This window comes from Leisingera sp. SA32 (assembly GCF_056033425.1).
On record NZ_JBVYHB010000008.1, the window covers coordinates 1 to 54373 of the forward strand.

Genomic DNA, 54373 nt, shown 5'->3' on the forward strand with positions numbered 1-54373 from the left:
TGGTGTGCCCCCATCGGGTGGTCCAGTTTGAATGTTAGTGCATAGTCGGCCTTTGGTCTATCGGGACAATGCTCTTGGGCGCTGGCGGCCGGTATCCTAAGGCGCTGTGGGGCCTGACCGTATTGTAGTGACGCCGCCAGCGTTCGATCAGGATCTGGGCCTCGCGTAACGTGGTGAAGACCTCGCCGTTGAGCAGCTCATCCCGGAAACGGGCATTGAAGCTCTCGCAGTAGCCGTTCTCCCATGGTGAGCCGGGGGTGATGAATGCGGCTTTCGCACCGACGGCATCGATCCAGGCACGCACCTTCTTGGCAATAAATTCTGCACCATTATCCGACCTTATGTATTCCGGCGGGCCGCGTAGGATGAACAAATCCGTCAATGCGTCGACCACATCCGTTGAATTGAGCCTGCGTTTGACCCGGATCACCAGCGCCTCCTTCGTGAACTCATCGATGATATTCAGCGTGCGGAAGATCCGCCCGTCGTGGGTTCGGTCCTGAACAAAGTCATAGGACCAGACATGGTTCGGGCGCTCCGGCCGCAGCCGGACGCAGGAACCATCATTCAGCCAAAGTCGGCCTTTCTTGGGTTGCTTTTGCGGGACTTTAAGCCCCTCCTGCCGCCAGATCCGTTCAACGCGCTTGTGATTTACATGCCAGCCGCTGTTGTTCAGCAGCCCAGTGATCATGCGATATCCATAGCGGCCAAACTCTTCGGCCAACGCGGTGATGTCCTCGGTCAGCCGGGCTTCGTCCGGTAGACCACAGGGCACCTTGCGCTGCGTAGAGCGATGCTGACCTAATGTGCGGCAAACCCTGCGCTCCGATACGCTGAGGGTTTGCTGCACATGGTTGATGCACTGCCTGCGGCGGGAAGGGCTTAGAAGTTTCCCCGTGCGGCCTCGGCCAGGATCATCTTGTCCAGTGTCAGATCCGACACGGCTCGTCTGAGCCGGGTATTCTCAGCTTCCAGCTCTTTCAGCCGCTTGAGCTGATCGCGGCTCATGCCGCCATACTCCTTGCGCCATCGATAGTAGGTCTGAACCGTCACTCCGATCTGCCGCACGGCCTCCTGAACTGATTTGCCTTGCCCTTGCAGCACTTCAACTTACTTCAACTTGTCGCAGCTTCAGCACGATATCTTCGGGCTTCTCTCGCTTGCCGGCCATCTCGTCGTCCTCCTGAAAACGGGATAATTCTATCCCAAAAGGTGGACCACTTCAGTGGGGGCGTTCCAGTTTTGACTTGAGCGGTTTTGACGCCGAAGAAGGCAAGGTCCCAGAGCCTGAAGCCCTCCTGAACCACGGCCCGGAAGCGCGGGAATTTCCCGTTGATGCACTGGGACCTCTGCACGACGTGGTGATGGCGGTAGCTGACCAGACGCAGGCCCCCATCGCCATTGCAGCCGGCTCCGCACTGGCAAACGCATCTCTGGCGGTGCAAGGACATGGGGATGTCGAGTTGTTGCACGGCACAGCGCCCACGAGTCTTTTCGTTCTGACCATCGCCAAGTCGGGCGAGCGGAAAAGCACGGTCGATGCGATTCTGAGCCGCCCTGTAGAGCTTCACGAGCGCGAGCGCGCCAAGGCGTACCGTGAAGACATGAAGGCTTTTCGACGGGCGGCAGAGGCGTACAAGCAGCGCGAGAACAGCGCCAAGGCCGGTATCCGCGGCGGTGAAGGCGGCGCGGAACTGCTTGAGGCGCTGGGCGATGCTCCCCGCCCGCCGCTGCTGCCTGACCGCGTGGTGACTGAGCCGACTTTTGAGGGTCTGACGAAGCTGTATGAGCAGGGCAATCCCAGCCTTGGGCTGCTGAGCGATGAAGGCGGGCAATTCCTGGGCGGCCATGCCATGAGCCGTGACCACGCGCAAAAGACGCTGACTGCCTTCTCCAAGCTTTGGGATGGCGCTGCTATCAAGCGGACCCGTGCTGGGGATGGCACCTCCACCCTTCGGAATCGGCGCCTTTCCATGCACCTGATGGTGCAGCCGGTCATTGCGCACAGTCTGGTTGCTGACCCGCTTTCGGTCGGGCAAGGCTTCCTGCCGCGGATGCTGGTGGCGTGGCCTAAATCCAACATCGGCAAGCGGCGGGTGGATATTGGGGAGACCGCTGCTGAAACCCCCATCTCCAGTCTGGACGCGATTTATCAATGGGAGCTGCGCATGAAAGCCGCGCTGGATGCCACAATGCCGACATGGGACGGCGGCCAAGAAGGCGAGCGGCAGGGGCAGGAGCTGAAGCCGCGCACCCTGCGTTTGTCTGGTGGTGCGCGCTGGGAACTGGGCGTGTTTGCTGACAGGGTGGAGCGCGCACAGGCCCCCGGCGGCCCTCTGGCAGACGTGAGCGGAGCGGCGTCCAAGATTGCAGAGCAAGCCTGCCGCATTGCCGGGGTACTTGCTCTTTTTAGCGACCTGTCGGCAGAGGAAGTCACCCGCGCCACCATGCGGGACGCTATTGCAATCGCCGGCTACTACATGACCGAGGCCATGCGTATCACCGGTCAGGCGGCAGTTGAGCAGGAAGTGCAGGAAGCCGACGACCTGCGCGAATGGATTCAGAATCGCTGGCCTGAAATTGCCCGGCGCAACGGGCAGGACCCCCAGTATCTGATTCCATCGGTAGTGACGACCTACGGCCCGAACGCATTCCGCACTGCGAAGAAGGCAAAGGCGTCCATGGCGGAACTCGCCCGCAGCGGCTGGCTTGTGAAGCTGGAGCCGGGCACGGTGGTAGATGGCACGACGCGCAGGCTCGCCTATCGCATTGTTCGCTCAAGCTGACCGGGCGCACACCGGCTGAATTTCTCTATGGGGCTGCCTTCGGGTGGCCCCTTTCTTTTGCTGGCTAGGCACCCTGCCTGCGGCGCTGGGCGCTGCGCGCCTGACCGTGAAACAATGAAGGATTGGGGCTTCTGCCGGGGCTTGGTCGACGGTCATGTGGAGGGGAGGAATGCGGGCAGCGGTGAGTTGCTTTTCGGCTGCTTTTCGAGTTGCTTTTTTGTAGGGCGCATCCTGATAAGCAACTCAATAAGCAACCGAAAAGCAACTGCCAATATCGCTGAAACCCCTTGTTTATATAGCCCGAACGGACTCGAAAAGCAAAAAAGCAGAAAAAGCAGCTCCTCCAGATTTTTCCCAGGAGAGATACCCTCTAAAAGACATCATATTCAATAATTAGAATGTGATATATTTGCTAGTATTATCTGTACCTTATAAGTACTTTTACCCTGTGGATAACTTTTAGGCAGGGATTTCTGTTCGGGAAAAATTCTGGAGCAGTTGCTTTTTCTGCTTTTCTGCTTTTCGACGCTGACACGGACCCCTTCAGACAGCCTGTTTTACAGCCCCGAACCGGCGCGTGAAACATTCCACGCCCAGCGCCCCGCCCTTCATTGTTTCACGGCTCATTTGAATGTTTCACGCTCAGCGCAACCTGGAATCTCGATTCAAAAACCGGGAAATCTCGCGAGCCGCGCGCCCCGTGTCTCTTGAGTGGGTTCCAAAGTACCTCTTGAACCGGTGCGCACCCAGGGGCGGGGAGTGGGCGCAGAGGGTGGCGTGGGGAGGGGTGGCCCGCAGTCCCGGCCCCACATCGAGGTGCGAGGCATCCGCCCGTCGCCTCTGTCACCGCAAGGTACTGGAAGGCGGCCGCGATAGCGCGGTCAGGCGCGGTATTGGGAGCGGACGCTTTCACGCCATGCTGCCCTCAGAGCCAAAGGAAGGGCTTCATCTATACCGTCAAAAAGAAAGTCCATGGACAGTCCATACGTTCGGCGTAGCAGCCGCGCGCCGGGCAGGCTCACACACTGCGTACCGAGCTCCCAGTTCGATAGCTGAGCGCGCTTAAGGCCTGCCTTCTCCGCGTATTCCTTCTGCGTTAGGCCCTCAACCGACCTGTGCCACTTCAAGCGTTCGCCTATGTCTGCAAAGGGTGTTTCTTTCATATCTGCGCGCCTGTGCAGTAAATAACTGTGTCTAGCTGGAGGATTGCTTGGCTAAGAGGGCGACAAGTTGGCGAACGACCGTCTTTTCCTCTTCCGTTAGCTTTTCATAGTCGCGCCTGAATTGAGCATCCGACCAGCCTTCATCTTGCGAAAATAGTTCTCCGACCGAAACTCCCAAGGCTTGGGCTATCGCAGTCATTCGTTCGCTGTTTACCGGGCTATCGCCGCGTTCAATATCCGCCAAGTAACTAGGGGAAAGTCCGGCCGCATCAGCCAGAACCCGTTGGGTTAGCCCTTTCTGCTTGCGAAATTCTCTTATCCTGAGCCTCATGGGGCCACGTTGCGGAATCTGCTGCACAGCTGCAAGCTCAAAAAAGCGCAAAGGCAAATCGGTTCGTGGCGTCTGCGCCCAGTGAACTTCAGCCTTCATTCCCGGCCCGGCGCAGCCGGAAAGCTCTGCCCGGTACTTGCTCACGGCTTATAGCAGGGCGACAAGTCAGGCGGTATGCAGCTGAAGGTTAGGTATATTCCGAGTCTTTCACTCAGGTAATTGCCGGGGGCGGCGGCATCCGCGACTCCTTTTAAACCCAGGAGGGACCCAAAGCTTTTCCGCAAGAGGCTGCCTAGCTAGGGCGAGCTCCGAGACTGAGCGTACTGCGCAAGTGCCAACTGGCGCACTTCGGGTGATAGCGCGTCCATGCGCCCGCGGTAAATCCAATCAAGGGTGAGACCGTAGAGGTCGCAGAGGCGCACCGCTGACTCGATTGGTATGCGGCGAGTGCCCCTTTCCCAGCTTCCATATTGCCCGACGTTAAATCCGTTTCTTTCCGCCCAATCTTTTTGTGTAAGGTCCGAATATTCAGTGCGAATGGCTTCAAGGCGGGCACCTATCGGTTTGTACTCACTCATGCTGACCTTCTGGAAAATTCTGCAATTGGAAAAGATAGTGCCGGCAGGGGGCGACTGTAGCAAGGGCTATCAAGCGGTCGGTGCGCTTCCTGTAGCGCTCTCGGCCCAAGTGGGCGGCATGTATGCTTAAAGCAGCACTAAATGGGAGTGTCGCCAATGCATCGCGCCAGCTTCGCGCCGGGCATGTGCGGAATTTGGCTACTGATTGGTATACTGGCTACCGAAACGCCCAGCGCGACGGCTATTTAAGCCATGAAAATAAGGGGCTATGAGTAGATGGTTTGGTGGAGCCTAGCGGGATCGAACCGCTGACCTCCTGCATGCCATGCAGGCGCTCTCCCAGCTGAGCTAAGGCCCCAAACCTGTCCGCCTTTCGGTGTCCGTTCCGTTTCCGGTGTGGTCCGTCTTGCGGTGTGAGCGTCGTTTACGGGACGGCGGCGCGGGCCGCAAGAGAAAAAATGCGCCGGAGTCCAACTTTTTTCCGGCCGCCGCCGGGGACTGCCCGGGAGAGCAAAAAACTCCCCCGGACGGGCGGGTTTTCAGGAATCATCCTCGGGCGTGGAGACGTCCGCGATCTCGTCGAGCGAGACGTTGTCTTCCTCGTCCTCGTCATCCAGGACATCATCGCCCAGATCCACGTCGACCGCGTCGTCGTCATCCAGAACGACGTCATCCGCGTCCGCGGATTCCTTGGCTTTCAGGGTTGCCGCGTCTTCAGCATCCGCTTCGATCATCCGGGCCTTGCCGGTGTCGACCGCGACGGCCTCGCCCGTGTAGGGGCTGACGATCGGGTCCTTGTTCAGGTCATAAAAGCGTTTGCCAGTTGTGGGGCAGACGCGCTTTACACCCCATTCTTCCTTGGGCATGTGGATCCCCTTGATTTACTGGTGAGTCGTATCGACGATTCAGGTGCCTTGCCATATGAGGGGGGCACTGTCAAAGCCTTTGCCGGAAAGGGGCATCTGCATGGCCGAATATCACCTGTCCGGGGTGCCGCCGGTGCCCCTGACCCTGCGTCGCTCGGGGCGGGCGCGGCGGATCAGTCTGCGGATTTCCTCGCTCGACGGGCGGGTGACGCTGACCCTGCCCGCACATCTGCCGGACCGCGCCGGGCTGCAATTCGCCGAGGAAAAGGCCGATTGGATTCGCAGCCATCTCGCCAAGCACCCGGCCGTGGTGGCGGTTGGCTTCGGCGTCGTGCTGCCGATCGACGGGCAGGACCGCGCGGTTGAGCAGGCCGAGGGTCGGCGCATTCTGCTGGATGCGGGCCGGGTTGCCGTGCCGGGGCACGCACCGGGGCCGCGGCTGCAACGCTACCTCAAGGAGCTGGCCCGCAACCGACTGGCCGAGGCGTCGGATTTCTACGCCGCCCGGCTGGGGCGCGGCTACAGCCGCCTGACCCTGCGTGACACCCGCTCGCGCTGGGGCTCCTGCACCTCCGAAGGGGCGCTGATGTATTCCTGGCGGCTGATCCTCGCACCGCCTGCGGTGCTGCGCTATGTCGCCGCGCATGAGGTCGCGCATCTTCAGGAGATGAATCACTCGCAGGCTTTCTGGTCCGTGGTGGAGAACCTGTATGGCCGCTACCAGGAGCCGCGCGCCTGGCTGCGCGAAAACGGCGCCAGCCTGCACCGCTACCGGTTCGATGCGGCCGCGCCCGAGACCACACCCGGATGACCGTGGTTGACGTGGCGCCGATTTGTGATCACATGCGCGCATGACCTTGCCCAATCGCCCGCCCCAGGATGTCGCCGCCGTTGCAACGGTTGCCACCACCGCCCCCGTTGCCGCCGCAGCGCCCGCGCATGACCGGGTCTACCGCGCCCTGCGCACCCGGATCATGCATGGCGAAATTGCCCCGGGTGCGGCGCTCACCCTGCGGGGCATCGGCCGCGACTACGAGGTCTCGATGACGCCCGCGCGCGAGGCGGTCCGTCGACTGGCCGCGGAGGGTGCGTTGTTCCTGTCCTCCTCCGGGCGGGTATCGACGCCGGAGCTGACCAACGAGCGGATCGAGGAGCTCGCCGCCCTGCGCGCCCTGATCGAGGTGGAGCTGGCCAGCCGCGCCCTGCCGCGCGCCCACATGGCGCTGATCGACCGCTTGCAGCATATCAACAGCAATGTCGCCGAAATGGTCAGCAAGCGCGATGCGGTGGGCTATATCCGCACCAATCTGGAATTCCACCGCACCCTGTATCTGCGGGCACAGGCGCCGGCCATGCTGGCGATGGCAGAGACCGTCTGGTTGCAACTTGGCCCGACCATGCGCGCGCTGTATGGTCGTTTGCGCCGCACCGATCCGCCGCCGCACCACCGCCATATCATCGCCGCGCTCAAGGCAGGGGATGAACCCGGGCTGCGGCTGGCGGTGCGCTCTGACGTGACCCAGGGGCTGCGGCTGCTGGCGGGCTGACAGGCGGCATTCTGACGGTCAGAAAGCTGGGCGCGCCGCCGTCAGGTGACCGTATCAAGCGCGTCCTGCAGCGTCTCCGTGGTCGGGTCCGTGGCCTTGGGCACGATCCGGTAGCGCGCGTTGACAAGGCAGAACAGCGCAAATCCCAACAGGCCCAGACACAGGGCCATCACCAGCACGCGTCCATAGGCCTTCGTGCTCAGCCAGTCGAAGGCACTGCCCATACCGCCCGCCTCCGCACCGGAGGAGGACAGCCCCGCCTGCAGGATCAGCAGTCCAATGATCGCGATCACCACGCCATGGGCCGCGATCCCGAGCCTCAGCGCGGTGTGCATGTGCACCAGGGTCGGCTCGGCGCGAAGATGCTTGCGGTAGGTCTCTTTCCAAGCCTTGTGCAGGTAATATCCGCCGGCGCCGATGGTCACCACCCCGGCGACGATCATCGCAATCCGCCCGCCCGGCTGGCTCAGAAGGGTGCTGATCTGGCTGCCGCCACCGCCGCCCGACGCCTGGCCAGATCCGATGACCACGGCCAGCGCCAGCCCGCCCAGGGCCAGATGCACAAGACCGGTGACCAGCATGCCCGCTCGCGCGATCAGCCCCTTCGCACCGGTGCCATAGGCCTCAAGGTCCCAGACACTGTCGACCGCCCGCCAGACCGCGTAGGCAAACAGCCCCAGTGCGATCAGAACGACGATCGCGGTGCCCCAGCCGCCTTGCAGCCATTTCAGCGCCTCGGCGGTCCCCTTGGCCTCGCCGCCCTGCCAGATCGAATAGAGCGACACACCGGAAACCGCCAGATAGACCAGCGCCCGCCCAGCATAACCTGCGCGCATCACCGGCACGGCCCAGGCGAAATCTTCGGTGTTCACGTTCTCAAGACGCTTGCGGCGGGCAGAGGTTTGCGGGGTATCGGTTGGCATGGCGGTTCGCTCCAAGGGGTTCGCGGGATGCGGCTCAGTGACCCAATGCGCGAAACGGAGGAAGGTTCCGGAGTGGACACGGCGGCGGCGGCCCCGCCCTCATTAAGATCCGACGCCGGGCACGCCCCACCAGCGCAGCGTCTGGTTGAAATGTTGCGCGATGGCAGCGGTCGCCGCTGCGGCGTCACGGGCCTCCAGCGCCGCGATGATCGTCAGATGCTCTGACATCGCAGAGGCGATCCGGTCCTGAACAAAGGGGCGCGCGTTCTGGATGATGGCAACGCGCATCCGGTTGGCCGCATAGGCCGCGGCCAGCTGTGCGTTGTCCAGCCCGGCCGCCAGATAGTCGTGCAGCGACAGATCCACCGTGATGGCATCGCCGCTGGCAGGCAGGTCCGCCGCGTCCCGCGCCGCGGCGTAAAACGCCTGATGACGGCAGCGCAGCGGCGCCAGCCCGGCCAGATCACCGCTGGAAATCCGCCGCCGTGCGCCTTCCTGATCCAGCACCATGCGAAAATCCAGGCAGGCGCGGATGGTCTCGGGCCGCGCCTCCATCACTTGGATGCCGCGCTTGGGCAGGGTGGTCACCAGCCCCAGGGAACTGGCGTGTTTAACCGCCTCGCGGACCGCAGAGAGCGGCAGGTCCAGCATCTCAACCAGCTGGGACATGGACAGAAACTGTCCATCGCGCAGAGCACCGCTGCGCAGCGCCTGCCACAGCGCCTCCTGCGCCTTGCTGGCCAATAGCTGAACGTCTTTTGCTTGGGTCATCTTGGTCCTTTGGCCGCATTAGCTGTGGATTCAAAAAGGTGCTTTCTGGAATTTCTAACAGACTCTTAGCTAGAATAGCTTCTAACATGTTAGTTGCAACAGCAGTTTCAAGGGTGTTGGCAGCAGGCAGAACTGCCAGCCTCAGACCTGCAGCAGGGAGACCAATATGACGACAACAGACAACATGCCGGTGGCGCAGGCGGGCACGCTCGATCCCGAGGGCAACGCGCTCAACCCCGCCGAAAGCCATGAAAAGACCTGGGGATGGTTCGCCATCTTCAATATCTGGGCCAATGACGTGCAGTCGCTGTTCGGCTACTCGCTGGTGGCGTCGCTGTTCATCTCCTACGGGGTGGGGGGGTGGACGGCCTTCGCGGCGCTGATCTTCTCGGGCCTCTTCGTGATGTGGATGGTGAACCTCTCCGGCGCGCCGGGGGAGAAATACGGCATCCCTTATCCGGTGCTGGCCCGCGCCAGCCTCGGCACCCAGGGCGCCAAGCTGCCTGCCATCCTGCGCGCCACGGTGGCGGTGTTCTGGTATGGGGTGCAGGTCTATTTCGCTTCCACCGCGCTGGCGCTGCTGATCCGCTCGATCACTGGTGCTACCGGCGGCGCAGAGATCCTTGGCCTCAGCGGTATCGACTGGTTGTCCTTCGTCATCGTCTGGGGCTTTCACATCGTGATCTTCTGGCGCGGCATGGCTTGGGTGGAAACCTTCCTCAATATCGCCGGCCCGTTTGTCTATGTCGTGATGATCGGCCTGGTGATCGTGCTGTGGCAGCGCTCCGACGGGCAGCTGCTCAGCGCTACCGCGACGATCTTTGCCAACCCCGAGGGCACCTTCTGGACCGAGTTCCGCGGATTTGTTGCCATCGTCGGCACCATGGTCGCCTATTTCGCCGCGGTGATGATCAACTTCAGCGACTTCTCGCGCTATTCCCGCAGCCGCGAGTCGATGGTGATGGGCAATCTCGCCGGGCTGCCGTTCAACATGATCCTGTTTTCGGCGCTGGCCCTGCTGACAACCGGCGGTGCGGCCGTTGTGTTTGGCGAGAAGATCATAAACCCGACCGAAATCGTCGAGCGCACCGACAGCGTGCTGCTGGGCGTCATTGCGGCGATCACCTTCTTTGCCGCCACCATGGGCATCAACCTGGTGGCCAACTTCATCCCCGCGGTGAACGGCATCGCCAACCTCGCACCGGACAAGATCAGCTTCCGCAAGGCCGGTCTCATCACCTCTCTGTTTGCGCTGGTGATCGGCGGCTTCTGGAACAGCTTCATCAGCCAGTTCGGCATCAGCGGTTTCGTCAACACATTGGGGGCGACGCTGGCACCGATCTTCGGCATCATGATCGTCGACTACTACCTACACCGCAACCAGCAGCTCGAGCTGGCCGACCTCTATGACATGAAAGGCGGTGCCTACCACTATGACAATGGCTGGAACAGCGCCGCGGTCAAGGCTTTTGCGCTGGCGGCAATCTTCTCGGTGGCGACCGTCTGGGTGCCGTGGTTTGCCTTCCTGTCCGGCTACAACTGGGTGATTGGCGCGGCTCTGGGCGGGGCGGTCTACCACCTCATGGCCAAGGGGCGCGTTGCGGCCTGATCCGGCGGACGCAGCAAGAAAACAAAAAACCCGGCTCCAAGGCCGGGTTTTTCACGTGTTTCTGCGGGCGGCGCCTTACGCGGCCAGGCCCTTGGAGCCGATATCGAGAAACTTCTTGCGGCGGTCCCGAACCAGTTCCTCGGCGTCTTTGCTGCCCAGCTCTTCCAGCATCTCGGTGATCGTTGCGGCGACGGCCTTCATCGCCGCCTTCGGATCGCGGTGCGCGCCGCCCAGCGGTTCCGGGATGATCCGGTCGTTGACGCCCAGCTTGTTCAGATCCTGCGCGGTCAGGCGCAGCGCCTCGGCGGCTTCGCGCATCTTCTCGGAATCCTTCCACAGGATCGAGGCGCAGCCTTCGGGGGAGATCACCGAATAGATCGAATGCTCCAGCATCGCCACCCGGTTGGCCGTCGCAAAGGCCACCGCCCCGCCCGAGCCGCCCTCGCCGATGATGACAGAGATCAGCGGCACGCCGATCTTCAGGCACATCTCGGTCGAGCGCGCGATCGCCTCGGACTGGCCGCGCTCTTCGGCGCCCTTTCCGGGGTAGGCGCCGGCGGTGTCGACCAGCGTGATCACCGGCAGACCAAAGCGGCCGGCCATCTCCATCAGGCGCACCGCCTTGCGATAACCCTCGGGGCGCGCCATGCCGAAGTTGCGCTCGATCCGGGACTTGGTGTCACTGCCCTTTTCATGGCCGATCACCATCACCGGCTGGTCGTTGAATCGGGCCAAGCCGCCCATCACCGCCAGATCATCGGCAAAGTTGCGGTCGCCCGCCAGCGGCGTGTACTCGCTGAACAGCGCCTCAATGTAGTCCTTGCAATGGGGGCGCTCGGGGTGCCGCGCCACCTGGCATTTGCGCCAGGGGGTCAGGTCCTTGTACAGGTCCTTCAGCATCTGGGCTGCCTTGGCATCCAGCGCCGCGGCCTCATCGGCCACATCCATTTCTTCATTCGCGCGCGCCAGCGCCCGCAGCTCCTCCGCCTTGCCTTCGATCTCGGCCAGCGGTTTTTCGAATTCCAGATACTGGGTCATGGTGCCTCTGCTCTGACGGTTTGCAGCTATATGGCCTTAGCGGCGGCAAGATGCAACTCGGCAAGCCGCGGCTTGTGCCGCAGGGCGTGCTATGCCTGCTGCACCAAGATCCACACCAGCGAGGCCACCAGCACAGCGGCCATGGTCCAGTTGAACGCCCGCAGTTGCGCAGGTCGCCGCAGCAGCCGCCGCATCTGCTGGCCCAGCATGGTCCAGGTCGAGGCCGAGACGCAGCCGATCAGCAGGTAAGTGCCCGACACCCAAAGGATCGCTTGGATGTCGCGGCTGGCGGCATAGAGCGTGATCGCCCCCAGCGCCATCGCCCAGGCCTTGGGGTTCACCCACTGGAAGGCGCAGGCCTGCACAAAGCTCAACGGCCGCCCCTCCGCCACGCCGTCCTGGGGGGGCGCCGCATTGGCGACCTTCCACGCCAGCCACAGCATGTAGATCACCGACAGCACCGTCATGATGCTGGTCAGCGGCGGAAAGGCCTCAAACAGCTGCATCACGCCCAGGCCCACCGGCAGGATCATCAGCGGAAAGCCGATCGCCACCCCCAACAGATGCGGGATGGAGCGGTGAAAGCCGAAATTCGCGCCCGAAGCCATCAGCATCAGGTTGTTGGGCCCGGGGGTGAAGACCGTGCCAAAGGCAAAGGCGGCCAGCGCCAGGAAAAGCTCGTAAGTCATGCGGCGCAATATTGCGCGCAGAGCGCCAAATGAAATTGCGTTCTGCGGCGCGCATCGGTTATTTTTGCAATCAATGGCTAAGAATGACCGAATAAACCAACAGATATTGCAGGAGCTGAGCCGTGACGGCCGCATCAGCAATTTGGACCTGGCCGAGCGGGTCGGGCTGTCGCCCTCCGCCTGCCTGCGCCGGGTGCAGGAGCTGGAGCGCAGCGGCGTCATCACCGGCTACCGTGCGGTGCTGGACCGCCAGCAGATGGGGCTTGGCTTTGTCACCTATATCGGTGTCGGCCTCGGCGAGCACACCAAGGAGGCGCAGCAGGCGTTCGAGCGCGCCATGCAGGCCGCCCCGGAGGTCACCGAATGCCACAATATCACCGGCACCATCGAATATCTCTTGCGCGTCGAATGCGCCGACCTGCCCAGCTACAAGCGGTTTCACACCGATATTCTGGGGACCTCGCCCTATGTGACGGCGATTACCACCTATGTGGTGATGGGCTCGCCCAAGGATCTGCGGGCGTGACGTGCGGGCAGGGGGGGCGTGCTCAAAGGAAAGATGAAGAACTGAGCGCGCGCGTTTCGTGTTTTTCCACATCCTCATTGCGCAACTTCTGCATCTGCCGCGACGCAGGTGTTGCGCGCCTTGCGTACGCCGCTGTCACCATATCCTAAGCCGCATCAGCCACTCTGCTGCCTGATCGCGATTGCCCGTCGGGCCTGACACCCCGGCACCCCCTGGAACCGGATCCGCATCTGCGGGCCGTGCAGAGACAACGTTTAGCACGCGGGCGGATACGCCCGTCCACCTCCGCCTGTTTGGCGGCGCCGCCATTCTTACCCAAAACCACGTTCCGCCAACCCGGCATCTCACGCAGCAAGACAGCACAAACGAACACCCGTCATAGGCTTGATAAAACGGGGCGCCCCTATCGGGACGCCGCCTGGTGTTGTCGCTTGCGCGGGCGTCAACTCTGCGCAATCAGCTCCGATTGCGCCACGATCACTTCGGCCTGCTTGATGGAGGCAATGTCCACCAGTCGCCCCTTGTAGACGGTTGCGCCAGCACCGCTGGCCTTGGCCTCTTCCATCGCGGCCAGGATCTCGCGGGCTTCGGCAACAGCCTCGTCCGAGGGGGTGAAGACCTGATTGGCCAGCCCGATCTGGCTGGGGTGAATGGCCCATTTGCCGACCATACCCAGCGTGGCCGAGCGTTTGGCCTGCGCGATATAGCCTTCGCCGTCCGAGAAGTCGCCAAATGGACCGTCGACCGGCAGAATGCCATGGGTGCGGCAGGCAGCGACGATTGCGGCCTGCGCCCAGTGCCAGGGGTCCGACCAGTGTTTCGCGCCGTCGCGCAGCATGTAGTAATCTTCCTGGGTGCCGCCGATGCCAGTGGTCTGCATCCCCATCGAGGCGGCAAAATCCGCCGCGCCCAGGCTCATCGCCTGCAGTCGTGGCGAGGCTGCGGCGATGGCTTCGACATGCGCAATGCCCGCCGCCGATTCGATGATGACCTCAAAGCTCACCGGTTTGCGACGCCCCTTGGCGCGTTCGATTGCGGTGACCAGCGCATCCACCGCGTAGACATCCTCGGCGCATCCCACTTTGGGGATCATGATCTGGTCCAGCCGATCGCCCGCCTGCTCCAGAATGTCCACCACGTCGCGGTACCAATAGGGGGTGTCCAGCCCGTTGATGCGCACCGACAGGTATTTCTTGCCCCAGTCTACCGTGTTGATCGCCTCGATCACATTGGCGCGGGCCTGGTCCTTGTCGGCAGGTGCCACCGAATCTTCGAGGTCGAGGTTGATCACATCCGCCGCCGAAGCTGCCATTTTCGGAAACAGCATCGACTTGGAGCCGGGACCGAACAGCTGGCAGCGGTTGGGGCGGGCCGGGGCGGCAGGCTGGATGCGAAAGCTCATGTGGGCAGGTCTCCAGGTAAGGATATTACGTACTGTCTTTCGTTCGGGTTATTAAATTGCGCGCTCGCGCGCAAGTGAATTATGCAGTTGCGGCACAAGACGCCGCGTTGCGGCATCGTTGGGGCGCCACTGGCGGCCAGCGGGCGGCGGCTGGCCTTGCGGATCATGGCGCGCCGGTGATTGCGCGGCAAGGTTGGGCCGGACAAGGCGCGGATGTTTTGCTGCGAGATCACGAAAGGATCTTCGAGTGTTTGCGCTAATCTCGGGAGAAAATCACCGTATCGGCGATATATGTCGCGATTATGAGAGGAATTTGCACGGCAAACCGGACAGACTGGCGCGGAAGAATGACATTCAAAGACCAAGAAGGATGCGCGCGATGATCGAGACCCCTTATCTGCTGTTCCTGGGCGACGCGCCTGACATGCTGGCCGCCAAGGTTGCCATCGGTATCCGCGACTGGCGCCCGGACCATGCGGTTGGCCAGATCAGCCTGCCCGGTTGCGGCGCCGATCTGGGCCTGACCGAGATGACCCTGGCCGAGGCCAAGGAGGCAGGCGCCAAGACGCTGGTGATCGGTGTCGCCAACCGCGGCGGCGTGATCTCCCCCGCCTGGAAGGAAGTGCTGATCGCGGCGCTGGAAATGGGCTTTGACATCGCCTCCGGCCTGCACAACCTGCTGCGCGACGAGGGCGATCTGGTCGCCGCGGCGCAGACCTACGGCGGCACCCTGCACGACGTGCGCGTGCCCACCGTCGGCTACCCGATCGCCAATGGCAAGAAGCGTCGCGGCAAGCGCTGCCTGGCCGTCGGGACCGATTGTTCCGCAGGCAAGATGTACACCGCCATGGCGATGGACGCCGAGATGCAGAAGCGCGGCATGAAGTCGACCTTCCGCGCCACCGGCCAGACCGGCATCCTGATCACCGGCCACGGCGTGCCTCTGGACGCGGTTGTGGCGGACTTCATGGCGGGTTCGGTCGAATATCTGACCCCGGACAACGACGACGATCACTGGGATCTGATCGAGGGCCAGGGCTCCTTGTTTCACATTTCCTATTCGGGCGTGACCATGGCGCTGATCCACGGCGGCCAGCCCGACGCGCTGATCCTGTGCCACGAGCCGACCCGCACCCATATGCGCGGCCTGCCGGAATATGACGTGCCCTCGCTGGAGGAGCTGCGCGACATCGCCCTGCCGCTGGCGCAGCGCGCCAACCCCGCCTGCAAGGTGGTCGGCATCTCGGTGAACACCCAGCATCTGTCCGAGGAAGACGCCAACGCCTATCTGGCCGAAACCGAAAAGAAGATGGGCCTGCCCGCGGTTGACCCCTATCGCCACGGCGCCGGCCGTCTGGTGGACGCGCTGGACGCGGTCTGATCTAACGGTCCCGCCGGAGGCTTTCAGGCGCGCCCTGGGGAGCCTCCGGCGGGAGTATTTTTTGAAAGATGAAAAGGCGGAATGCCTGCCCGGGTTGGCGGTTTGCCGGTCTGTTGCGGCGGCGACCCGCCACAGGGAAAAGGACAGGCCATGCAGGTTTCCGTCACCCGGGACGTATTCAAACTGGCGCAGGTGTTCACCATCTCGCGCGGCTCGCGCACCGAGGCCAAGGTGCTGACCGTGAAGGTCGAAAAAGACGGCGTCACCGGCTGGGGCGAATGCGTGCCCTATGCCCGTTATAACGAGACGCTGGAGAGCGTGACCGCCGAGATCGAGAGTCTGCCCGCCGATTTCACCCGACAGGAGCTGCAATCGCTGCTGCCCGCCGGCGCCGCCCGCAACGCGGTCGACTGCGCCCTGTGGGATCTGGAGGCGAAACAGGCCGGAAAGCGCGTCTGGGAGCTGGCGGGCCTGCCGGAACCGAAGGCTGAGATCACCGCCTATACGCTGTCGCTCGATACGCCGGAAAAGATGCGGGCGCAGGCGGCGGAAAATGCCCATCGGCCGCTGTTGAAAATCAAACTCGGCACCCCCGACGACATGCCGCGGCTGGAGGCTGTGCGGGCCGGCGCGCCGGACGCCAAGATCATCATCGACGCGAACGAAGGCTGGTCGGCCGCGGTATATGCCGATCTGGCGCCGCATCTGGTGCGGCTCGGGGTTGAGCTGGTCGAACAGCCCCTGCCCGCGGGCGAAGACGAAGCCCTCATTGGCATGGACCGCCCGGTGCCGGTCTGCGCGGACGAGAGCTGCCATGACCGCGAGAGCCTGCCGAAGCTCAAAGGCAAATACGACGTCGTCAACATCAAGCTGGACAAGACCGGCGGGCTGACCGAGGCGCTGAAATTACGCGATCAGGCATTGGCCGAGGGCTATCAGGTGATGGTCGGCTGCATGGTCGGCTCCTCGCTGGCGATGGCGCCCGCGACGCTGGTGGCGCAAGGTGCGGCAGTAACGGATCTTGACGGGCCGCTGCTGTTGGCCGAAGACCGCGCCGAACCGTTGCTGTTTGACGCCGCTGGCGTCCATCCGCCGAAACCGGCGCTTTGGGGTTGAGGAGACCAAGATGACCCGTACCGTTTATGTGAATGGCGAATACCTGCCCGAGGCCGAGGCCAAGATCTCTGTCTTTGACCGCGGCTTTTTGTTTGCCGATGCCGTTTACGAGGTGACCTCGGTGCTGGACGGCAAGCTGATCGACTTTGAGGGCCACGCGGTGCGGCTTCAGCGCTCGCTGGACGAGCTGGAGATGGCCAGCCCCTGCACCAAGGACGAGCTGCTGGAGATCCATCGCAAGCTGGTGGGGCTGAACGGCATCGAGGAAGGTCTGGTCTATCTGCAGGTCAGCCGCGGCTCTGACGGCGACCGCGATTTCGTGTTCCCCGCCGCGGACACCCCGCCCAGCCTGGTGCTGTTCACCCAGAACAAGCCCGGCCTGGCCGACAGCCCGGCGGCGAAAAAAGGCGCCAAGGTGATCTCGATCGAGGACATCCGCTGGGGCCGCCGCGACATCAAGACGGTGCAGCTGCTGTACCCGTCGATGGGCAAGATGATGGCCAAGAAGGCCGGCTGCGACGATGCCTGGCTGGTCGAGGACGGTCATGTGACCGAGGGCACCTCCAACAACGCCTATTTCGTCAAGGACGGCGTGATCGTGACCCGCCCCCTGTCCACCGAGATCCTGCATGGCATCACCCGCAAGGCGGTTCTGCGCCTGGCCGAGGAAGCCCAGATGCAGATCGAGGAACGCCTGTTCACCATCGAGGAAGCCAAGGCGGCCGACGAGGCCTTCACCACCTCGGCCTCGGCCTTTGTGATGCCGGTGGTGGAGATCGACGGCGTGGCCCTGGGCGACGGCACGCCCGGCCCGGTGGCCAAGCGCCTGCGCGAGATCTACCTGGAAGAAAGCCGCAACACCGCGATCTGAGGCCGGTTGGGGCTGAGATGGAAGAGCCGCTCCCGAAAGGGGGCGGCTTTTTCTGTCCAACGGTATGGACCTCTCCGGACAGGCGTTATTTCAGGCAGGCGGTGTTCTGTGCCCTTGGCTGACCGCCGACGAACACTGCGCAGAAAACCTGTTCCGCTCTTGCCAAGTGGGGGCAGAGTACTGCATCAACACTGCGAAATTGGTTGGAAGCCTTCTCAGGTATGACTGCAATCTTTCTAGTGTTCATTGGGCTCCTTGGTCTGATCGCCGGCGGTGAATTGCTGGTGCGCGGGGCCGTATCCGCGGCCAGATCTTTTGGTATTTCTCCAATGGTCATCGGGGTGACGCTCGTGGGATTTGGCACCTCCACGCCTGAGCTGGTGACAAGCCTGCAGGCCGCGCTATCCGGGTCGTCCGGCATTGCCATCGGCAACGTTGTCGGCAGCAATATTGGCAACGTGCTTCTGATCCTCGGCATTGCCGCATTGATCGCGCCGATCAAGGTCGATCCCAAGGCATTTCGACGGGACGGCGCGGTTGTTGCAGCCGCAACGTTGCTGTGTCTGGGGGGCGTTCTCATGGGGGACATTGACCGGCTCACCGGGGCGGGTTTCGTGGCCGCGCTGGCCGTATATCTGGGTTTTACCCTGTGGTCGGAAAAACAGCCGGACGGAGCGCAGGCGGCGACCGTTTACGAAAACGAAGCCGACGCCGTTGCAGGCCCGCAGACCTCGGCAGGAGTAAGTTTTCTCATTGCCCTTGCGGGATTGGTCATCACGATACTCGGTGCGCGGTTTCTGGTCTCCGGCGCCGTCTCTCTGGCCGAGGCGGCAGGTATTTCAGAGACTGTCATCGGCCTGACCATCGTGGCGGTTGGCACGTCAATGCCGGAACTTGTCACCTCGGTCATCGCGGTCCGCAAAGGTCAGGGTGATGTGGCGCTCGGCAACATTCTGGGCAGCAACATATTCAACATCCTCGGTATCCTTGGGGTCACGGTTCTCGTCCAACCCATGATCGTCCCTCCTCAGATCGCAGCGCTGGATATCTGGGTCCTGTGTGCCACCACGCTGGTTTTGGTTGTGTTTGCCCGCAGCGGCTGGACCATCAGCCGACGCGAGGGCGGGCTTTTTGTCATGGCTTACGCAGCCTACCTGGCAGTGCTCTTGGCCTGAAAGCGGCCCCTCGGCGGATCGAGCAAGGGACCGTGCATAGGGCAGGGCGAGGGTCCGGGGCGCGGCGAAACGGACCATGCCCCACAGTCCTCACTTCTTTTCGGCCACGTTCTCCTTGAACGCCACCTCAAAGGCCGCTTGCGTCTCGGCGCTGGCCTCGGTCTGGTGCTTGGCCTTCCACTCGGCCATCGGCATGCCATAGAAGATCTCGCGGGCCTCCTCCTTGCCCATCTCGATGCCGCGCGCATTGGCCGCTTCCTGGTACCAGCGGCTCAGGCAGTTGCGGCAAAAGCCGGCCAGGTTCATCAGGTCGATGTTCTGCACGTCCGGGCGGTCCTGCATCAGGTGCTGTTGCAGGCGGCGGAAGGCGGCGGCCTGGAGTTCGATTTCGGTTTGCTTGTCCATGGCGGGCTCTCCGGGGTTGACCAGTGTCTGTGCTGGCCTAGCAGGCGCGGCGGAGGTGGGCAATGGGACCGGCGCGCCGCATCCCGTGGCTGTCCGGCTGCGCTCACATCAGTTGCAGCGCCAGCCACGGCCCCAGCGCGGTGGTCAGGATCAAGATCTTGTAGCTGCCCAGCCAGCGATAGGTGATGGGCTGTATCTGCTCAGGTGTCAGCTTGAACATCCGTGCGTGCAGGCCGATGATCCAACCTTGCAGCGCGATCAGCAACCCTGCGGCCAGGGCGAAGAAACACAGGTGCAGAATGGTCAGCCAGCCAAAGAAGGCGGAGAGGGTTTCGGGGGTCATGGCCGTTTCCAATGATTGCGAACCTACCCGACAGATATGGGGCCGCGACCGTTCTGCGGCAATGGCGCCGGGGCAGACGCGAAAAATGCCAATGCGTCATCTGCCTGACATGTTTTGACGCAACCTGTCGACGGGAGTTGCGCGACACAGGGATTTGAGGGATAAGCACCTCAACGCTGTTTGCGTTAACATACGTCAGGCCCGAAGGAGATCCGCCCCATGAAACGTTCGCGCAGTGTCAAGATTGTTGCCACCCTCGGGCCGGCCTCGGATACCTACGAGACCATCCGCGCGCTGCATGAGGCGGGGGCGGATGTGTTCCGCCTGAACATGTCGCATGGCAGCCATGAGGAAATCGCCGAAAAGCACCGGATCATTCGCCAGATCGAACAGGAGCTGGACAGCCCGATCGCCATCCTCGCCGACCTTCAGGGTCCGAAGCTGCGTGTCGGTGTCTTTGCCAACGGCGAGGAAGAGCTGGTCGAAGGCGCCGCCTTCCGTTTGGATCTGGACGAGGCCGAGGGCGACGTCAGCCGCGTCTGCCTGCCGCATCCGGAGATCTTCCAGGCGCTGGAGCCGGGGGCGCATCTGCTGGTCAATGACGGCAAGATTCGCCTCAAGGTCGCCGACTGCGGCGCTGATTTTGCCAATTGCACCGTGGTGACCGGCGGCACCATCTCCAACCGCAAGGGCGTGAACGTGCCCGACGTGGTGCTGCCGCTGGCCGCCCTGTCGGAGAAAGATCGCGCCGATCTGGAATTTGTCTGCAACCTTGGCGTTGACTGGTTGGCGCTGTCGTTTGTGCAGCGCGCCAAGGACGTGTTCGAGGCCCGCCAGCTGGCCGATGGCCGCGCCGCGGTGCTGTCGAAGATTGAAAAACCCCAAGGGGTTGAGGATTTTGAAGCAATTCTGGATGCCTCCGACGGGATCATGGTCGCGCGGGGGGATCTGGGCGTCGAGCTGCCGGTCTCCGCGGTGCCGCCGATCCAGAAACGGCTGGTGCGCAAGTGCCGCGCCGCTGCCAAGCCGGTGATCGTGGCGACCCAGATGCTGGAAAGCATGATCGAAAGCCCGATGCCGACCCGCGCCGAGGTGTCGGACGTGGCCACCGCCATCTATGAAGGCGCCGATGCGGTGATGCTGAGCGCCGAAAGCGCCGCGGGCCAGTATCCGATCGAGGCGGTGCAGACCATGAACAAGGTCGCGATCGAGGTCGAGGCCGACCCGACCTACACGCAGATCATCGCGGCGTCGCGGACCGCCAAGGGCACCACCGTGGCCGACGGCATCGTGGCCGCCGCGCGCGAGATCGCGGAAAAGACCGAGATCAAGGCGATCTGCTGCTTCACGCAATCCGGCACCACAGCGCTGCTGACCGCCCGCGAACGCCCCGGCGTGCCGATCATCGCCATGACCCCGGTCAGCACCACCGCCCGGCGGCTGTGCCTCAGCTGGGGCTGCACCTGCGTGATGACGCCGGAACTGGACCGCTTCAAGGGCGCGGTGGTCAGCGCTGCCCGTGCGGCGCGCGCCAACGGCTTTGCCGGTGAGACGGACCAGATCGTGGTCACCGCCGGCGTGCCGTTCAACGTGCCCGGTACCACCAACATCCTGCGCATCGCCCCCTGTGACGAACGGTTGATTTACAGCACCGACCCGGAATAACCTTTTCCTCACGTTTGTGTGAGGGGTGTGGGGTATGGAGACGGATCTGCCGCTGGTCGCGGGTCTGGTCATCGGGGCGGCGTCAGTGCCCTCGGTGTTGTCGGCCGTCAGCGAGCGCCGCGCGCCGCGGGTTTCGCTGCTGTCCATCCTGGCGGCCATCGGGCTGGTCACCTATGCGGTGCTGCACCGGCCCGGCGGCTACGGCATCGAAGAGGTGCCGGAGGCCTTTTTCCGGGTGGTGGGGCAGCTTTTCTAGAGAATCCGCTTGCCCCGCCGCGCGGCTTTGCGTATTGGGCAGCCCTGTTCCGCGCGTCCGGCCATCGTGGCATGCCGAGTCGCGCGTCTAGCGAACCTGCATTGAAGGAGACGGAAATGCCCAAGATGAAGACAAAATCGAGCGCCAAGAAGCGCTTCAAGGTGACCGCCACTGGCAAGGTCATCGGTGGTCAGGCCGGCAAACGCCACGGCATGATCAAACGCACCAAGAAATTCATCCGCGACGCCCGCGGCACCACCACCCTGTCGGCCCCCGACGCCAAGATCGTCAAGGGCTTCATGCCCTACGACCGCTAAGAGGAGATTGAGATATGTCCCGCGTTAAAGGTGGTACCACGACTCACGCCCGTCACAAGAAGGTCATCAAGGCAGCCAAAGGTTACTACGGCCGCCGCAAGAACACCTTCAAGGTGGCCCGTCAGGCCGTCGACAAGGCGAACCAGTACGCAACCCGCGACCGCAAGAACCGCAAGCGCAACTTCCGCGCCCTGTGGATCCAGCGGATCAACGCGGCTGTGCGTTCGCATGACGAGGCACTGACCTACTCCCGCTTCATCAACGGCCTGACCCTGGCTGGCATCGAAGTGGACCGTAAGGTTCTGGCCGACCTGGCCGTGCACGAGCCCGAAGCCTTTGGTGCCATCGTGCGCCAGGCACAGGACGCGCTGGCCGCCTGAGGCTTCAGCCGCATCTGACATTCCTGAAGGCCGCTCCACCGGGGCGGCCTTTTTGCTGGGCAGGGCCTGTTCGTGCCCCCGGTTGGTTGCCAAGGCAGGCAAAGCCTCTCATAGTCCTGCGACTGCTGACTTGGCTGGAGGCCGAAGATGAAAGCGACCCCTCACCCGCTACAGGAAGAACGCCTGCGTGCGCTTCACTCCTACGGTGTTCTCGACACCGCGCGGGAAAGCGATTTCGATGAAATCGTCGATCTGGCCGCCGAACTATGTGGCACCGCGATTTCCGTGGTCAACCTGATTGACGCGGAACGGCAATGGTTCAAGGCAGAGACCGGGTTGGGGGCGCGCGAAACGCCGCTGGAAACCTCGATCTGCTCGCATGTGATCCTCGAGGAGGATTTTGTCGAGATCAACGACACGCTGACTGACCCGCGCATGTGCGACAACCCGCTGTGCCTGGCGGAGCCGGGTCTGCGCTTTTATGCCGGGGCGCTGCTGAAGACCGCAGAGGGGCTGCCGCTTGGCACCCTGTGTGTTCTGGATCATCAGCCCAAGGAACTGACCGCGGTGCAGCGCAAGTCGTTGCGCGTTCTGGCGCGGCAGGTGATGGCCCAGCTGGAGCTGCGCAAATCGCTGCACACAGAGGAGATCCTGCGCAAGGAGGCCGACCACCGGGTCAAGAATTCGTTGATGTCACTGTCTGCCTTTGCACGGGTACAGCAGCGGTCCTATGTCGCGCCGCCGGCGCAGTCCGCGCTGGCCAAGGTGATGGCCCGCATCGACGCCATGAGCCGGGTGCATGAAATGCTCTACAAGGAGGCCGAACACGGCCGTCTGTGCCTCAGGCCGTTCCTGGAGGAGGTCTGCGGCCATACCGCGGAGCTGGCGCCGCCGCAGGTGACGCTTCAGGTGCAGGCCTGCCCGGTGCGGGTCAGCGCGCCGCAGGCGGTGGCGGTCGGCACCTTTGTCAATGAATTCATTGCCAATTCCTACAAACACGCCTTTCCCGACAATCGCCCCGGCACGGTGCGTATCGCACTGGAGCAGGCCGGAGACGGCAACGTCCGGCTGATCTGCTCCGATGACGGTGTCGGCATGCCTGCCGACAGCGCCCAGGATGGTGCCGGTCTGGGGGTCAAGATTGCCGAGGTGGTGAAGATGGAGCTGCAAGGCGAACTGACCTATGGCGGTCCGGGCGCCGGCGCGACCGCGACGCTGCTCTTCCCGGCCTGAGCCACCCCGCGCCCCGGCGGAACCGCCGGGGGGACCTCCGCGTTGATTCCGTGACCGCGCCAATGGGTCGGACCGGGATAAACGCAGGAGGACGCCGTGACCGCCACCAACACCGCAGAGACCGGGGCAGAGACCGCCTCCACCTCCAGCACCGCGCAGCTCTACCGAATGAAAATGCCGGGGCATCTGTGCCCCTACGGCCTGAAATCCAAAGCTTTGCTGCGCTGGCGGGGCTACAAGGTCGAGGATCACCTGCTGACCAGCCGCGACGAAGTGGATCGTTTCATGCAGGAGGCGGCGGTCGAAACCACACCGCAAACCTACATCGGCGACGAACGGATCGGCGGCTATGAGGCCCTGCGCGCCCATTTCGGCCTGCCGCTGCGGGCCGACGGGGACACGACCTACACGCCGGTCATCGCGCTGTTTGTCATGGCGCTGGGGATTGCGCTGGCGGCGCAATGGGCTGCCTTTGGCGCGCTGGCCGCAGGGCGCAGCCTGATGTGGTTCGTCGCGATTTCGATGTGTTTGCTGGCGCTGCAAAAGCTGCGCGACGTGGAGAGTTTCTCCACTATGTTCCTGAACTATGACCTGCTGGCGCGCCGCTTTGTGCCCTATGCCTATGTCTACCCCTTTGCCGAGGGCCTTGCGGGGCTGTTGATGCTGGCGGGTGTGCTGATCTGGCTGGCCGCGCCGCTGGCGCTGGTCATCGGCACCATCGGCGCGGTGTCGGTCCTGAAGGCCGTCTACGTCGACAAGCGCGAGCTGACATGCGCCTGCATGGGCGGCAGCAGCCAGGTGCCGCTGGGCTTCGTCTCCCTCAGCGAAAACCTGATGATGGCCGCGATGGGCGCCTGGATGCTGCTGAGCTGACGTGTGGCCGCGTCCACCCGGCGCAGCATGGTGACACATGCGCCGGCTTCCCCCGCGCACCTCTTGCTTTCACCGGCCCTTGTGGTAGCAGGGCACAAGCAGAATTCGAGGGGCCGTGATGGACGATCTTAAAGCCAAATACCTGGGTCAGATTGCAGAGGCCGCCGACGAAGCGGCGCTGGAGGCGATCCGCCTTGCCGCCGTTGGCAAGAAGGGCGAAGTGGCGCTGAAGATGCGCGAACTGGGCAAGATGACGCCCGAGGAACGCCAGGTCGCGGGCCCGGCCCTGAACGCGCTGAAGGATGAGATCAACTCGGCACTCGCGGCCAAGAAGGCGGCGCTGGAAGATTCCGCACTGGACGCGCGCCTGCGCACCGAGTGGCTGGACGTCACCCTGCCGACGCGCCCCAGCCGCCAGGGCAGCCTGCACCCGATCAGCCAGGTCCAGGAAGAGATCACGGCGATCTTTGCCGAGCTGGGCTTCTCTGTCGCCGAAGGGCCGCGGATCGACACCGACTGGTACAACTTCGACGCGTTGAACATCCCCGGCCACCACCCCGCGCGGGCCGAGATGGACACTTTCTACATGCACCGCGCCGCAGGCGACAACCGCCCGCCGCATGTGCTGCGCACCCACACCAGCCCGGTGCAGATCCGCGCGATGGAGAAAATGGGCGCGCCCCTGCGCATCATTTGCCCCGGCGGCGTCTATCGGGCCGATTACGACCAGACCCACACGCCGATGTTCCACCAGGTCGAAGGCCTCGCGCTGGACAAGGACATTTCGATGGCGAACCTCAAGTGGGTGCTGGAGGAGTTCGTCAAATCCTTCTTCGAGGTGGACGACGTCGAACTGCGCTTCCGCGCCTCGCACTTCCCCTTCACCGAGCCGTCCGCCGAGGTCGACATCCGCTGTTCCTGGAAGGATGGCGCATTGAAGATCGGCGAGGGCGACGACTGGATGGAGATCCTCGGCTCCGGCATGGTGCACCCCAAGGTGATCGCCGCGGGCGGCATTGACCCGGATGTCTATCAGGGCTTTGCTTTTGGCATCGGCATCGACCGTCTGGCGATGCTGAAATACGGCATCCCCGACCTGCGGGCCTTCTTTGACAGCGACCTGCGCTGGCTGCGTCACTACGGCTTCCGCAGCCTGGACGTGCCGGCGCTGCATGGCGGTCTCAGCAGGTGATCTGCCGGGAGTGATCGATGCTATTTGACCAGGACCATCAAAGCGGCTCTGCCGCCAAGCGGCGCAGATACGCGGCCTACGAGATCGTCTATACGATCATCGATTTCGCCGCAGCTTTGTGCTTTGTCATCGGTTCGGTCTTCTTTTTCGACGAAAGCCTAAAAACGGCAGGCACCTGGCTGTTCCTGTTCGGCTCCATTCTGTTTGCTGCCAAGCCGACCCTCCGCCTGGTGCGGGATCTGCGGCTGGCGGCAATGGGGGACGACCAGGATCTGGCCCAGAGGTTCAAGGACTAGACACATGAAATTCACGCTTTCCTGGCTGAAAGACCACCTCGACACCGACGCGAGCGTCGAGGAAATCACCGAAGCCCTGACCGATCTCGGCCTTGAGGTCGAAGAGGTCGTGAACCCGGCCGAGCGGCTCAAGGATTTTACCCTTGGCTATGTGAAACATGCCGAAAAACACCCGGACGCCGACAAGCTGCGCGTCTGCAAGGTGGACACCGACGAGGGCGAGATGCAGATCATCTGCGGCGCCCCCAATGCGCGCGAGGGCATCACCGTGGTGGTCTGCAAGCCGGGCATGTATGTGCCGGGGCTCGACATCACCATCGGCGTCGGCAAGATCCGCGGTGTTGAAAGCTACGGCATGATGGCCTCTGAACGCGAGTTGGAGCTGTCGGAGGAACACGACGGCATCATCGAACTGCCCTCGGGCAGTGTCGGAGACAAATTTGTCGACTGGCTGGCCGAAAACGACCCCGCCAAGGTCGATCCGGTGATCGAGATCGCCATCACCCCCAACCGCCCCGACGCGCTGGGGGTCTACGGCATTGCCCGCGACCTGGCAGCGCGCGGTCTGGGGACGTTGAAAACCACCAGCTATGAGTCGATCCAGGGCGGGTTTGCCAGCCCGATCAAGGTCACCATCGACGAAGACACGCTGGACGGCTGCCCGCTGTTTGTCGGCCGCCTGATCCGCGGTGTGAAAAACGGCCCCAGCCCGCAATGGTTGCAGGACCGGCTGACGGCGATCGGCCTGCGCCCGATCTCGGCGCTGGTGGACATCACCAACTTCTTCACCTTCGACCAGAACCGCCCGCTGCATGTGTTTGATGCGGCCAAGGTGCAGGGTGACCTGCGCGTCCACCGCGCAGAGGGCGGCGAGGTGCTGAAGGCGCTGGACGAGAAGGAGTACACCTTCGGCGCGGGCCAGATGGTGATCTCGGACGCAAACGGCCCCGAGAGCATCGGCGGCATCATGGGCGGCGAAGCCACTGGCTGCACCGAGGAGACCGTGGATGTCTTCCTTGAAAGCGCCTTCTGGGATCACGTGCAGATCGCCACCACCGGTCGCGCGCTCAAGATCAACTCGGACGCGCGTTACCGTTTCGAACGCGGCGTCGATCCGGAATACACCATCGAAGGTCTGCACCGCGCCACCCAGATGATCCTGGATCTGTGTGGCGGTGAGCCGTCGGAGATGGTGATTGCGGGCGATGTGCCGGACCATTCGCGCGCCTACAAGCTGGACGCGGGCCGGGTGCAGTCGCTGGTGGGGATGGACATTCCTGAAAGCGACCAGCGCCAGACGCTGACCCGTCTCGGCTTCCGCCTCGAGGGCAACCTGGCCCATGTGCCGAGCTGGCGTCCCGACGTGCAGGGCGAGGCCGACCTGGTCGAGGAGGTCGCGCGGATCGCCTCGCTGACCAAGTTGAAGGGCAAGCCGCTGCCGCGGCTGACCGATGGCATTCCCAAGCCGGTGATGACCCCGCAGCAGCGCCGCCAGCAGATGGCGCGCCGCACCTGTGCCAGCCTCGGCTACAACGAGGTGGTGAGCTACACCTTCATCGACCAGGCCTCGGCCGCGCTGTTTGGCGGCGGTGAGGATGCGACGATGCTGGCCAACCCGATCTCGTCGGAGATGTCGCATATGCGTCCGGCGTTGCTGCCCGGGCTGTTGCAGGCAGCCGCCCGCAACCAGGCACGCGGCATCATGGATCTGGCGCTGTTCGAGGTGGGGCCGGCGTTCCACGGGGGCGAGCCGGGCGAGCAGCACAACCTGATCTCCGGCCTGCTGGTTGGGCGCACCGGTCCCAAGGACGTGCACGGGGCGTCGCGCGCGGTGGATGTCTATGACGCCAAGGCCGACATCGAAGCGGTGCTGGCCGCCATCGGCGCGCCTGCCAAGGTGCAGATCCTGCGCGGCGCTGACAGCTGGTGGCATCCGGGCCGTCACGGCAAGATCTGCCTTGGCCCCAAGAAGGTGCTGGGCATCTTCGGCGAGCTGCACCCCAAGGTGCTGAAGGAAATGGGTATCAAGGGCGCCGCGGTGGCCTTTACCATCTGGCCGGACGAGGTGCCGATGCCGCGCAAATCCGGTGCCAGCCGCCCGGCGCTGGACATCAGCGATCTGCAAGCGGTCGAGCGTGACTTTGCCTTTGTTGTTGATGCGGATGTCGAGGCGCTGACGCTGGTCAATGCCGCTGCCGGTGCCGACAAGGCGCTGATCGAAGACGTGCGCGTCTTTGACGAATTTATCGGTGGCTCCCTGGGCGAGGGCAAGAAGTCCCTGGCCATCACCGTGCGCCTGCAACCCAACGACAAGACGCTGAAGGAAAAGGACATCGAGGCGGTGAGCGAAAAGATCATCACCAAGGTGACAAAGGCCACCGGCGGCACCCTGCGCGGGTGAGGCCGGGCTGATCCGCAGACCCAGGACCTTTGCTGAAAATGTTTGGGCAGCGCTCCCCGCCGGGGCGCTGCCCTTTCTTTATCAGCGTTCAGCGAAGAATTCGGCCAGAAGGTCAAACACCAGACGGATCCGGCGGCTTGTGTGCAGTTCGCGGTGTGTGGTCAACCAGACCGGAAAGAGGATCGGCGCCATGTCCGGCAGCACCCGCTCCACCCCGCCGGTGGCAGTCGCCACAGCGTCCATCATCGGGCTGATGCCGAAGCCCTGCCGGACCAGTTCCCAAGAGACCAGACCGCTCGTCGATTTGATCGGGAAATTGTCGGCCGTCAGGTGAATGCCCAGCGGCGCCATGAAGGCGATCGAGCGGTCCACATCGGCAAAGCCGACAAAATCATGCGCGGAAAGATCCGCGACCGTCGCAGGCCGACCGCGCCGCGCGAGATAACTGGGCGCGGCGTAGAAACGGGCGCTGGCCTCCTGTACCAGTCGGGCGATCAGCTCTGGCTGGTCGGGGCGGACATGGCGGATGGCGATGTCTGCCTCGCGGCGCATCAGGTCGCGGACGTCGTTGGCAGCCACCACGTCGATGGTCAGCCGCGGTGCGCGTTGGCGCAGCTGGTGCAACACGGGCGGCAGCAGATGGGCCGAGACCACGTCGCTGGCCGTGATCCGCACCGTGCCCTCGATGGCCTGCGCCTGTCCGGTGGCGGTCAGGGTCAGCGCCTCCGCCGCGGCGCCCATCTTGCGGCTGTGGCAGAGCAGCTCCTGCCCGGCGTCGGTCAGCGCCAGGCTGCGGCCGAGCCGCTCAAACAGCAGCACGCCCAGCTCTGCCTCCAGCGCGGCGACCTGGCGCGACAGGGTGGGTTGGGTCAACCCCAGCTGCCGCGCCGCCGCCGAAAGCGAGCCGGTCTCTGCCGTGGCCAGAAAGGCGCGGATGTGGTTCCAGTCCGGGTTGTCCATGCAGATACGTATAACGACCTTGCGAATTTCGGCAATTTTTCTGCGGTTCCTGCATGGCTAAGCTGCCCCAACAAGGAGACACGCCATGACAGCTGATGCCCGCTTCTGGGACAGAATTGCCCCGAAATACGCCCAGTCCAAAATCCGGGACATGGAGGCCTACCGTTATACGCTGGAGCGGACGCGCAGCTACCTCAGGGACAGCGATCACGTGCTGGAGCTGGGCTGCGGCACCGGGTCCACCGCGATTGAGCTGGCGCGCACTGCGGGGCAAATCACCGCCACCGACCTGTCGCAGGAGATGCTGAAGGTGGGGCAGGAGCGCGCCTGGAACGCGGCGGCTGACAACGTGGAATTCCACCGCTGCGACGTGCTGGATGCGCCGCAGGGGCCGTTTGACGCGGTGATGGCCTTCAACCTGCTGCACCTGCTGCCCGATTGTCACGCGGTGCTGGCGGCGGTGGCGACGCGGCTGCCCGAGGGCGGGCTGTTCATCTCCAAGACGCCCTGTCTGGGAGAGCGGCGGGGCACCCCAACCTATTGGATGTACAGGGTCGCGATCCCGCTGATGCGGCTGGTCGGCAAGGCCCCCAGCCATGTGGATTTTCTGGATGTGCGGGCGCTGGAGGCAGCGGTGCAGCGGGCCGGGTTCGAGATCATCGAGACTGGAAACTATCCGGCGGACACCCCCGGCCGCTACCTTGTGGCGCGGCGGCTTTGACGCACAGGTGGTGGACGCGCTCCGCGCCTTGGGGGATACTGCGGCCTGGCCGCCCGCCTGCGCTTTGACGTGGGCCAGGGGGGCACGACAACAGGATGTGGGCAGGGCAGCGGCCTGCGCGGGTATGACGGGCGTCGCCCCGCTCCCGCTGGGCGCTGCGGAAAGGAACGAACCATGGCATTGAACGTCTATCTTTCGGGCGAGATTCACACCGATTGGCGCGAGCAGATCGTCGAAGGCGCCAAGGGGCTGGAGGTCAGCTTTGCCGCGCCGGTCACCGATCATGACGCCAGCGACGATTGCGGCGTTGCGGTTCTTGGCGCCGAGGACAGCAAGTACTGGCACGACCACAAGGGCGCCAAGATCAACGCGATCCGCACCCGCAAGGGCATTGAGGATGCCGATGTGGTGGTGGTGCGCTTCGGCGAAAAATACAAACAGTGGAACGCTGCCTTTGATGCGGGCTATGCGGCGGCGCTGGGCAAGTCGATCATCGTGCTCAGCCCGCCGGAGCATCAGCACGCCCTGAAAGAGGTGCACGCCGCGGCTTTGGCGGTGGCACAGGAGCCGCGTCAGGTGGTGGAAATCCTCACCTATGTGCTGACCGGAAAACTGCCTGCATGAGCCCAGCCGGAGCACCGGTTCTAACTACCGAACGGTTGGTCCTGCGCCCGCATGTGGCGCAGGATTTTGACGCCGTGGCAAAGCTTTGGGCCGACCCGGAGGTGGTGCGCCACATCTCCGGCACGCCCGCCACGCCCGAGGAAAGCTGGGCCCGGTTGCTGCGCTACATCGGCCATTGGCAGGCGCTGGGTTTTGGCTATTGGGCGGTGACGTTGCGCGGCAGCGGGCAGTTCGTGGGCGAGGTGGGCTTTGCCGATTTCCGGCGCGACATGCAGCCCGGTCTGAACGGCGTGCCGGAGGCCGGCTGGGTGCTGTCGCCCGCGGTGCACGGCCAGGGCATCGCCACCGAGGCCGTGGCGCGGATCCACCGCTGGGCAGACCAGGACACGGACTGGGCGGAAACCGTCTGCATCTTTGACCCCGCCCACGCGGTCTCGCAGAAGGTGGCGCGGCGGCTAGGGTACGTGGTGCGCGGCGAGGCGCGATACAAGGCAGGCGCGGCCTTGGTGATGGCGCGCAAGGTGCCGCGTTAGGACCCACGGCGGTGGTCGCGGCGTTGCGTGCGCCCAGCAATACCTCGCAGCAACCCTTCGTTAAGCCGGGCGCGGTAAATATTTGATCTTGATGAGGCTTTTAACCTGGTATGGTGCCTGCGGCAGCAGGGTGCCGGAAATGCGCGCATGACAAATCGCCGAAGACCTGCCTGGCAGATCACCCCGCTGATCGAAGATAGCGGTCTGTTTAAACGGGAAGTCCGCGATGTCGCGGTGGACTTGGTGCCGGTGTTTTCCCGCAACAACCGCAAGGATCTGGTGGTTGCCGGGATTGTCGCGCCCGGCACTGAGATTGAGGTGGTGTTTGCCGGTCGTCGCAGCCGCGATGCGGTGTCCCTGATTGACCGGATGAAACAGCTGCGGACCCATGGCCTGCGCCATGCCGACACCGGGCATCAGGCGATGGCTGCGCTGCGCAAGCTGCGGCTGGAGGTGCAGATCCGCGGCACCTGGCGGCTGCGGTTCGCGCGCGACGACAGTGGCTGGGAGGCGAAGAAATACCAGCTGATCGCCGCGCAGTGGGCCTTTCACGATCTGGACGGCTATCGGGTTTTGGCGGGCAGCCCCCCGGCTGAGCCGGAAACCACCCGCCGGATGCACGACCGCGCCCGCGCCGAGCGCGCCCGTCTTGCGGCGGCCCGCAGCCGCGTGGCAGAGACCCAGGGGCGCGACTGAGGCAGGTCCGAGCAGCGGCGCGTCCAAGGACCCGGAGGCCGGTGCGTCCACAAAGGGTTTGGCGCCCGCGCCACGGCTGGCGGCACAGGCACTTTGACAGGCAGGGCGGGTTCAGCCCGCTTTCTTGATTTCCACGCTGTGCGGGTAGGGGATCGAGATGCCCTTGGTGTCGAAGGCTTCTTTCACCCCTTGGGTGAGTGCGAACTTCAGTTCCCAGTAGTCCTCGGCCTTGCACCAGACGCGGGTGGACAGGTCCACCGAGCTGTCGTTCAGGTTGGTGACCCGCACCCAGGGCGCCGGATCCTGCAACACGCGCGGGTCGGCGTTGGCCTGTTCGAGGATGATCGCCTTGGCCTCCTCGGCGTTGTCGCCATAGTCGATGCCGAACACCATGTCGACGCGCCGGGTGGGGTGATGCGAATAGTTGGTGATGATCGACCCCCAGGCCTGGCCGTTGGGCACGATGATCTGCACGTTGTCGGGGGTGGCCAGCTCCGTCACAAAGAGGTTGAGATCCTTGACCGTGCCGGAGGTGCCGCCGATGTCGACATATTGGCCGATGCGGTAGGGGCGAAACAGGATCAGCATGAAGCCTGCCGCCAGATCGCTGAGCGTGCCTTGCAGCGCCAGGCCGATGGCCAGGGTGGCGGCGCCCAGCATGGCGACCAGGCTGGTGGCCTCGATGCCGAAGATGCCCAGCACCGCGACCAGTACGATCGCCAGCAGCACCCAGCGGACCGCGCTGGCGGCGAAATTGCCCAGCGTCGGGTCGATCTGCGGGGTCTTGTTGATCCGGTTGCGCACGGCGCTGCTGATCCAGCCGGTGGCAATCCAGCCAAGGATCAGCACCACAAGCGCCTTCACGCCGCTGACCACCAGCGGCCAATAGGCGCCCGCCTGTACCATCATCTGTTCCATATTCACTGTCCTGAATGATTTTGTCTGCGGCGAATGTTTCGGAAACCATCAGCCGTGGCAAGAGCGCCCAGCGGGGAAAGATTCTCGTCCGGCACCTCAACCACAGGTGGCGGCGCGGCAGAACATGTCGGCCAGGGTGCTGGCGCCTTATGCGCCGCAGGCGATCCTGCCCGGCCCAGCCGCCCAAAGGGATGCTGAGCTGTCGGAACACGCGGGCAAGATCGCCACCACAACCGTCAGTCCTCCGGTTGGCACCTGCCGCATGGGCGGCGGTCCGGCGGGGCGGGTGTCACTTCAACAGGTCGCGGGCGATGATGGTGCGCTGGATTTCCGACGATCCCTCGTAGATGCGGAAGATGCGCAGGTCGCGCAGGTAGCGTTCCAGCGGGAAATCGCGGGTGTAGCCGTAGCCGCCGTGAATTTGCAGCGCCCTGTCGGCAATGCGCCAGGCGGCCTCGCTGGCGTAGAGCTTGGCAAAGGCCGAGTCCGAGGAATACCGCGCGCCGGTGCCGCGTTTGCGGGCGGCCTGAAGCCCCAGCGCCCGCGCGGCCGCCAGATCGGTGGCGCTGTCGGCGAGCATCCATTGCAACCCCTGAAAATTGCCGATCGGCTGACCGCCGACCTCACGCTCTCGGGCGTAGGAGATTGCCGCATCCAGCGCCGCGCGGGCGATGCCGGTGGCCTGCGCCGCCACTTCGATGCGGCCGTTGTCCAGCACCTTCATCGCGGTGCGAAAGCCCGTGCCTTCCTCGCCCAACCGGTTTTCAGCCGGCACGAAACAGTCGAAGCTGACCGGGAACACATGGCCGCCGCGCAGGCCCATCGTCTCTTCGTGTTTGCCGATCTCGACGCCGTCGGTTTGGCTCGGTTCCACTACAAAGGCACTGACCCCGCGCGCGCCTGCATTGGCGTCGGTCTTGGCGTAAACCACAATGAAATCAGCGCCGCCTGCGTTTGAGATAAAGCATTTCGACCCCTTCAGCCGGTAGCCACCGCCATCGCGGGTCGCGGTGCTGCGCATATCAGCGGGGTTGGAGCCGGCCATCGGCTCTGTCAGGGCAAAGGCCCCCAAAGCTTCGCCGACGGCCGCGGCGGGCAGCAGGCGGCGTTTCAGCGCCTCGTCCGCACCCAGAAGCAGCGAATCCGTGGCCAGGAAATGCGCCGTGAGCATCGAGGCGGTGGAGCCGCAGGCGCCGGCAATAGCCTCAACCGCGCAGTAGAGCGCGGTGCCTGACAGGCCGATGCCGCCATAGGTTTCGGGAAGGTTCATGCCCATGATGCCCATCTCTGCCAGTGTGGGCAGGTGGCAGGTGGCGAACTGCGCCTTTGCGTCGATGGGGGCAGCGGCGGGGGCCAGAACCGCGGTGGAGACCCGTTCGATCTGATCGATGACGGCCTGTTCTTCGCTGTTCAGATCGCCGTTCATTTGGTGTCTCCTTGTTGTAAATGGTGCAGGATGTCCTGCGTATGGGCGCCCAAGGCAGGGGCCGGGTGCCGCTGGCCGCGCGTCGCGCCGCTGAAGTGGACGGGCTGTTCCGGCACGCTCAGCTCTCCCAATGCGGGGTGGATCACGGGGGAGGCCAGCCCGCGGGCCTGCGCCTGTGGCGAGGCCCAGGCCTGGGGCACGGAACACAGGGGCGCCGCCGGGATGCCCGCCGCGGACAAAATTGCCACCGCCTCCTGCGCGCTGTGGCGGGCGGCCCAGGTTTCGATGGCTTGCGCCAGTGCCGGTTCGTGCTGACGTCGCAGCGCATCGCTGGCAAAGCGGGCGTCCTGTGCCAGCGCGGGCGCGCCGATGGCCTCCGCGAAGCGGGCAAACAGCCGGTCGTTCAACACCGCAACGGTAAAGCCGCCGTCCGCGGCGGCATAGCTGCCGAAGGGGGCCGACAATGGGTGTTTGCTGCCGCTGCGCTGCGGCGTCTCCTCCGCCATCAAGGCGCGGCAGGCGGCCACCGGCATCATGGACACCAGCGCGTCAAAAAGCGCCAGATCCACGTGCCGTCCGCGGCCGCTGCGGCTGCGGTCGAACAGCGCCACCATTGCGCCGAAGGCGGCAAACATGCCGCCCGCCACATCCGCGAAGGCATCGCCTGCCATCATCGGCGGGCCGTCCGGCGCGCCGGTCATCTCCATCAGGCCGCTCATGGCCTGGATGATGATGTCATAGGCCGGCAGCATCCGGTTCGGGCCGGTCTGGCCAAAGCCGGAGACCGACACATAGACCAGTTGCGGGCAGGCGGCACAGAGAGTCTCGGCGTCGAGGCCAAAGCGCGCCATCACGCCCGGGCGGAAGTTTTCCACCAGCACGTCGCAGTCCGCCGCCAGTGCCCGCGCCGCCGCTGCGCCCTCGGCGGATTTCAGATCCAGCACGATGGATTTCTTGCCGCGGTTCACCGACTGGAACAGCAGGCTTTCGCCATCCTTGAACGGGCCGATGTGGCGATAATCATCGCCCGCGGGCGGCTCTACCTTGATCACCTCTGCGCCGAGGTCGGCCATCATCGCGGTGCAGTAAGGCCCGGCCAGAACGCGGGAAAAATCCAGAACCCGAACCCCCTCCAGCGGGCGGCGGTCGGTGGTGCCGTCAGTGTCGAACATGAAACCCCCATCAATTGTCTGATGTAGGTTAGCCGGGGTTTGGGTATATCTGGAAATACTGGGATGATATAAAGGGTATTCAATCTTGGATATACCGTTGAGCTTTCGCCAGATGGAGATTCTGCTGGCCGTGGCCGACCACGGCAGCACTGCGGCGGCGAGCCGGGCGCTGAACACCTCGCAACCTTCGGTGTCGCTGGCGATTGCCCGCTGCGAGGAGGTGTTTGGCCAGAAGCTGTTCGTGCGCCTGCCCGGCCGTGGCATGGAGCTGACGCCCTTTGGCCAGCACAAGACGGCGCAGCTGCGCGCGTTGGACCGGCAGGCACGCTGGGTGCTGAGCGGCGGTGAGGGCACGCCTGAGTTCCTGAACCTGGGCGTGTTTTCCACCCTCGGGCCGCGCTATGCGCCGCAGCTGGTGCGCCGGTTCACCGCGGCGCATCCGGATGCCGAGCTGCGCATTCTGGAGGGAGATTTGCAGACGCTGTTCGACTGGCTCAGCGAGGGGCGCATCGACTTGGCACTGATGTATGATTTTGGCGTTCCGTCAGATTTTGCCATCACCCCGCTGATGGCCGCGGAGCCTTATGCGCTGCTGCCGGCGGGGCACCGGCTGGCGGAGCAGGGCCGCGTCCGCGCCGAAGAGCTGGCGAAGGAGCCGGTGATCCTGATGAACCTGCCGCACAGTCGCGGCTATTTCCTGTCGTTGCTGCAAAACGCCCGCTATCCGGTGCGGGTGGCGCATGAGACCGGCTCGATCGAGATGCTGCGGTCGATGGTGGCGAACGGCTTTGGAGTTGGTTTGCTGGCGACGGATCTGCCGGAGGGGCGCTGCTATGATGGCGGCGCGGTGGTGCGGGTGCCACTGGCCGGGCAGCCGCCGCGGCATCAGATCGCGCTGGCGCAGCGGGGGGATGCGCTGAAGCGTCCGGTGGTGCGCGCCTTCTCGGCCTTTGCCACGGCGTTTTTTGCGCCGCGGGGCTAGGTGCGTCAGCCCAGCAGAAACAGCAGTGTCATCACCAGGCCGATGGCGGTGACAAAATGGCGGAGCAGATCGGTGCGGCGGATGCGGCGGCTGAACCGGGCGCCGACGTAGCCACCCAAGGCCGCGCTGACGGCCATCACCAGCGCCTGCTCCCAGGCGATCAGCCCGGCGGCGATGAACATCACCGCAGAGGCCAGCGACACCACCGCGGACAGCAGGTTCTTGAGCCCGTTCATGCCGTGCAGGTTGACGTAGCCGAGGAAGCCGAAGGCGGCCAGTAGCATGATGCCGAGGCCCCCGTTGAAGTACCCGCCATAGACCGACACCGCCGTGATCGCCGCGGTCGAGACGCCAACACCGGCGTCGCCTGCGCCACGATCACGGGCCAGCCGCAGCAAACGGGGGCCGAAGGCGAACATCAGCGTCGCCAGCAGCAGCAGCCAGGGCACCACCCACAAAAAGGTCTCTGCCGGGGTCACGATCAGCAGCATGGCCCCCAGCAGGCTGCCGACCGCCCCGGCCATGGCGATGGACCTGAGCGACAGCGCGCCCTCGGACTGCATGTCCTTGCGAAAGCCCCAGGCGCTGCTGAGGTAGCCCGGCAGGGCGGTCAAGGTGGCAGTGGCGTTGGCGCTGACTGGCGGGATGCCGACATGGATCAGGGCCGGCAGGCTGAGAAAAGTCCCGCCCCCCGCCACCGCGTTGAGCAGACCCGCCGCCGTGCCAGCCACGGCCAGAAGACACACATCGAACGGCGACATTGTCAGGAGACCTTGGGGGGGTGGTCCGGGCGGTCCTGATTCGCCGTGGCAGGAGGGTGTTGCAGGGCCTGGGTGGTGGCGCGTTCCAATGCACGCCGGGCCGTGCGGGCGGCCTCAAGATCGCGCAGGATCCGGGTTGCGGTTTCCTTGCCGGTCCGGGCAGCGGGCGCGGGCGGCACCGGCGCAGTCAACGGGGCCTGGGGTGACGTGGTCGCGCCAGCGGCTGCCGACGCAGAGTTTTCAAGCGGAGAATCCTGGGGGCACCGGGCCATGACGGGGTCCTTCAAGGTAGGGTCGCAGTCTGTTTGCCCGGATGCCGAAAGGTCTGCAAATTGGTCTGATTTTTCACGGCGTCGCGAAACGAAAAGGCCCCGCCGATGCGGCGGGGCCAGCGACGCCGGGTCAGACCGGCGCGGCTGATACGGAGGCGGGGTTACTGTTTCAGCGCCAGCTTGGGCGACAGAACGTCGATCCCCAGTGCCTCGCCCACGGCGTAGTAGGTCAGCTGACCGGCATGCACGTTCAGACCATTCAGCAGATGCGGATCGTCCTCGCAGGCCTGGCGCCAGCCCTTGTTGGCCAGGTTCAGCAGGAACGGCAGGGTGGCATTCCCCAGCGCCTGCGTGGAGGTGCGCGCCACGGCGCCCGGCATGTTGGCCACACAGTAGTGCATGATGCCGTCGACCTCGTAGATCGGCTCGGCGTGGGTGGTGGCGCGGGAGGTCTCGAAACAGCCACCCTGGTCGATCGCCACGTCTACCAGCACTGCGCCCGGCTTCATCTCGGACAGTTGCGCGCGGGAGACCAGTTTCGGTGCGGCCGCGCCGGGGATCAGCACCGCGCCAATCACCATATCGGCCTCGCGCACCAGCTCAGCCGTGGCGCCGGCGGTGGAGTACTGGTTCTTGAAGGTGCCGCCAAAGACGTCATCCAGGTACTTCAGCCGGTTCAGCGAGCGGTCCAGCACGGTGACATCCGCGCCCATGCCCGCGGCGATCTTGGCCGCGTGGGTGCCGACGACGCCGCCGCCGATCACCACCACCTTGGCCGGGGCCACGCCGGGCACGCCGCCCATCAGCACGCCGCGGCCGCCGTTGGCCTTTTGCAGGGTCCAGGCGCCGACCTGCGGCGCCAGACGACCGGCCACCTCCGACATCGGCGCCAGCAGCGGCAGCCCACCGCGGTCGTCGGTGACGGTTTCATAGGCAATCGCGGTGCAGCCCGACTCCAGCAGGTCCTTGGTCTGTTCCGGGTCCGGCGCCAGGTGCAGATAGGTGAACAGCAGCTGGCCCTGACGCAGCATCTTGCGCTCAACCGCCTGGGGTTCCTTGACCTTGACGATCATGTCAGCGGTGGCAAAGATCTCCTCGGCGGTGTCGATGATCACCGCCCCGGCAGCGGCGTAGTCCTCGTCGGTGAAGCCGGCACCGAGGCCGGCGCCTTTCTGAATCACGACCTCATGGCCGTTGTGCACAGCTTCGCGAGCGGCGTCCGGGGTCATGCCGACGCGAAACTCCTGCGGTTTGATCTCGGTTGGGCAGCCGATTTTCATGGGAACTCCTCCAGTGTCTATGGGGGCATTTTGCCGCAGATGACGCAAAATGTGCTACTTTTTTGAGCACAATAAAAACATGTCATTCGAAGAATCTTCGCGTATACCGGTTCACGGCAGCAAGGATCTTCGCGAAATGGCGTTAGACGAAACAGATCGTCGCATACTTTCGGTTCTACAGAAGCAGGGGCGCATTTCCAATGCGGACCTGTCGGAGCGGGTAAACCTGTCGGCTTCAGCCTGCCATCGGCGGGTGCAGCGGCTGGAGGCGGAGGGCTATATCCGTGAGTATGTTGCCCTGCTGGATGCGCGCAAGATGAATGTGCCGACCACGGTCTTTGTCGAGATCACCCTGTCGGGGCAGGCGGACGAGCTGCTGGACGCTTTTGAGAAGGCGGTGGCGCTGACGCCGGATGTGCTGGAATGCCACCTGATGGCGGGCACCGCCGATTACATCCTGAAGGTGGTGGCGGAAAACACCGACGACTTTGCCCGCATCCACCGCCAGCACCTGTCGCGGCTGCCCGGGGTTGCGCAGATGCAGTCCAGCTTCGCCCTGCGCACCGTGTTCAAGACCACGGCGCTGCCGGTCTGAGGTGTCGGGCGCCGGGGCGGGCGGCTTTTGCGCTTGAACCCGGCGGGTATTTCCGCTGTCCTTGGTGAACTGGATACGGCCGAACCACCGTGGAGCCTTGCGCCAAGCGCGGCAAGACACAAGGATGTCCCGTTCGGTGACATCAAGCCGTTACATGCCGCCCCTATGGGCGGTGTCTGTATGACCTGACAAGGAAGGATCCTGCCCGTGACCCGCGAATTTGAGACCGCTGCCCTGGACTGGCTGGAGGCGGAGCTGCAGGACACGCTGGACGAGGACATCGAGATCGAGTTCGCCGAGCCGATGCTGAGCCAGGAGATCCGAAAGATCTACCGCGAGCAGCACCCGGAGATGCTGGACCGGCGGGTCTATTTCCGCAACCTGCTGCGGTTGCAGGCAGAGCTGATCAAGGTGCAGGACTGGGTGCAGCACACCGGGGCCAAGGTCTGCATTCTGTTCGAAGGCCGCGACGCGGCGGGCAAGGGCGGCGTCATCAAGCGGATCACCCAGCGGCTGGATCCGCGGGTCGCCCGCGTGGTGGCGCTGCCCGCGCCCAGCCGCCGCGAGCAGAGCCAGTGGTACTTCCAGCGCTATGTGCCGCATCTGCCGGCCGCGGGGGAGATCGTGCTGTTCGACCGCTCCTGGTACAACCGCGCCGGGGTGGAGCGGGTGATGGGCTTTGCCAGCGGCGATCAGGTGGAACAGTTCTTTCAGGACGTTCCCGAATTTGAACGGATGCTGGCGCGGTCAGGCATCATTCTGCTGAAATACTGGTTCTCGATCACCGACGAAGAGCAGCAGCTGCGCTTCATGATGCGCATTCACGATCCGATGAAACAGTGGAAGCTGTCGCCGATGGATCTGGAGAGCCGGATCCGCTGGGAGCAGTACACCAAGGCCAAGGAGGAGATGTTCGCGCGCACCAACATCCCCGAGGCGCCCTGGTTCATCGTCGAGGGCAACGACAAGAAGCGCGAGCGGCTGAACTGCATCGAGCATCTGCTGACCAAGATCCCCTATGAAGAGGTGCCAAGCGAGAAGGTCGATCTGCCGGACCGCGAATACAACCCGGATTATGAGCGCCGCGTGCTGCCGGATGAGCTGTACGTGCCCAAGATCTACTGACGCAAGGGGTGGAACGAAAAACGGGCGCGCCAGTGCGGCGCGCCCGTTCCCGGTCTGGTCCCCGGTACGGATCAGAACAAGAAGTCGTCTGCCTGTAGTTCCTGCTCGGTGAGTCCCGCGAGCAGCAGCGTGTCGCCGTCGGCATCGGTGATGCGCAGCCCGGCGCTGCTTTGGCTGACGTGGTTGGCGATCAGATCGCCATAGCTGGAGATCCCGTCGGCCGCGCCCAGGTCGATGCGCTCGCTGGTGGCACCGGTGTCGAAATCTTTCACGGTGTCGTCGCCTTGGCCAAAGACGAAGAGGTCGGCGCCATCACCGCCCTTGAGCTTGTCATTGCCGGAGCCACCGTCCAGCGTGTCGCGGCCCTTGCCGCCCCACAGCCTGTCATTGCCGCGACCGCCTTCCAGCGAATCCTGACCGCCGCCGCCCCAGATGCGGTCGAAGCCGCGGCTGCCTTGCAAATCATCGCCGCCCTGATGGCCGCTGATGGTGTCATTGCCGCCGCCGCCGCTGAGCGCATCGTTGCCGCTCAGGCCGTTCAGCTGGTCGCGGCCGCTGCCGCCGCTGAGGCTGTCGCTGCCGGTGCTGCCGCTGAGGGTGTCATTGCCGGCCAGGCCTTCAAGACTGCCGGCGCTGTCCAGGGAAAGATTGTCGTCGCCAGCGGTCGCGATGCCGACCGGATCAGCGCCCGTGGTGCCACCTGTATTGCCACCTGCGCTGCCACCTGTGTTGCCGGTATCCAGAGCGACCGCGGCGCTGGTTTTGGCGAAGTTCTGGGTCACCATGACGGCGTCCCAGCCATTGAAGTTGCCCTGTTCGATCCCGATGCCGATGAGCTCGACATTGGATTTCAGGATATTGGCGCGGTGGCCGGGGCTGTTCATCAGGGATTCGTGCAGGTCGACCACGTCGTCGGCCAGGCCGGGGGCGCCGCGGGAGCTTTGCCAGGCGATGTTTTCCGCCCAGGTCCAGCCGCCTGAGAACTGAAAGCCCGCATCTTCCATGCGGTCGCCGGCGCTGGAGCCGCCTGCGCCGCTGTGGGAAAAGACATCCTGCTGCAGCATCCAGGTGCTGTGATCTTCGGCCGATTCGTTCAGGCGCAGCTCCAGCTGCACCGGGTCCAGCCCGTGCGCCGCACGTTCGCCGTTGATAAGGTCGAGCATCTGACGCTCGAGTTCGCTTGCCTGTGACATCAGGTCCTGCTCCGAGAAAAATGGGGCCGTCTGAGCGGCAGTGGCCCCATCGGTTAACGGAATTTTAAGGCGTGAAAAGGGCGCGACCGTGACAGGGTTAATAGTGGCGGGCCTCTGCCCGAAGCGGTCGGCGGGATACGCGGAAACCCGCGCGCCATCCGCACGGTCGCGGGTGGGGCGGGTGTTTGCGGCGCGCCGCTGCCGATGCCGGGCGGATTGCAGCCAACCCGCAGCAGCGGCGTCTGCGGTGGCTTGCGGACGTGCGGTGCCGGGTATCGCAGCAGGACAACGGCGGGCCTGGTCGGAAGTTTACCTGGGGCAGTGGGGCTAACGTCGAGCGTTTATGGCGACCAGCGCGGCCAAAGGCGTACGGACAGCCGGGTGCCAGCTTGGGGGGGGAGCTGGCACCCGGTATTTCAAGACCCGAGACCGGCATGGCCTTGCGTGCAGGGGCAAGGCTGGCGCGATATTCGGTGGGGGGGGCGCCAGATCCGGGGTCGTCGAGCCGGGTGTTCCAGTCCCGGCAGGCGGGGCCGTGAGTAGGGAAACGCATCAAGCTGGCCCTGCCGTACATCCTTTTTAGCAGAACCTTAGGGAACAATACACCTTAAAGATGAGTTTGTTGTATTTTTCACGCTTTACCTGCGAAGCGACGCCATCGTTAGGGGCAGGATCAGCCGAAGGCCGTGCGCCAAACGGGGCATGCTTCAGCCCAATGAGGGCGACGGATCCTGCCGCCCGGTCTGCGCAAGATCCTGTCTAAAAAGACAAACCCCCGAGGCGGGGCCGCGGGGGTCATCTGGTTTTGAAGTGGCTGACCCGAGGGCCTGCCTAGTGCTGTCCAAAGCTGGAGAGCGAGGCGTGCTTAGAGCAGACCTTCGCGCTGGGCTTTCTTGCGTGCCAGTTTACGGGCACGACGGATCGCTTCAGCTTTCTCACGCGCTTTTTTCTCGGACGGTTTCTCGAAATGCTGCTTGAGCTTCATTTCACGGAAAACGCCCTCGCGCTGGAGCTTCTTCTTCAGGGCACGAAGCGCCTGATCGACGTTGTTGTCGCGAACACTAACCTGCATGTGGTTTTCACCACCTTTCTAAGTTTGAGTTGCAAGGAATTGCAGGAAGCCGCCGTATAGCAAAGTGCCTTCAGATTGTCTAGTACGGTATCAGGACGCTGCCAGCGGGAGGGTGACATGAGCCGGGACCACGATCACGCAGAAGATCACGCGCAAGAGGACATCAAGGAAAAGCTGTTGGATGCAGCCTTGTTGCATGTGCCGTTCGACGGCTGGTCCGAGGCGACCTTTCGCGCGGCCTGTCGGGACGCGGCCGTGCCGGAGGTCCTGGCGCATGCGGTCTGTCCGCGTGGCGGGGTGGATCTGGCGCTGGCCTATCACGCGCGGGGCGATTCGCAGATGCTGGCTCGGCTGGCGGCGGCGGATCTGTCTGCCTTGCGCTTTCGCGACAAGGTGATCGCGGCGGTGCGCTTCCGGCTGGAGGTCGCCAGCGACAAGGAGGCGGTGCGCCGTGGCACCACCCTGCTGACGCTGCCGCAATACGCCGCTGACGGGGTGAAGGCGATCTGGGGCACCTGCGATCTGATCTGGGAGACGCTGGGTGACGGTTCGGACGATCTGAACTGGTACACCAAGCGCGCGTCCCTGGCGGGGGTCTATTCCGCCACGGTGCTGTACTGGCTGGGCGATGACAGCCCGGGGCACCAAGCCACCTGGGATTTCCTGGAACGGCGGATCGAAAACGTGATGGATTTCGAAAAGCTGAAGGCCGGGTTGCAGAAGAACCCGCTGCTGAAGCCGCTGCTGGCCGGGCCGAACTGGCTGGCCGAGCAGATCAAGCCGCCCAAGGGTCAGGACGATCTGCCGGGCTCGGTCACCCCGCGGCGCTAAGGCGGCGGGCGCCCGCCTTTTGCGATAGGCGGGCACCAGACCGAATGCTAGGCAGGGGCAAGGATCAGGAGGATTTTAGCCGATGACACAGATGATGCGCGCAGTGGAGATCACCAAACCCGGCGGGCCGGAGGTCTTGCAGCTGTGCGAGCGCCCGGTGCCGCAGCCGCGCCACGGCGAGGTGGTGATCAAGGTGGCCTATGCGGGTGTGAACCGTCCCGATGCGCTGCAGCGGGCCGGGGCCTATGATCCGCCGAAAGGCGCCAGTGATCTGCCGGGGCTGGAGGCCGCGGGCGAGGTTGTTGCGGTGGGCGCGGGCGCCGAGGACATTGCCGTCGGCGACCAGGTCTGCGCGCTGCTGCCCGGCGGCGGCTATGCCGACTATGTGGCGACGCCCGCGGCGCATTGCCTGCCGGTGCCTGCGGGGCTGGACCTGAAACAGGCGGCCTGCCTGCCGGAGACGTTCTTTACCGTCTGGTCCAACGTGTTTACCCGCGGCGGTCTGCGGGCGGGGGAGCGGTTCCTGGTGCACGGCGGCTCCTCCGGGATCGGCACCACCGCGATCCAGTTGGCGCGGGAATTCGGCGCGCGGGTGTTTGCAACCGCCGGGTCCGAGGATAAGTGCCGGGCCTGCCTGGATCTGGGGGCGGAGCGGGCCATCAACTACCGCGAGGAAGATTTCGTCGAAATTATGCGCGCTGAGGGCGGCGCCGATCTGGTGCTGGACATGGTCGGCGGCGACTATATCCCGCGCAATATCAAGGCGATGGCCGACGACGGGCGGCTGGTGCAGATCGCCTTTCTGCAGGGGCCGAAGGTGGAGCTGAACTTTGCCCAGATGATGACCCGGCGGCTGACGCTGACCGGGTCCACCCTGCGGCCGCAGAGCGATCTGGCCAAGGCGCGGATCGCGCAGGACCTGCGCCAGAAGGTCTGGCCGCTGCTGGAGTCAGGCCGCGTGGCGCCGGTGATGGACAGCGAGTTTGCGCTGGAGGACGCCGCCGCAGCGCATGCGCGGATGGAGACCTCAACCCATATTGGCAAGATCGTTCTGAAGGTCGGCTGAGGGCGGTTGGCACGTCGACAGGCCGACGGTTGCGTCGGCCTGTCTATGTATGCCGCACCGGGCGCGTCGGGTGCGCGCCGGGCTATACCACCGCCCGGCGATAGAGATGCCAGGTGGCGTGTCCCAGCACCGGCACCACCACGATCAGGCCGGCCAGCAAGGGGATCGCACCAATTGCCAGCGACACGACAACGATCGCGCCCCAGGTCAGGCACACGCCGGGGTTTTTGCGCAGCACCCGCATCGAGGTCGCGACTGCCACCGGCAGCCCGACGTGACGGTCCAGCAGCAGCGGAAAGGACACCAGGCTCATCGCCAGCGCGGCCAGGGCAAACAGCGCGCCCACCAGCCCACCGCCAATCGCCATGATCCACCCCTCGCGGGTGGTCAGAACGGCATTGGCAAAACTGCTGATTGAGGCGGGCGGCTCCGGGCCGAGGGTGCGGCTGTAGATCATGTCGGCGGCGACCAGCCACAGGATGAACAGGGCCGCCAGATACAGCCCCAGGACCACGATCGCCCCGAATGAAGGCGAGCGCACCACCGCCAGCGCATCCATCCAGCGCGCCTCCAGTCCGGCTTCTCGGCGGGACGACATCTCATAAAGCCCCACCGCGGCCACCGGCCCGACCAGGGCAAAGCCCATGATTGCGGGCACGATCAGCGGCAGCAGGTTCATTGACAGGCTCATCACGATCATGGCCAGGCCGATCAGCGGGTACATCAGCACCAGGAACATCGCGTCGCTGCGGCACGCGGCAAAATCTTCTATTCCCTGACGCAAGGCGTATCTGAGGTCCGTCAGCGTCAGCCGCTGCACCTGCGGCTGGCTGCGCACCCTGTCGCTGCCCAGTTCCTCAACGGTGCGGCCGACATGCGTGCCGGTGGCTTCGGCGCCTTGCAGGAGCCAGCTGAGCGGGTTTCCGATTGTCTTAGCCATGGCTATACCTCCTCGCTGACCAGACGGACGTGCCGTTCGGGCGGGGCCAGCGACGGCACGCAGTCTAATACTAGCACGATTTCGGAAAATATCCGCAGCAACAATTGGCAAACGTGCCTGGCGGCCCGCGCCCCCCCGTCTCTCTGGGTGCGTTACGGCAGGCCCCTAGCGAATGGGCGCAAACCGGGCGTTTTCCAAGGTGCAATCGCGGATCACGTCGCGGCCACAGGGCACCGGCTTCAGCGATTTGGACAGGCAGATCCGTGCCTCCTGAATGGCGCCGTCGCGGCAGGTGATGGTCACGCTGTCGCGGGTCAGGTCTGGATTGGCCTTGAGGAAGGCCTCCTCCACCAGCGAAGCGGGCAGGGTCACAGGCTTGTCCAGCTTGCGAAAGATTGCCGGTCGGGTGACACCCGCATACGCTTCGCGCATCAGCGCGTAGTAGTCCCCCGCGCTGAGACCCGCGCAGGTGCCGTGCTTCTTCCACTGGTGCCAGGCCAGGCCGGGGCTGCCCATGATGTCGGCCATTTCGCGGCTCATGGCGCGGCTGGGCGGTGCGACGGCGGTGCGGCAATAGCTGGGCCAACCGCGGTGGAACTGGGGCCACAGCCCGTGCAGCGTCCAGCCGTGATCGTGGCGCGGGTCGCACTGGTCGGCCTTGCGCGCGTCGCCCTCCTGGGCGCACCAATTGGGCGACCAGCTGAGCGCCAGCACGTAATAGTCGAACGCGCCCGCAGGTTCACCATCGGCGGCGGCGGGCGCTGCCAGGCTGGCGAGCAGGGCGGTTAGCGCCCAGAACAACTTCGGCATTGGCCTCTTTCCTTATGCGTCGATGCCGACTATATAGGCCTGAAGTTCCCCGACAACGGAAACCTGCCCCGCCCGCCGGGGACGCCATTTCAGGCGGCGGGAGAGTTGTACCCGGGGATCAGGTGTTACGAAGGAGATGAGCACATGGCAAAACCGTTGATGGCCAAGGCAACCGCCGTGTGGCTGGTGGACAATACCACGATCAGCTTCAAGCAGATCGCCGATTTCGTGGGCATGCACGAGCTGGAGATTCAGGGCATCGCCGATGGCGAAGTGGCGGTGGGCGTCAAGGGTTTTGACCCGGTGGCCAACAGCCAGCTGACCCAGGACGAGATCGACAAGGCGCAGGCCAATCCGCTGCACAGGCTGAAGCTCAAGTTCAACCCGGCTGCGGCCGGCGAGGAAAAGCGCCGCGGCCCGCGCTATACGCCGCTGTCCAAACGCCAGGACCGGCCCAACTCGATCCTGTGGCTGGTCAAGTTCCACCCGGAGCTGACCGACGCCCAGATCGCCAAGCTGGTGGGCACCACCAAGCCGACCATCCAGTCGATCCGCGAGCGCACCCACTGGAACATCGCCAACATGCAGCCGATCGATCCGGTGGCGCTGGGTCTTTGCAAGCAGTCCGAGCTGGACACCGCCGTGCAGAAGGCCGCCGCCAAGAAGGCCGCGGAGGGCGGCGTGATGAGCGACGACGAGCGCCGCAAGCTGGTGTCGACCGAACAGTCGCTGGAGATGGAGGCAGAGCCGAAGATTCCGACCGCCATCGAAGGTCTGGAGACCTTTACTCTGGGCGGTGGCAGTGCTGGCGATGCGGACAAGAAGGAAGCCGACATTCTGGACGCGGACAGCTTCTTCAACCTGCCCTCTGATGACGATTCGGATGATGAGGCGGATGAAGAGTCCCGCAGCTGAGCATCGCTGACGCCGTCGCCCGGGGCGACAGCGCCGCCCGCAGGGGCAAACCCATTAAAATGCCGCAGATCCGTTTGTTCGGATCTGCGGCATTTTCGGTTATATCTGGTCCCTGGGGCGGCAGGCTGACCGCCCCCTGACAATCGCCACAGTATGCGATTGCGATCGCGGCATGCCCGGGGATGGGGTTTGCCGCGGGAAGAGGGCCGTCCATTCCGACCGTTGGTGAGTTTGCGTTAAGGTCGGTGTGTTATCGAGTGATGCCAGCAGGCGGGCCGTGCGCCCGGTCTGTGGGGTTGGCAGGAGTGCGGGCGATGAAGACATCAACGGCAGCGTCCCTGGCGGGCGGCAGCGTGGACCCGGAGCGGTTGGCGCTGTTGAGCGGCATTCCGTTTTGCCAGGCGTTGGTGGACCAGTTGGCGCAGGCGTTTGGCGCCGATCTGGTTGCCATCGGCGAACACCGCATCACCGAGGTTGAACGAGTCCGGATGCTGGCCAGCCGCTTTGACGGGCTGCCACTGGGCGATTTCGAATATGAAAGCCGCGACACCCCCTGCGATAACGTGTTGCGCAGCGGCCGACCGCAGGTGATTTCCAGCGGCGTCTCGGAACGTTACCCGCAGGACCCCATGTTCGTTGAGGAAAATATCCAAAGCTATATCGGTGTTGCGCTGCGCCGCGAGGATGGCGAGATGGCGGGCCTCATCCAGGCGGCCTGGCGGCGTGAAATCAGCGCCGAGGTCTGCCATCAGATGGTGGCGGTCATGGAACGTTACGCGCCGCGGCTGGCGGCCGAAGTGTCCGTGGTGCAGAACCTGGCCACGCTGGCGGTTCTGGCCGGCGGCCAGGAAGCAGACAGCCCGCAGGCCGCCTTTCGGCTGCTGGCGGACCAGCTGCAACGGGCCTTCAGAGTGCGCGCGGCCTTCATCTCGGAACGGCTGGACGATGGCTCCGAGACCTATCGCATCCTTGCTTGCTGCAATGGCGGTCGCCAGCTGCCCGCAGGAGACGACGTGCTGGTGCCCTATGAGGGCGCCCCCTGTGCCCATCTGCGCGGCGGCGAGGAATACCGGGTGCCGGGCGGTTTGCGGGCGGCCGGGGACTGGCAGGCGCCGTTTGCCGGGGGCGAGGCGGCGGACGGGGAGGGCTTGGACGCCTATCTCGGGTTCCCGCTGAGCGATGGGGATGGCCGTGTGATCGGTCATTTTGCACTGCTGCACGACCGCGAGCTGAGCCGCCGACGTCTGGGCAGCGGGTTGATTGACCTGTTTTCTGCGCGGATCGGCCTGGAACTGCGCCGCCGCGGCGCCGAACGGCGGCGATTGCTGGCCGAACAGGCGCAGCTGATCGAACACAAGACCCGCAGCCTGGGCCATCTGGCGGGCACCATCGCGCATGAGTTCAACAACGTTCTGGCCTCGATGCAGGGGCGCACCGAGCTGGCGCTGGCGTTTCTTGGCGGCGGCCACCCGGCAGAGCCGCATGTCGAGGCGGTCGAGGACGGGTTGCAGGCCGCGACGGTTCTGGTGCGGCAGCTGCTGATGTACGCCAAGCGCGGATGCAACCAGGAGCAGGCACCTTGCGATCTGAACGCGGTGGTGCGGGCCACTCTTGGCCATGCACCGCGGGTGCCGGGCCAGGGGGGGCGGCTGGAGCTGGATCTCGCGGCGGGGGTTCTGGCCGGGCGGATGGACCAGGCACAGGTCGCGCAACTGCTGAATGATCTGGTCTGCAACGGCATGGAGGCGATCGGCGCGCAGGCGGGCACGGTGACCGTCACCACCCGCCGGTGCCGCCCCGGCCCGCAGGAGCGTCGCAGGCTGCTGAAGGGGGGCGAAGTGCTGACTGGTGGCGAATGCCTGCTGCTGGAGGTGCGCGACACCGGCTGCGGTATGGCGCCGGACTCGGTGACGCGGATCTTTGACCCGTTTTACAGCACCAAGCCAGCCAGCCGCGGGCTGGGACTGGCGGCGGTTCTGGGCGTGGTCAGCCGCCATGAGGCAGCATTGGCCGTCGAGAGCGTGCCGGGCCAGGGCAGCGTGTTCCGCCTGTATTTCCCGGCCTGCGACGCGGCGCAGCTGCCACCGCAGGGGGCGGCCGTGACAGAGCCGCGGGACAGCACCTCCCGTCGCAGCCGAATTCTGGTGGTGGATGATGAGGAAACCGTGCGCCGGGCCGTGGCCGGGCTGCTGCAGTTGCGCGGCTGCGAGGTGGCCCAGGCCGATGGCTATGACGCGGCGCTGTCGATGCTGGGCAGCGGCGGGCCGTTTGACGGGGCGGTGATCGACATGAACATGCCGGGCCGCAGCGGCTGGGAGACCCTGTCGCAGCTGCGCGCCGCGCAGCCGGGGCTGAGCGCGGTGATGATGAGCGGCTTTGCCATCAGCGCTGCCGATGCGGGCTATCCGGCGCTTGCCGATGTACAGGTGCTTGACAAACCCTTTACCAAGGAAAAACTGTACCGGGCCGTGTTCCGCTGAGCGGTGGCCACGGGGAGGCGGCGGAGCGGTGCAATTTGCCGCGGCCCTAAGCCATGCAGGACTGTTCTGCACCCCGGCGCCTCTGCGTGGCTGACGCGCCGGGGCGGCTTCAGATTTCCTTGCGCGCGCGCAGCGCGGCGGAGATGGTGCCATCGTCGAGGTAATCCAGCTCGCCGCCGATTGGCACGCCCTGCGCCAGCGAGGTCAGCTTGACCTGCCCCTGCAATTGATCGGCGATGTAGTGGGCGGTGGTCTGGCCGTCGATGGTGGCATTCAGCGCCAGGATCACCTCGGTGATGCTTTCGCTCGCCACCCGGTCGACCAGCCGCGGGATGCGCAGATCCTCCGGCCCGACCGCGTCCAGCGCAGACAACGTGCCGCCCAGCACGTGATAGCGGCCCTTGAACACCATGGCGCGCTCCATCGCCCAGAGGTCGGAGACATCCTCCACCACGCAGAGCTCACCATTGCCGCGGTCTTCATCGGTGCAGAGCTCGCAAATTTCGCTGGTGCCGATATTGCCGCAGTTCAGGCATTCGCGGGCGGTGGCGGCGACCTCTGTCATGGTTTCCGCCAGCGGCGTCAGCAGATGGCCGCGCTTGCGGATCAGATGTAGCACCGCGCGGCGCGCCGAACGTGGCCCCAGCCCCGGCAGCTTGGCCATCAGGGCAATCAGGTCTTCGATGTCGCTGGTGGAGTTACGGATCATGTGCGCGGGCCTTTGTGCTGCCTGCCATATAGGCTGATGGGACCGGGGGAGCGCAAGGGCCGGGCGGCAAAATGTTCGGGCTTTGTTTTGATGCGGACCACGCAAAAAGGCGGCCCGGTCAGGCCGCCTTGCAAGCTGGGGTCGTCCCGGCGATTGCCTCAGAACGGCAGCTTGATGTCCTTGGGCAGGCCCATGCTTTCGGTCAGCTTGGCCATTTCTTCCTGCGCCTTTTCCGCCGCCTTGGCCTGGGCATCCTTGATCGCGGCCAGGATCAGGTCTTCGACCACTTCCTTGTCGTCGCCGTTAAAGATCGAGGGGTCGATGTCCAGCCCCTTGAGGTCGCCCTTGGCCGAGGCGGTGGCCTTGACCAGGCCCGCGCCTGCTTCGCCGGTGACCATGACGTTGTGCAGCTCTTCCTGCATCTCGGCCATTTTGGTTTGCAGTTCCTGCGCCGATTTCATCATCTTGGCCATGTCGCCAAGACCGCCGAGGCCTTTGAGCATGTGATTTCTCCTGAGAAGTCCGATTTGCAAGGGTAGATACGGGTGCGTGCTGCGCGAAACAAGAGGCAGCTTTTGCAACCGCCCTGACGGTGGCCTGACATCCGCGCTGCGGGTGTCGGGCCGACGCGCGGATGTCAGCCCTCCTCGAAGGGGTCCCACTCGTCCTCGACCTCCGGCAGGGCTTCGGCGGCGACTTCGGCCGCCAGTTCCTGCGGCGTGCGGATGCGGGTGATCTTGGCCTTGGGGAAACTGGTCAGCACCGCCTGCACCAGCGGATGCGCGCTGGCTTCCTCGCGCAGGGCGTTTTCGGCGGCGTTCTCGCGCTCGCTGATGGTTTCGCCACCGCCTTCGCTGACGATCGAGAACAACCAGTTGTAATGGGTCCAGGCCTTGAGCTGTTCGCTGAGGCGCTTGGTCAGGTCGCGCGGGGCGTCATCGGTGAGCTGAAAGGTGATCCGCCCCGGCTGATAGGCCACCAGCCGCACGTAGCTTTTGACATATTCCAGCAACAACCCGTCGCGGCGGCTGCGGATCAGCTCGACCACGTGTTCGAACGTGGGATAGCGGGCCAGCGCGGCATCCGCCTGCGGGGCCAGCGCGGCCATGGTGCCGCCGCCGCCATGGGCGACCGGGCCGCCGCCGGGACCGGCAGGCGGGCCGCCGGGCTGATCGTAGCCGACCTGCGGACCGGGATCGCCGCCACCCAGGGTCGGCCCCCCCATGCCCTGCATGGGCATGCCGCCGCCGGGGCCGTTTGGTGGCGAGGGCGGCGGGGTGGCGTCTTTCAGCTTGCGCACCAGTTCTTCGGGTGTGGGCAGATCGGCGACGTGGGTCAGGCGGATCACCGCCATTTCCGCCGCCATCATCGCATTGGGCGCGGCGGCGACTTCTTCCAGCGCCTTCAGCAGCAGCTGCCACATCCGGGTCAGCACCCGCATGTGCAGCGCCTCGGCCATGGCCTGGCCGCGGGCGCGTTCATCCGGGCCGACGGTGGGATCTTCGGCCGCGTCGGGCGTGATCTTGACCACCGACACCCAATGGGTGATTTCCGCCAGGTCGCGCAGCACCGCCAGCGGGTCGGCGCCCTCGGCGTACTGGCCGCTGAGTTCGGTCAGCGCGGCCGCCGCGTCGCCGCGCAGGATCATGTCCATCAGGTCCAGAACCCGGCCGCGATCGGCCAGGCCCAGCATGGCGCGGACCTGATCGGCGGTGGTCTCTCCGGCCCCGTGCGAGATCGCCTGATCCAGCAGCGAGGTCGCGTCGCGGGCCGACCCTTCGGCGGCGCGGGTGATGAGCGCTAGCGCGTCATCGGCGATTTCCGCCCCTTCGGCGGTGGCGATCCTGCGCAGCAGCGCGATCATCACCTCAGGTTCGATCCGGCGCAGGTCAAACCGCTGGCAGCGCGACAGCACGGTGACCGGCACCTTGCGGATCTCGGTGGTGGCAAAGATGAACTTCACATGCGCGGGGGGTTCTTCAAGTGTCTTCAGCAGCGCGTTGAACGCACTGGTGGACAGCATGTGGACCTCATCGATGATGTAGATCTTGTAGCGCGCGGAGGCGGCGCGGTACTGCACCGAGTCGATGATCTCGCGGATGTCGCCCACGCCGGTGCGGGAGGCGGCGTCCATTTCCATGACGTCGACATGGCGGCCTTCCATGATCGCCACGCAGTGTTCGCATTTGCCGCAAGGATCGGTGGTGGGGCCGCCGGTGCCATCCGCGCCGATGCAGTTCATGCCCTTGGCGATGATCCGCGCCGTGGTGGTTTTGCCGGTGCCGCGGATGCCGGTCATGATGAAGGCTTGGGCGATACGGTCGGCGGCAAAGGCGTTCTTGAGCGTGCGCACCATCGCGTCCTGGCCGACCAGGTCGGCAAAGGTCTCGGGCCGGTATTTGCGGGCCAGAACCTGGTAGTGGGATTGGCCGGTTTCGCCGGGGGTGCCGCTGGGGGTGTCGCTCATGTTCTCTCGTGCCGGATTCGGATTGATTGCGCCGCGTGTCGCGCAGGGTATTGAAGCGCGCCGGGTTCGTCCACCGCAGAAGCCGCGTGCGCAGGCGGTGTGAAAACCTTTTGGGAAATGCGGCAGATAGGGGTAGAATCGCCGGGCAGGCCTCGGGTGGGATCGGGGGGCGGCGCGCACAGGCAAGGAGGCGCTATGCGACCTGACGACCCCTTTGGCGAGACGGTGCCGGTGACCCCCGCGGTTGCCAAAGCGCCGCAGCCAGCAAATTCACCACAGCCAGTCAATCTGACGATCCATGCTCTGCCGGTGGCAGGGGGGCAGCTGGCGCTGTGCCCGCTGCCGGGGCGGGGCGGCGATTACGCCGGTGACCTGGCGCGGATCAATGCCTGGAAGGCGGGCCTTGTGCTCTCGATGACCACGGACGCGGAGCACGCCGCCGTGGGCGGGCCGCGGCTGGGGGCAGACCTGCAAGGCATGGCCTGCCGCTGGATTCACCTGCCGGTGGCAGATTTTGAGACGCCGTCGAAGCGGGTGGCGCTGAAGTGGCCGACCGCCAGCCGCAAGGCGCGGCGGGCGCTGGCGGGTGGCGGCCGGGTGTTGGTGCATTGCCGGGGCGGCTGCGGGCGGTCCGGCATGGCGGTGCTGCGGTTGATGATCGAAGCGGGCGAGCCGCCGGCCCAGGCGCTGGCGCGGCTGCGCGCGGTGCGCCCCTGTGCGGTCGAAACTCAGGCACAGATGGAATGGGCCTATGCGCATCGTCAGGCGCGTCCCAGGTCCAGCTGAACGGTCGCTGGCGCCGCGCGGGGCGGGTCTGTTCAGCGCTGGGGCGTATATGCACGGCGCTCTACGGGATGGCGGGTCTGGGCAGCGCCTCGACCAGGGCGCAGGGGCGCGTCGTCACCGCAGCGGCGGCAAAGCCGCGGTCGCCGGGGTCGAAGATCGCATCGGCAAAGCGGTCCAGTCCGACGCGCGGCGCCTGCGCATCGACGCCGCAATAGACGCGGATGCGGTCATGGCTGGCGGCATATTGCGCCGGGCAGGGGTGTGGGCAGGCATCCAGGACGGTGCTGCCGGTCACCTCAAAATCATCCTGCGTCAGCGGTCGCGCCTGTGTCAGCGCTGCGGCCAGCCGCGTGATCATGCGCTCCGCCGCCGGGCAGGGGCGGCCGAGGTGGGGGCAGTCCGTGGCCGTGTAGCCGTGGGTGTGGTCAGTCCAGTTCATCCATGCGCCCTCCGCGCGGGGGCGGGGGTCAAGGACAGGGAGCGCGACCCTGGCGGGCCACAACCGGGCTGCCGCAGGTGTCAGACCCTGCCCGGACACCCCGTCCGGGTTCGAGTTTCACGTGTAACGGCAGGTCTCCTGACTTGCGGGTCGCTGCTGGTCCGGTCCTTCCCGGCCCCATTGCGGGCCAGTGGGTCTACCGGGGTCGCTCGCCGCTTACAGTTGCGGGGGCAGTTGCGGCCTTGCCCGGCCCAAGGCCAGACGCACCGCATTCCCTTTTCATCCCGGCTGCATGTGCATGCAGCGCGGAAACCATCCTCCCAGCGGTAGCGGCTGCGGCCTTGGCGCGTCAATCGAAAACCTGCATCTCCCGCTGAGCGGGGCAGGCGCAAAAGGACGCAAAGGCGGGCGCTGTGCTGTCAGGTGGGGGTGTCAGGCGGTGTTTTTCAGGCGCGCTTCGGTCAGGC

General features: G+C 64.8%; 57 protein-coding genes, 1 tRNA gene, 1 pseudogene and 1 riboswitch (1 of these 60 cut by a window edge). Of the genes and pseudogenes, 30 read left to right on the forward strand and 29 right to left on the reverse strand.

What is annotated here, in order from left to right:
* Positions 1 to 34 precede the first annotated feature (34 nt).
* A pseudogene (locus AC0IPL_RS12625) lies at positions 35 to 1171 on the reverse strand (IS3 family transposase).
* Positions 1172 to 1247: 76 nt separating this feature from the next.
* On the opposite strand from AC0IPL_RS12625, the gene AC0IPL_RS12630 reads away from it, so the two are divergent.
* Positions 1248 to 2786, forward strand: a complete 1539-nt coding sequence (locus AC0IPL_RS12630) for a YfjI family protein (RefSeq protein WP_474274876.1) — start codon at positions 1248 to 1250, stop codon at positions 2784 to 2786.
* An 881-nt stretch (positions 2787 to 3667) separates the two neighbouring features.
* Here the strand turns inward: AC0IPL_RS12630 and AC0IPL_RS12635 are convergent.
* From AC0IPL_RS12635 to AC0IPL_RS12655, 5 genes are all read right to left on the reverse strand, one after another.
* Positions 3668 to 3949, reverse strand: a complete 282-nt coding sequence (locus AC0IPL_RS12635) for a helix-turn-helix domain-containing protein (protein ID WP_474274877.1) — start codon at positions 3947 to 3949, stop codon at positions 3668 to 3670.
* Between the two features lie 31 nt (positions 3950 to 3980).
* Complete coding sequence (locus tag AC0IPL_RS12640) at positions 3981 to 4424, reverse strand: helix-turn-helix domain-containing protein (RefSeq protein WP_474274878.1); 444 nt, start codon at positions 4422 to 4424, stop codon at positions 3981 to 3983.
* 152 nt (positions 4425 to 4576) lie between these two features.
* Entirely contained in the window at positions 4577 to 4858 is a 282-nt protein-coding gene (locus tag AC0IPL_RS12645; RefSeq protein ID WP_474274879.1) for a helix-turn-helix domain-containing protein, read from the reverse strand.
* A gap of 282 nt (positions 4859 to 5140) precedes the next feature.
* Positions 5141 to 5216: transfer RNA gene (locus AC0IPL_RS12650), tRNA-Ala, on the reverse strand.
* Positions 5217 to 5397: 181 nt separating this feature from the next.
* Positions 5398 to 5724 carry a TIGR02300 family protein gene (locus AC0IPL_RS12655; RefSeq protein WP_474274880.1) on the reverse strand — a complete coding sequence of 109 codons (327 nt, stop codon included), beginning with the start codon at positions 5722 to 5724 and terminating at the stop codon, positions 5398 to 5400.
* A 100-nt stretch (positions 5725 to 5824) separates the two neighbouring features.
* On the opposite strand from AC0IPL_RS12655, the gene AC0IPL_RS12660 reads away from it, so the two are divergent.
* Positions 5825 to 6535, forward strand: coding sequence for a M48 family metallopeptidase (locus tag AC0IPL_RS12660; protein ID WP_474274881.1), 711 nt, complete (start codon positions 5825 to 5827; stop codon positions 6533 to 6535).
* Between the two features lie 40 nt (positions 6536 to 6575).
* Complete coding sequence (locus tag AC0IPL_RS12665) at positions 6576 to 7271, forward strand: GntR family transcriptional regulator (RefSeq protein WP_474274882.1); 696 nt, start codon at positions 6576 to 6578, stop codon at positions 7269 to 7271.
* Between the two features lie 41 nt (positions 7272 to 7312).
* Here AC0IPL_RS12665 and AC0IPL_RS12670 read toward each other — a convergent pair whose 3' ends face one another.
* Together AC0IPL_RS12670 and AC0IPL_RS12675 are read right to left on the reverse strand one after the other, a co-directional pair.
* A complete protein-coding gene (locus AC0IPL_RS12670; RefSeq protein WP_474274883.1) occupies positions 7313 to 8194 on the reverse strand; it encodes a DUF1206 domain-containing protein in 882 nt (293 codons plus the stop codon).
* A 102-nt stretch (positions 8195 to 8296) separates the two neighbouring features.
* On the reverse strand, positions 8297 to 8965 hold the full coding sequence (locus AC0IPL_RS12675) for an FCD domain-containing protein (RefSeq protein ID WP_474274884.1): 669 nt from the start codon (positions 8963 to 8965) through the stop codon (positions 8297 to 8299).
* A gap of 166 nt (positions 8966 to 9131) precedes the next feature.
* Here AC0IPL_RS12675 and AC0IPL_RS12680 point away from each other — a divergent pair, with 166 nt between their 5' ends.
* Complete coding sequence (locus AC0IPL_RS12680; protein WP_474274885.1) at positions 9132 to 10574, forward strand: NCS1 family nucleobase:cation symporter-1; 1443 nt, start codon at positions 9132 to 9134, stop codon at positions 10572 to 10574.
* A gap of 75 nt (positions 10575 to 10649) precedes the next feature.
* On the opposite strand, the gene AC0IPL_RS12685 is transcribed toward AC0IPL_RS12680, so the two are convergent.
* Positions 10650 to 11612, reverse strand: a complete 963-nt coding sequence (locus tag AC0IPL_RS12685; RefSeq protein ID WP_474274886.1) for an acetyl-CoA carboxylase carboxyltransferase subunit alpha — start codon at positions 11610 to 11612, stop codon at positions 10650 to 10652.
* An 89-nt stretch (positions 11613 to 11701) separates the two neighbouring features.
* Positions 11702 to 12301, reverse strand: a complete 600-nt coding sequence (locus tag AC0IPL_RS12690) for a LysE family translocator (RefSeq protein ID WP_474274887.1) — start codon at positions 12299 to 12301, stop codon at positions 11702 to 11704.
* Between the two features lie 73 nt (positions 12302 to 12374).
* On the opposite strand from AC0IPL_RS12690, the gene AC0IPL_RS12695 reads away from it, so the two are divergent.
* The gene (locus AC0IPL_RS12695) at positions 12375 to 12827 is read left to right on the forward strand and encodes an Lrp/AsnC family transcriptional regulator (RefSeq protein WP_474274888.1); all 453 of its coding nucleotides are present in this window, start codon (positions 12375 to 12377) and stop codon (positions 12825 to 12827) included.
* A gap of 442 nt (positions 12828 to 13269) precedes the next feature.
* Here the strand turns inward: AC0IPL_RS12695 and AC0IPL_RS12700 are convergent, their stop codons facing one another.
* A complete protein-coding gene (locus AC0IPL_RS12700) occupies positions 13270 to 14229 on the reverse strand; it encodes an L-malyl-CoA/beta-methylmalyl-CoA lyase (protein ID WP_474274889.1) in 960 nt (319 codons plus the stop codon).
* Positions 14230 to 14608: 379 nt separating this feature from the next.
* Here AC0IPL_RS12700 and dgcN point away from each other — a divergent pair, with 379 nt between their 5' ends.
* The 4 genes from dgcN (at position 14609) to AC0IPL_RS12720 (ending at position 18772) form a co-directional block, all read left to right on the forward strand.
* A complete protein-coding gene (gene dgcN, locus AC0IPL_RS12705; RefSeq protein WP_474274890.1) occupies positions 14609 to 15610 on the forward strand; it encodes an N-acetyltransferase DgcN in 1002 nt (333 codons plus the stop codon).
* 150 nt (positions 15611 to 15760) lie between these two features.
* The gene (dgcA, locus tag AC0IPL_RS12710) at positions 15761 to 16726 is read left to right on the forward strand and encodes an N-acetyl-D-Glu racemase DgcA (protein ID WP_474274891.1); all 966 of its coding nucleotides are present in this window, start codon (positions 15761 to 15763) and stop codon (positions 16724 to 16726) included.
* Between the two features lie 10 nt (positions 16727 to 16736).
* Positions 16737 to 17597, forward strand: coding sequence for a D-amino-acid transaminase (locus AC0IPL_RS12715; protein WP_474274892.1), 861 nt, complete (start codon positions 16737 to 16739; stop codon positions 17595 to 17597).
* A gap of 203 nt (positions 17598 to 17800) precedes the next feature.
* Entirely contained in the window at positions 17801 to 18772 is a 972-nt protein-coding gene (locus AC0IPL_RS12720; RefSeq protein WP_474274893.1) for a calcium/sodium antiporter, read from the forward strand.
* Positions 18773 to 18862: 90 nt separating this feature from the next.
* On the opposite strand, the gene AC0IPL_RS12725 is transcribed toward AC0IPL_RS12720, so the two are convergent.
* Complete coding sequence (locus tag AC0IPL_RS12725; protein WP_474274894.1) at positions 18863 to 19177, reverse strand: DUF1244 domain-containing protein; 315 nt, start codon at positions 19175 to 19177, stop codon at positions 18863 to 18865.
* A 103-nt stretch (positions 19178 to 19280) separates the two neighbouring features.
* Positions 19281 to 19520, reverse strand: coding sequence for a DUF6868 family protein (locus AC0IPL_RS12730; protein WP_474274895.1), 240 nt, complete (start codon positions 19518 to 19520; stop codon positions 19281 to 19283).
* Positions 19521 to 19739: 219 nt separating this feature from the next.
* Between AC0IPL_RS12730 and pyk the strand changes: the two genes are divergently transcribed.
* The 9 genes from pyk (at position 19740) to pheT (ending at position 28133) form a co-directional block, all read left to right on the forward strand.
* A complete protein-coding gene (pyk, locus tag AC0IPL_RS12735; RefSeq protein ID WP_474274896.1) occupies positions 19740 to 21185 on the forward strand; it encodes a pyruvate kinase in 1446 nt (481 codons plus the stop codon).
* A gap of 34 nt (positions 21186 to 21219) precedes the next feature.
* A complete protein-coding gene (locus AC0IPL_RS12740; protein WP_474274897.1) occupies positions 21220 to 21441 on the forward strand; it encodes a hypothetical protein in 222 nt (73 codons plus the stop codon).
* 116 nt (positions 21442 to 21557) lie between these two features.
* Positions 21558 to 21758, forward strand: a complete 201-nt coding sequence (rpmI, locus tag AC0IPL_RS12745) for a 50S ribosomal protein L35 (RefSeq protein ID WP_474274898.1) — start codon at positions 21558 to 21560, stop codon at positions 21756 to 21758.
* 14 nt (positions 21759 to 21772) lie between these two features.
* The gene (gene rplT, locus AC0IPL_RS12750) at positions 21773 to 22138 is read left to right on the forward strand and encodes a 50S ribosomal protein L20 (protein ID WP_008557989.1); all 366 of its coding nucleotides are present in this window, start codon (positions 21773 to 21775) and stop codon (positions 22136 to 22138) included.
* 147 nt (positions 22139 to 22285) lie between these two features.
* Positions 22286 to 23371, forward strand: coding sequence for a histidine kinase dimerization/phosphoacceptor domain -containing protein (locus AC0IPL_RS12755; protein ID WP_474274899.1), 1086 nt, complete (start codon positions 22286 to 22288; stop codon positions 23369 to 23371).
* A gap of 168 nt (positions 23372 to 23539) precedes the next feature.
* Positions 23540 to 24244 carry a MauE/DoxX family redox-associated membrane protein gene (locus tag AC0IPL_RS12760; protein WP_474275051.1) on the forward strand — a complete coding sequence of 235 codons (705 nt, stop codon included), beginning with the start codon at positions 23540 to 23542 and terminating at the stop codon, positions 24242 to 24244.
* Between the two features lie 118 nt (positions 24245 to 24362).
* Positions 24363 to 25436, forward strand: coding sequence for a phenylalanine--tRNA ligase subunit alpha (pheS, locus tag AC0IPL_RS12765; protein WP_474274900.1), 1074 nt, complete (start codon positions 24363 to 24365; stop codon positions 25434 to 25436).
* A gap of 17 nt (positions 25437 to 25453) precedes the next feature.
* Positions 25454 to 25732, forward strand: a complete 279-nt coding sequence (locus AC0IPL_RS12770; RefSeq protein ID WP_474274901.1) for a YrhK family protein — start codon at positions 25454 to 25456, stop codon at positions 25730 to 25732.
* Positions 25733 to 25736: 4 nt separating this feature from the next.
* The gene (gene pheT / locus AC0IPL_RS12775; protein ID WP_474274902.1) at positions 25737 to 28133 is read left to right on the forward strand and encodes a phenylalanine--tRNA ligase subunit beta; all 2397 of its coding nucleotides are present in this window, start codon (positions 25737 to 25739) and stop codon (positions 28131 to 28133) included.
* An 81-nt stretch (positions 28134 to 28214) separates the two neighbouring features.
* On the opposite strand, the gene AC0IPL_RS12780 is transcribed toward pheT, so the two are convergent.
* Positions 28215 to 29093 (reverse strand): LysR family transcriptional regulator, encoded by an 879-nt coding sequence (locus AC0IPL_RS12780; RefSeq protein ID WP_474274903.1) that lies wholly within the window; start codon positions 29091 to 29093, stop codon positions 28215 to 28217.
* A gap of 85 nt (positions 29094 to 29178) precedes the next feature.
* On the opposite strand from AC0IPL_RS12780, the gene AC0IPL_RS12785 reads away from it, so the two are divergent.
* From AC0IPL_RS12785 to AC0IPL_RS12800, 4 genes are all read left to right on the forward strand, one after another.
* Positions 29179 to 29814 carry a class I SAM-dependent methyltransferase gene (locus AC0IPL_RS12785; RefSeq protein ID WP_474274904.1) on the forward strand — a complete coding sequence of 212 codons (636 nt, stop codon included), beginning with the start codon at positions 29179 to 29181 and terminating at the stop codon, positions 29812 to 29814.
* 174 nt (positions 29815 to 29988) lie between these two features.
* Entirely contained in the window at positions 29989 to 30438 is a 450-nt protein-coding gene (locus AC0IPL_RS12790) for a YtoQ family protein (RefSeq protein ID WP_474274905.1), read from the forward strand.
* Positions 30435 to 30971, forward strand: a complete 537-nt coding sequence (locus tag AC0IPL_RS12795) for a GNAT family N-acetyltransferase (protein WP_474274906.1) — start codon at positions 30435 to 30437, stop codon at positions 30969 to 30971. Before AC0IPL_RS12790 ends, AC0IPL_RS12795 begins: the two co-directional genes overlap by 4 nt.
* A gap of 147 nt (positions 30972 to 31118) precedes the next feature.
* Positions 31119 to 31667, forward strand: coding sequence for a hypothetical protein (locus AC0IPL_RS12800; RefSeq protein WP_474274907.1), 549 nt, complete (start codon positions 31119 to 31121; stop codon positions 31665 to 31667).
* 111 nt (positions 31668 to 31778) lie between these two features.
* Here AC0IPL_RS12800 and AC0IPL_RS12805 read toward each other — a convergent pair whose 3' ends face one another.
* From AC0IPL_RS12805 to AC0IPL_RS12815, 3 genes are all read right to left on the reverse strand, one after another.
* Positions 31779 to 32585, reverse strand: a complete 807-nt coding sequence (locus AC0IPL_RS12805; RefSeq protein ID WP_474274908.1) for a mechanosensitive ion channel family protein — start codon at positions 32583 to 32585, stop codon at positions 31779 to 31781.
* Between the two features lie 289 nt (positions 32586 to 32874).
* Positions 32875 to 34011, reverse strand: a complete 1137-nt coding sequence (locus AC0IPL_RS12810; RefSeq protein ID WP_474274909.1) for an acyl-CoA dehydrogenase family protein — start codon at positions 34009 to 34011, stop codon at positions 32875 to 32877.
* A complete protein-coding gene (locus tag AC0IPL_RS12815) occupies positions 34008 to 35183 on the reverse strand; it encodes a CaiB/BaiF CoA transferase family protein (RefSeq protein ID WP_474274910.1) in 1176 nt (391 codons plus the stop codon). Before AC0IPL_RS12815 ends, AC0IPL_RS12810 begins: the two co-directional genes overlap by 4 nt.
* Positions 35184 to 35268: 85 nt before the next feature.
* Between AC0IPL_RS12815 and AC0IPL_RS12820 the strand changes: the two genes are divergently transcribed.
* Positions 35269 to 36165 (forward strand): LysR family transcriptional regulator, encoded by an 897-nt coding sequence (locus AC0IPL_RS12820; RefSeq protein WP_474274911.1) that lies wholly within the window; start codon positions 35269 to 35271, stop codon positions 36163 to 36165.
* A 5-nt stretch (positions 36166 to 36170) separates the two neighbouring features.
* Here the strand turns inward: AC0IPL_RS12820 and AC0IPL_RS12825 are convergent, their stop codons facing one another.
* The 3 genes from AC0IPL_RS12825 to ald all read right to left on the reverse strand — a co-directional run bounded on the left by AC0IPL_RS12825 (position 36171) and on the right by ald (position 38478).
* Positions 36171 to 36926 carry a sulfite exporter TauE/SafE family protein gene (locus AC0IPL_RS12825; protein WP_474274912.1) on the reverse strand — a complete coding sequence of 252 codons (756 nt, stop codon included), beginning with the start codon at positions 36924 to 36926 and terminating at the stop codon, positions 36171 to 36173.
* 2 nt (positions 36927 to 36928) lie between these two features.
* Positions 36929 to 37198, reverse strand: a complete 270-nt coding sequence (locus AC0IPL_RS12830) for a hypothetical protein (RefSeq protein ID WP_474274913.1) — start codon at positions 37196 to 37198, stop codon at positions 36929 to 36931.
* 161 nt (positions 37199 to 37359) lie between these two features.
* Positions 37360 to 38478, reverse strand: a complete 1119-nt coding sequence (gene ald, locus AC0IPL_RS12835) for an alanine dehydrogenase (RefSeq protein WP_474274914.1) — start codon at positions 38476 to 38478, stop codon at positions 37360 to 37362.
* 136 nt (positions 38479 to 38614) lie between these two features.
* On the opposite strand from ald, the gene AC0IPL_RS12840 reads away from it, so the two are divergent.
* Positions 38615 to 39073: an Lrp/AsnC family transcriptional regulator gene (locus AC0IPL_RS12840; protein ID WP_222454736.1), complete on the forward strand. Its 459-nt coding sequence runs from the start codon at positions 38615 to 38617 to the stop codon at positions 39071 to 39073.
* Between the two features lie 207 nt (positions 39074 to 39280).
* The gene (ppk2, locus tag AC0IPL_RS12845; RefSeq protein ID WP_474274915.1) at positions 39281 to 40198 is read left to right on the forward strand and encodes a polyphosphate kinase 2; all 918 of its coding nucleotides are present in this window, start codon (positions 39281 to 39283) and stop codon (positions 40196 to 40198) included.
* Between the two features lie 71 nt (positions 40199 to 40269).
* On the opposite strand, the gene AC0IPL_RS12850 is transcribed toward ppk2, so the two are convergent.
* Both AC0IPL_RS12850 and rpsU read right to left on the reverse strand, forming a co-directional pair.
* Positions 40270 to 41391, reverse strand: a complete 1122-nt coding sequence (locus AC0IPL_RS12850; RefSeq protein WP_474274916.1) for a CAP domain-containing protein — start codon at positions 41389 to 41391, stop codon at positions 40270 to 40272.
* An 865-nt stretch (positions 41392 to 42256) separates the two neighbouring features.
* Positions 42257 to 42463 carry a 30S ribosomal protein S21 gene (rpsU, locus tag AC0IPL_RS12855; protein WP_005614280.1) on the reverse strand — a complete coding sequence of 69 codons (207 nt, stop codon included), beginning with the start codon at positions 42461 to 42463 and terminating at the stop codon, positions 42257 to 42259.
* A gap of 117 nt (positions 42464 to 42580) precedes the next feature.
* On the opposite strand from rpsU, the gene AC0IPL_RS12860 reads away from it, so the two are divergent.
* Entirely contained in the window at positions 42581 to 43294 is a 714-nt protein-coding gene (locus tag AC0IPL_RS12860) for a COQ9 family protein (RefSeq protein WP_474274917.1), read from the forward strand.
* A gap of 82 nt (positions 43295 to 43376) precedes the next feature.
* Complete coding sequence (locus AC0IPL_RS12865) at positions 43377 to 44360, forward strand: NAD(P)H-quinone oxidoreductase (protein ID WP_474274918.1); 984 nt, start codon at positions 43377 to 43379, stop codon at positions 44358 to 44360.
* A gap of 82 nt (positions 44361 to 44442) precedes the next feature.
* On the opposite strand, the gene AC0IPL_RS12870 is transcribed toward AC0IPL_RS12865, so the two are convergent.
* Positions 44443 to 45300, reverse strand: coding sequence for a DUF2189 domain-containing protein (locus AC0IPL_RS12870; protein WP_474274919.1), 858 nt, complete (start codon positions 45298 to 45300; stop codon positions 44443 to 44445).
* Positions 45301 to 45465: 165 nt separating this feature from the next.
* Positions 45466 to 46110 (reverse strand): ribonuclease T2 family protein, encoded by a 645-nt coding sequence (locus tag AC0IPL_RS12875; protein WP_474274920.1) that lies wholly within the window; start codon positions 46108 to 46110, stop codon positions 45466 to 45468.
* Between the two features lie 144 nt (positions 46111 to 46254).
* Between AC0IPL_RS12875 and AC0IPL_RS12880 the strand changes: the two genes are divergently transcribed.
* Together AC0IPL_RS12880 and AC0IPL_RS12885 are read left to right on the forward strand one after the other, a co-directional pair.
* The gene (locus AC0IPL_RS12880; RefSeq protein WP_474274921.1) at positions 46255 to 47025 is read left to right on the forward strand and encodes a DUF1013 domain-containing protein; all 771 of its coding nucleotides are present in this window, start codon (positions 46255 to 46257) and stop codon (positions 47023 to 47025) included.
* Positions 47026 to 47339: 314 nt separating this feature from the next.
* The gene (locus AC0IPL_RS12885; RefSeq protein ID WP_474274922.1) at positions 47340 to 49505 is read left to right on the forward strand and encodes a response regulator; all 2166 of its coding nucleotides are present in this window, start codon (positions 47340 to 47342) and stop codon (positions 49503 to 49505) included.
* A 109-nt stretch (positions 49506 to 49614) separates the two neighbouring features.
* On the opposite strand, the gene recR is transcribed toward AC0IPL_RS12885, so the two are convergent.
* The 3 genes from recR to AC0IPL_RS12900 form a co-directional block, all read right to left on the reverse strand.
* A complete protein-coding gene (recR, locus tag AC0IPL_RS12890; RefSeq protein WP_474274923.1) occupies positions 49615 to 50214 on the reverse strand; it encodes a recombination mediator RecR in 600 nt (199 codons plus the stop codon).
* A gap of 158 nt (positions 50215 to 50372) precedes the next feature.
* Complete coding sequence (locus tag AC0IPL_RS12895; RefSeq protein WP_474274924.1) at positions 50373 to 50717, reverse strand: YbaB/EbfC family nucleoid-associated protein; 345 nt, start codon at positions 50715 to 50717, stop codon at positions 50373 to 50375.
* 134 nt (positions 50718 to 50851) lie between these two features.
* Positions 50852 to 52681, reverse strand: a complete 1830-nt coding sequence (locus AC0IPL_RS12900) for a DNA polymerase III subunit gamma/tau (RefSeq protein ID WP_474274925.1) — start codon at positions 52679 to 52681, stop codon at positions 50852 to 50854.
* A gap of 195 nt (positions 52682 to 52876) precedes the next feature.
* Between AC0IPL_RS12900 and AC0IPL_RS12905 the strand changes: the two genes are divergently transcribed.
* Positions 52877 to 53467: a protein-tyrosine phosphatase family protein gene (locus AC0IPL_RS12905; RefSeq protein ID WP_474274926.1), complete on the forward strand. Its 591-nt coding sequence runs from the start codon at positions 52877 to 52879 to the stop codon at positions 53465 to 53467.
* A 61-nt stretch (positions 53468 to 53528) separates the two neighbouring features.
* On the opposite strand, the gene AC0IPL_RS12910 is transcribed toward AC0IPL_RS12905, so the two are convergent.
* Together AC0IPL_RS12910 and AC0IPL_RS12915 are read right to left on the reverse strand one after the other, a co-directional pair.
* On the reverse strand, positions 53529 to 53906 hold the full coding sequence (locus AC0IPL_RS12910) for a hypothetical protein (protein WP_474274927.1): 378 nt from the start codon (positions 53904 to 53906) through the stop codon (positions 53529 to 53531).
* A gap of 111 nt (positions 53907 to 54017) precedes the next feature.
* Positions 54018 to 54238, reverse strand: a riboswitch (cobalamin riboswitch).
* Positions 54239 to 54338: 100 nt separating this feature from the next.
* Positions 54339 to 54373, reverse strand: the end of a protein-coding gene (locus AC0IPL_RS12915) for an SRPBCC family protein (RefSeq protein WP_474274928.1). The gene runs 433 nt beyond the window's last position; 35 of the gene's 468 nt are visible here — the last part of the coding sequence; the start codon falls outside the window, past its right edge; it ends in the stop codon at positions 54339 to 54341.

Coding starts and splice junctions, on each gene's coding strand:
- AC0IPL_RS12830 (WP_474274913.1), bottom strand. CDS start 37,198: ATGGCCCGGTGCCCCCAGGATTCTCCGCTTGAAAACTCTGCGTCGGCA.
- AC0IPL_RS12865 (WP_474274918.1), top strand. CDS start 43,377: ATGACACAGATGATGCGCGCAGTGGAGATCACCAAACCCGGCGGGCCG.
- AC0IPL_RS12825 (WP_474274912.1), bottom strand. CDS start 36,926: ATGTCGCCGTTCGATGTGTGTCTTCTGGCCGTGGCTGGCACGGCGGCG.
- AC0IPL_RS12810 (WP_474274909.1), bottom strand. CDS start 34,011: ATGAACGGCGATCTGAACAGCGAAGAACAGGCCGTCATCGATCAGATC.
- AC0IPL_RS12760 (WP_474275051.1), top strand. CDS start 23,540: ATGAAAATGCCGGGGCATCTGTGCCCCTACGGCCTGAAATCCAAAGCT.
- AC0IPL_RS12790 (WP_474274905.1), top strand. CDS start 29,989: ATGGCATTGAACGTCTATCTTTCGGGCGAGATTCACACCGATTGGCGC.
- AC0IPL_RS12675 (WP_474274884.1), bottom strand. CDS start 8,965: ATGACCCAAGCAAAAGACGTTCAGCTATTGGCCAGCAAGGCGCAGGAG.
- AC0IPL_RS12660 (WP_474274881.1), top strand. CDS start 5,825: ATGGCCGAATATCACCTGTCCGGGGTGCCGCCGGTGCCCCTGACCCTG.
- AC0IPL_RS12645 (WP_474274879.1), bottom strand. CDS start 4,858: ATGAGTGAGTACAAACCGATAGGTGCCCGCCTTGAAGCCATTCGCACT.
- AC0IPL_RS12730 (WP_474274895.1), bottom strand. CDS start 19,520: ATGACCCCCGAAACCCTCTCCGCCTTCTTTGGCTGGCTGACCATTCTG.
- pheS (WP_474274900.1), top strand. CDS start 24,363: ATGGACGATCTTAAAGCCAAATACCTGGGTCAGATTGCAGAGGCCGCC.
- AC0IPL_RS12700 (WP_474274889.1), bottom strand. CDS start 14,229: ATGAGCTTTCGCATCCAGCCTGCCGCCCCGGCCCGCCCCAACCGCTGC.
- recR (WP_474274923.1), bottom strand. CDS start 50,214: ATGATCCGTAACTCCACCAGCGACATCGAAGACCTGATTGCCCTGATG.
- AC0IPL_RS12885 (WP_474274922.1), top strand. CDS start 47,340: ATGAAGACATCAACGGCAGCGTCCCTGGCGGGCGGCAGCGTGGACCCG.
- AC0IPL_RS12875 (WP_474274920.1), bottom strand. CDS start 46,110: ATGCCGAAGTTGTTCTGGGCGCTAACCGCCCTGCTCGCCAGCCTGGCA.
- AC0IPL_RS12880 (WP_474274921.1), top strand. CDS start 46,255: ATGGCAAAACCGTTGATGGCCAAGGCAACCGCCGTGTGGCTGGTGGAC.
- AC0IPL_RS12635 (WP_474274877.1), bottom strand. CDS start 3,949: ATGAAAGAAACACCCTTTGCAGACATAGGCGAACGCTTGAAGTGGCAC.
- rpmI (WP_474274898.1), top strand. CDS start 21,558: ATGCCCAAGATGAAGACAAAATCGAGCGCCAAGAAGCGCTTCAAGGTG.
- AC0IPL_RS12780 (WP_474274903.1), bottom strand. CDS start 29,093: ATGGACAACCCGGACTGGAACCACATCCGCGCCTTTCTGGCCACGGCA.
- AC0IPL_RS12850 (WP_474274916.1), bottom strand. CDS start 41,391: ATGTCACAGGCAAGCGAACTCGAGCGTCAGATGCTCGACCTTATCAAC.
- rplT (WP_008557989.1), top strand. CDS start 21,773: ATGTCCCGCGTTAAAGGTGGTACCACGACTCACGCCCGTCACAAGAAG.
- AC0IPL_RS12800 (WP_474274907.1), top strand. CDS start 31,119: ATGACAAATCGCCGAAGACCTGCCTGGCAGATCACCCCGCTGATCGAA.
- AC0IPL_RS12685 (WP_474274886.1), bottom strand. CDS start 11,612: ATGACCCAGTATCTGGAATTCGAAAAACCGCTGGCCGAGATCGAAGGC.
- AC0IPL_RS12755 (WP_474274899.1), top strand. CDS start 22,286: ATGAAAGCGACCCCTCACCCGCTACAGGAAGAACGCCTGCGTGCGCTT.
- dgcN (WP_474274890.1), top strand. CDS start 14,609: ATGATCGAGACCCCTTATCTGCTGTTCCTGGGCGACGCGCCTGACATG.
- AC0IPL_RS12770 (WP_474274901.1), top strand. CDS start 25,454: ATGCTATTTGACCAGGACCATCAAAGCGGCTCTGCCGCCAAGCGGCGC.
- ald (WP_474274914.1), bottom strand. CDS start 38,478: ATGAAAATCGGCTGCCCAACCGAGATCAAACCGCAGGAGTTTCGCGTC.
- AC0IPL_RS12910 (WP_474274927.1), bottom strand. CDS start 53,906: ATGAACTGGACTGACCACACCCACGGCTACACGGCCACGGACTGCCCC.
- AC0IPL_RS12670 (WP_474274883.1), bottom strand. CDS start 8,194: ATGCCAACCGATACCCCGCAAACCTCTGCCCGCCGCAAGCGTCTTGAG.
- AC0IPL_RS12900 (WP_474274925.1), bottom strand. CDS start 52,681: ATGAGCGACACCCCCAGCGGCACCCCCGGCGAAACCGGCCAATCCCAC.
- AC0IPL_RS12715 (WP_474274892.1), top strand. CDS start 16,737: ATGACCCGTACCGTTTATGTGAATGGCGAATACCTGCCCGAGGCCGAG.
- AC0IPL_RS12815 (WP_474274910.1), bottom strand. CDS start 35,183: ATGTTCGACACTGACGGCACCACCGACCGCCGCCCGCTGGAGGGGGTT.
- AC0IPL_RS12870 (WP_474274919.1), bottom strand. CDS start 45,300: ATGGCTAAGACAATCGGAAACCCGCTCAGCTGGCTCCTGCAAGGCGCC.
- AC0IPL_RS12655 (WP_474274880.1), bottom strand. CDS start 5,724: ATGCCCAAGGAAGAATGGGGTGTAAAGCGCGTCTGCCCCACAACTGGC.
- pyk (WP_474274896.1), top strand. CDS start 19,740: ATGAAACGTTCGCGCAGTGTCAAGATTGTTGCCACCCTCGGGCCGGCC.
- pheT (WP_474274902.1), top strand. CDS start 25,737: ATGAAATTCACGCTTTCCTGGCTGAAAGACCACCTCGACACCGACGCG.
- AC0IPL_RS12795 (WP_474274906.1), top strand. CDS start 30,435: ATGAGCCCAGCCGGAGCACCGGTTCTAACTACCGAACGGTTGGTCCTG.
- AC0IPL_RS12690 (WP_474274887.1), bottom strand. CDS start 12,301: ATGACTTACGAGCTTTTCCTGGCGCTGGCCGCCTTTGCCTTTGGCACG.
- AC0IPL_RS12725 (WP_474274894.1), bottom strand. CDS start 19,177: ATGGACAAGCAAACCGAAATCGAACTCCAGGCCGCCGCCTTCCGCCGC.
- AC0IPL_RS12665 (WP_474274882.1), top strand. CDS start 6,576: ATGACCTTGCCCAATCGCCCGCCCCAGGATGTCGCCGCCGTTGCAACG.
- AC0IPL_RS12740 (WP_474274897.1), top strand. CDS start 21,220: ATGGAGACGGATCTGCCGCTGGTCGCGGGTCTGGTCATCGGGGCGGCG.
- rpsU (WP_005614280.1), bottom strand. CDS start 42,463: ATGCAGGTTAGTGTTCGCGACAACAACGTCGATCAGGCGCTTCGTGCC.
- AC0IPL_RS12895 (WP_474274924.1), bottom strand. CDS start 50,717: ATGCTCAAAGGCCTCGGCGGTCTTGGCGACATGGCCAAGATGATGAAA.
- AC0IPL_RS12905 (WP_474274926.1), top strand. CDS start 52,877: ATGCGACCTGACGACCCCTTTGGCGAGACGGTGCCGGTGACCCCCGCG.
- AC0IPL_RS12680 (WP_474274885.1), top strand. CDS start 9,132: ATGACGACAACAGACAACATGCCGGTGGCGCAGGCGGGCACGCTCGAT.
- dgcA (WP_474274891.1), top strand. CDS start 15,761: ATGCAGGTTTCCGTCACCCGGGACGTATTCAAACTGGCGCAGGTGTTC.
- AC0IPL_RS12785 (WP_474274904.1), top strand. CDS start 29,179: ATGACAGCTGATGCCCGCTTCTGGGACAGAATTGCCCCGAAATACGCC.
- AC0IPL_RS12695 (WP_474274888.1), top strand. CDS start 12,375: ATGGCTAAGAATGACCGAATAAACCAACAGATATTGCAGGAGCTGAGC.
- AC0IPL_RS12860 (WP_474274917.1), top strand. CDS start 42,581: ATGAGCCGGGACCACGATCACGCAGAAGATCACGCGCAAGAGGACATC.
- AC0IPL_RS12805 (WP_474274908.1), bottom strand. CDS start 32,585: ATGGAACAGATGATGGTACAGGCGGGCGCCTATTGGCCGCTGGTGGTC.
- AC0IPL_RS12840 (WP_222454736.1), top strand. CDS start 38,615: ATGGCGTTAGACGAAACAGATCGTCGCATACTTTCGGTTCTACAGAAG.